This window comes from Enterobacter cloacae complex sp. 394F7, assembly GCF_057320385.1.
Window position 1 is genome coordinate 341,686 of the sequence record NZ_JBXWCS010000003.1, and the last position, 57,671, is coordinate 399,356.

At 55.3% G+C, this 57,671-nt stretch carries 53 protein-coding genes and 1 tRNA gene (1 of these 54 running past the window's edge); 18 read left to right on the forward strand and 36 right to left on the reverse strand.

The window, feature by feature from the left end; genetic code table 11:
* Positions 1-8: the 5' end (the start) of an autotransporter outer membrane beta-barrel domain-containing protein gene (locus AC2FAK_RS06490; protein ID WP_095454717.1), read on the reverse strand. Its footprint begins 2,770 nt before the window's first position; only the first 8 of its 2,778 coding nucleotides appear in the window; its start codon is at positions 6-8; the stop codon falls past the left edge of the window.
* A 451-nt stretch (positions 9-459) separates the two neighbouring features.
* On the opposite strand from AC2FAK_RS06490, the gene hemB reads away from it, so the two are divergent.
* Entirely contained in the window at positions 460-1,434 is a 975-nt protein-coding gene (gene hemB, locus AC2FAK_RS06495) for a porphobilinogen synthase (RefSeq protein ID WP_095454718.1), read from the forward strand.
* 127 nt (positions 1,435-1,561) lie between these two features.
* A complete protein-coding gene (olsF, locus tag AC2FAK_RS06500; RefSeq protein WP_095454719.1) occupies positions 1,562-3,262 on the forward strand; it encodes a bifunctional ornithine lipid synthase OlsF in 1,701 nt (566 codons plus the stop codon).
* 105 nt (positions 3,263-3,367) lie between these two features.
* On the opposite strand, the gene tauD is transcribed toward olsF, so the two are convergent.
* From tauD to AC2FAK_RS06535, 7 genes are all read right to left on the reverse strand, one after another.
* Positions 3,368-4,216: a taurine dioxygenase gene (gene tauD / locus AC2FAK_RS06505; protein ID WP_013095796.1), complete on the reverse strand. Its 849-nt coding sequence runs from the start codon at positions 4,214-4,216 to the stop codon at positions 3,368-3,370.
* Entirely contained in the window at positions 4,213-5,040 is an 828-nt protein-coding gene (gene tauC / locus AC2FAK_RS06510) for a taurine ABC transporter permease TauC (protein ID WP_095455680.1), read from the reverse strand. Before tauC ends, tauD begins: the two co-directional genes overlap by 4 nt.
* Positions 5,037-5,804, reverse strand: a complete 768-nt coding sequence (tauB, locus tag AC2FAK_RS06515; RefSeq protein WP_095455681.1) for a taurine ABC transporter ATP-binding subunit — start codon at positions 5,802-5,804, stop codon at positions 5,037-5,039. Before tauB ends, tauC begins: the two co-directional genes overlap by 4 nt.
* Positions 5,805-5,814: 10 nt before the next feature.
* A complete protein-coding gene (gene tauA, locus AC2FAK_RS06520; protein WP_095455682.1) occupies positions 5,815-6,777 on the reverse strand; it encodes a taurine ABC transporter substrate-binding protein in 963 nt (320 codons plus the stop codon).
* 177 nt (positions 6,778-6,954) lie between these two features.
* A complete protein-coding gene (gene mmuM / locus AC2FAK_RS06525; RefSeq protein WP_058661759.1) occupies positions 6,955-7,887 on the reverse strand; it encodes a homocysteine S-methyltransferase in 933 nt (310 codons plus the stop codon).
* The gene (mmuP, locus tag AC2FAK_RS06530; protein WP_013095772.1) at positions 7,874-9,274 is read right to left on the reverse strand and encodes an S-methylmethionine permease; all 1,401 of its coding nucleotides are present in this window, start codon (positions 9,272-9,274) and stop codon (positions 7,874-7,876) included. The genes mmuM and mmuP overlap by 14 nt, the downstream gene beginning before the upstream one ends.
* Before the next feature lie 237 nt (positions 9,275-9,511).
* Positions 9,512-10,420, reverse strand: a complete 909-nt coding sequence (locus tag AC2FAK_RS06535) for a LysR substrate-binding domain-containing protein (protein ID WP_013095771.1) — start codon at positions 10,418-10,420, stop codon at positions 9,512-9,514.
* Positions 10,421-10,547: 127 nt separating this feature from the next.
* On the opposite strand from AC2FAK_RS06535, the gene AC2FAK_RS06540 reads away from it, so the two are divergent.
* From AC2FAK_RS06540 to AC2FAK_RS06555, 4 genes are all read left to right on the forward strand, one after another.
* A complete protein-coding gene (locus tag AC2FAK_RS06540) occupies positions 10,548-11,735 on the forward strand; it encodes an MFS transporter (protein WP_095455683.1) in 1,188 nt (395 codons plus the stop codon).
* Positions 11,736-11,746: 11 nt separating this feature from the next.
* Entirely contained in the window at positions 11,747-12,928 is a 1,182-nt protein-coding gene (locus AC2FAK_RS06545) for an amidohydrolase (RefSeq protein ID WP_095455684.1), read from the forward strand.
* 118 nt (positions 12,929-13,046) lie between these two features.
* On the forward strand, positions 13,047-14,156 hold the full coding sequence (locus AC2FAK_RS06550; RefSeq protein WP_095455685.1) for an AI-2E family transporter: 1,110 nt from the start codon (positions 13,047-13,049) through the stop codon (positions 14,154-14,156).
* A 120-nt stretch (positions 14,157-14,276) separates the two neighbouring features.
* Positions 14,277-16,061, forward strand: a complete 1,785-nt coding sequence (locus tag AC2FAK_RS06555) for a diguanylate cyclase (RefSeq protein WP_095455686.1) — start codon at positions 14,277-14,279, stop codon at positions 16,059-16,061.
* 31 nt (positions 16,062-16,092) lie between these two features.
* On the opposite strand, the gene AC2FAK_RS06560 is transcribed toward AC2FAK_RS06555, so the two are convergent.
* Complete coding sequence (locus AC2FAK_RS06560) at positions 16,093-16,602, reverse strand: hypothetical protein (RefSeq protein ID WP_095455687.1); 510 nt, start codon at positions 16,600-16,602, stop codon at positions 16,093-16,095.
* Positions 16,603-16,618: 16 nt separating this feature from the next.
* Entirely contained in the window at positions 16,619-17,518 is a 900-nt protein-coding gene (locus AC2FAK_RS06565) for a LysR family transcriptional regulator (protein WP_095455688.1), read from the reverse strand.
* 99 nt (positions 17,519-17,617) lie between these two features.
* Here AC2FAK_RS06565 and AC2FAK_RS06570 point away from each other — a divergent pair, with 99 nt between their 5' ends.
* From AC2FAK_RS06570 to AC2FAK_RS06595, 6 genes are all read left to right on the forward strand, one after another.
* On the forward strand, positions 17,618-18,412 hold the full coding sequence (locus tag AC2FAK_RS06570; RefSeq protein WP_095455689.1) for an SDR family NAD(P)-dependent oxidoreductase: 795 nt from the start codon (positions 17,618-17,620) through the stop codon (positions 18,410-18,412).
* 24 nt (positions 18,413-18,436) lie between these two features.
* Positions 18,437-19,651: an L-dopachrome tautomerase-related protein gene (locus AC2FAK_RS06575; RefSeq protein WP_095455690.1), complete on the forward strand. Its 1,215-nt coding sequence runs from the start codon at positions 18,437-18,439 to the stop codon at positions 19,649-19,651.
* A 218-nt stretch (positions 19,652-19,869) separates the two neighbouring features.
* Positions 19,870-20,541 carry a hypothetical protein gene (locus AC2FAK_RS06580; protein ID WP_038418758.1) on the forward strand — a complete coding sequence of 224 codons (672 nt, stop codon included), beginning with the start codon at positions 19,870-19,872 and terminating at the stop codon, positions 20,539-20,541.
* A 396-nt stretch (positions 20,542-20,937) separates the two neighbouring features.
* Positions 20,938-21,195: a YjhX family toxin gene (locus AC2FAK_RS06585; RefSeq protein ID WP_013095761.1), complete on the forward strand. Its 258-nt coding sequence runs from the start codon at positions 20,938-20,940 to the stop codon at positions 21,193-21,195.
* A gap of 10 nt (positions 21,196-21,205) precedes the next feature.
* Positions 21,206-21,952 carry an SAM-dependent methyltransferase gene (locus AC2FAK_RS06590; RefSeq protein ID WP_023620948.1) on the forward strand — a complete coding sequence of 249 codons (747 nt, stop codon included), beginning with the start codon at positions 21,206-21,208 and terminating at the stop codon, positions 21,950-21,952.
* 234 nt (positions 21,953-22,186) lie between these two features.
* Positions 22,187-22,981: a DUF4225 domain-containing protein gene (locus tag AC2FAK_RS06595; protein ID WP_023620947.1), complete on the forward strand. Its 795-nt coding sequence runs from the start codon at positions 22,187-22,189 to the stop codon at positions 22,979-22,981.
* On the opposite strand, the gene AC2FAK_RS06600 is transcribed toward AC2FAK_RS06595, so the two are convergent.
* The 6 genes from AC2FAK_RS06600 to proB all read right to left on the reverse strand — a co-directional run bounded on the left by AC2FAK_RS06600 (position 22,978) and on the right by proB (position 29,423).
* On the reverse strand, positions 22,978-23,298 hold the full coding sequence (locus AC2FAK_RS06600) for a hypothetical protein (protein ID WP_023620946.1): 321 nt from the start codon (positions 23,296-23,298) through the stop codon (positions 22,978-22,980). The genes AC2FAK_RS06595 and AC2FAK_RS06600 overlap by 4 nt on opposite strands.
* Before the next feature lie 162 nt (positions 23,299-23,460).
* Positions 23,461-23,775, reverse strand: coding sequence for a hypothetical protein (locus tag AC2FAK_RS06605; protein WP_023620945.1), 315 nt, complete (start codon positions 23,773-23,775; stop codon positions 23,461-23,463).
* A gap of 1,768 nt (positions 23,776-25,543) precedes the next feature.
* Positions 25,544-26,329, reverse strand: a complete 786-nt coding sequence (locus AC2FAK_RS06610) for a hypothetical protein (RefSeq protein ID WP_023620944.1) — start codon at positions 26,327-26,329, stop codon at positions 25,544-25,546.
* A 541-nt stretch (positions 26,330-26,870) separates the two neighbouring features.
* A tRNA-Thr gene (locus AC2FAK_RS06615) sits at positions 26,871-26,943 on the reverse strand.
* A gap of 111 nt (positions 26,944-27,054) precedes the next feature.
* Positions 27,055-28,308 (reverse strand): glutamate-5-semialdehyde dehydrogenase, encoded by a 1,254-nt coding sequence (gene proA, locus AC2FAK_RS06620; protein WP_095455691.1) that lies wholly within the window; start codon positions 28,306-28,308, stop codon positions 27,055-27,057.
* Between the two features lie 11 nt (positions 28,309-28,319).
* The gene (proB, locus tag AC2FAK_RS06625; RefSeq protein WP_058678566.1) at positions 28,320-29,423 is read right to left on the reverse strand and encodes a glutamate 5-kinase; all 1,104 of its coding nucleotides are present in this window, start codon (positions 29,421-29,423) and stop codon (positions 28,320-28,322) included.
* A 304-nt stretch (positions 29,424-29,727) separates the two neighbouring features.
* Here proB and phoE point away from each other — a divergent pair, with 304 nt between their 5' ends.
* Positions 29,728-30,780 carry a phosphoporin PhoE gene (phoE, locus tag AC2FAK_RS06630; RefSeq protein WP_013095744.1) on the forward strand — a complete coding sequence of 351 codons (1,053 nt, stop codon included), beginning with the start codon at positions 29,728-29,730 and terminating at the stop codon, positions 30,778-30,780.
* Positions 30,781-30,881: 101 nt separating this feature from the next.
* On the opposite strand, the gene crl is transcribed toward phoE, so the two are convergent.
* The 3 genes from crl to gpt form a co-directional block, all read right to left on the reverse strand.
* Positions 30,882-31,283: a sigma factor-binding protein Crl gene (gene crl / locus AC2FAK_RS06635; protein ID WP_023620943.1), complete on the reverse strand. Its 402-nt coding sequence runs from the start codon at positions 31,281-31,283 to the stop codon at positions 30,882-30,884.
* Positions 31,284-31,340: 57 nt separating this feature from the next.
* A complete protein-coding gene (frsA, locus tag AC2FAK_RS06640; RefSeq protein ID WP_023620942.1) occupies positions 31,341-32,585 on the reverse strand; it encodes an esterase FrsA in 1,245 nt (414 codons plus the stop codon).
* Positions 32,586-32,689: 104 nt separating this feature from the next.
* Entirely contained in the window at positions 32,690-33,148 is a 459-nt protein-coding gene (gpt, locus tag AC2FAK_RS06645; protein WP_003863205.1) for a xanthine phosphoribosyltransferase, read from the reverse strand.
* Between the two features lie 260 nt (positions 33,149-33,408).
* Here gpt and pepD point away from each other — a divergent pair, with 260 nt between their 5' ends.
* Positions 33,409-34,866, forward strand: coding sequence for a cytosol nonspecific dipeptidase (gene pepD / locus AC2FAK_RS06650; RefSeq protein ID WP_020686318.1), 1,458 nt, complete (start codon positions 33,409-33,411; stop codon positions 34,864-34,866).
* A gap of 61 nt (positions 34,867-34,927) precedes the next feature.
* Here pepD and dinB read toward each other — a convergent pair whose 3' ends face one another.
* Positions 34,928-35,986, reverse strand: coding sequence for a DNA polymerase IV (gene dinB, locus AC2FAK_RS06655; RefSeq protein ID WP_095455692.1), 1,059 nt, complete (start codon positions 35,984-35,986; stop codon positions 34,928-34,930).
* Positions 35,987-36,143: 157 nt separating this feature from the next.
* On the opposite strand from dinB, the gene AC2FAK_RS06660 reads away from it, so the two are divergent.
* Entirely contained in the window at positions 36,144-37,007 is an 864-nt protein-coding gene (locus AC2FAK_RS06660; RefSeq protein WP_095440353.1) for a glycerophosphodiester phosphodiesterase family protein, read from the forward strand.
* Between the two features lie 48 nt (positions 37,008-37,055).
* On the opposite strand, the gene nqrM is transcribed toward AC2FAK_RS06660, so the two are convergent.
* Genes nqrM through AC2FAK_RS06695 form a run of 7 tightly spaced genes read right to left on the reverse strand, consistent with a single transcriptional unit; the run spans position 37,056 to position 43,098 of the window.
* Positions 37,056-37,262, reverse strand: a complete 207-nt coding sequence (gene nqrM, locus AC2FAK_RS06665; RefSeq protein ID WP_020686315.1) for a (Na+)-NQR maturation NqrM — start codon at positions 37,260-37,262, stop codon at positions 37,056-37,058.
* Positions 37,262-38,485, reverse strand: coding sequence for an NADH:ubiquinone reductase (Na(+)-transporting) subunit F (nqrF, locus tag AC2FAK_RS06670; RefSeq protein WP_013095735.1), 1,224 nt, complete (start codon positions 38,483-38,485; stop codon positions 37,262-37,264). The genes nqrM and nqrF overlap by 1 nt, the downstream gene beginning before the upstream one ends.
* Positions 38,486-38,495: 10 nt before the next feature.
* A complete protein-coding gene (gene nqrE, locus AC2FAK_RS06675) occupies positions 38,496-39,092 on the reverse strand; it encodes an NADH:ubiquinone reductase (Na(+)-transporting) subunit E (RefSeq protein WP_013095734.1) in 597 nt (198 codons plus the stop codon).
* Positions 39,093-39,098: 6 nt separating this feature from the next.
* On the reverse strand, positions 39,099-39,737 hold the full coding sequence (locus AC2FAK_RS06680) for an NADH:ubiquinone reductase (Na(+)-transporting) subunit D (RefSeq protein ID WP_013095733.1): 639 nt from the start codon (positions 39,735-39,737) through the stop codon (positions 39,099-39,101).
* A complete protein-coding gene (locus AC2FAK_RS06685) occupies positions 39,730-40,524 on the reverse strand; it encodes a Na(+)-translocating NADH-quinone reductase subunit C (RefSeq protein ID WP_013095732.1) in 795 nt (264 codons plus the stop codon). The genes AC2FAK_RS06680 and AC2FAK_RS06685 overlap by 8 nt, the downstream gene beginning before the upstream one ends.
* The gene (locus AC2FAK_RS06690; protein ID WP_013095731.1) at positions 40,517-41,752 is read right to left on the reverse strand and encodes an NADH:ubiquinone reductase (Na(+)-transporting) subunit B; all 1,236 of its coding nucleotides are present in this window, start codon (positions 41,750-41,752) and stop codon (positions 40,517-40,519) included. The genes AC2FAK_RS06685 and AC2FAK_RS06690 overlap by 8 nt, the downstream gene beginning before the upstream one ends.
* A 2-nt stretch (positions 41,753-41,754) precedes the next feature.
* Complete coding sequence (locus tag AC2FAK_RS06695; RefSeq protein ID WP_095455693.1) at positions 41,755-43,098, reverse strand: Na(+)-translocating NADH-quinone reductase subunit A; 1,344 nt, start codon at positions 43,096-43,098, stop codon at positions 41,755-41,757.
* Positions 43,099-43,396: 298 nt separating this feature from the next.
* Between AC2FAK_RS06695 and dpaA the strand changes: the two genes are divergently transcribed.
* Positions 43,397-44,137, forward strand: a complete 741-nt coding sequence (dpaA, locus tag AC2FAK_RS06700; RefSeq protein WP_013095729.1) for a peptidoglycan meso-diaminopimelic acid protein amidase — start codon at positions 43,397-43,399, stop codon at positions 44,135-44,137.
* Here the strand turns inward: dpaA and AC2FAK_RS06705 are convergent.
* Both AC2FAK_RS06705 and lpcA read right to left on the reverse strand, forming a co-directional pair.
* Positions 44,108-44,875, reverse strand: coding sequence for a class II glutamine amidotransferase (locus tag AC2FAK_RS06705; RefSeq protein WP_047023451.1), 768 nt, complete (start codon positions 44,873-44,875; stop codon positions 44,108-44,110). The two genes, dpaA and AC2FAK_RS06705, sit on opposite strands and share 30 nt — an antisense overlap.
* 53 nt (positions 44,876-44,928) lie before the next feature.
* A complete protein-coding gene (gene lpcA, locus AC2FAK_RS06710) occupies positions 44,929-45,507 on the reverse strand; it encodes a D-sedoheptulose 7-phosphate isomerase (RefSeq protein ID WP_013095727.1) in 579 nt (192 codons plus the stop codon).
* A gap of 239 nt (positions 45,508-45,746) precedes the next feature.
* Here lpcA and fadE point away from each other — a divergent pair, with 239 nt between their 5' ends.
* Both fadE and AC2FAK_RS06720 read left to right on the forward strand, forming a co-directional pair.
* Positions 45,747-48,191 carry an acyl-CoA dehydrogenase FadE gene (gene fadE, locus AC2FAK_RS06715; protein ID WP_095455694.1) on the forward strand — a complete coding sequence of 815 codons (2,445 nt, stop codon included), beginning with the start codon at positions 45,747-45,749 and terminating at the stop codon, positions 48,189-48,191.
* A gap of 107 nt (positions 48,192-48,298) precedes the next feature.
* Positions 48,299-49,069, forward strand: a complete 771-nt coding sequence (locus AC2FAK_RS06720; protein WP_058651600.1) for an amidohydrolase — start codon at positions 48,299-48,301, stop codon at positions 49,067-49,069.
* 51 nt (positions 49,070-49,120) lie between these two features.
* Here the strand turns inward: AC2FAK_RS06720 and AC2FAK_RS06725 are convergent, their stop codons facing one another.
* Genes AC2FAK_RS06725 through AC2FAK_RS06755 form a run of 7 tightly spaced genes read right to left on the reverse strand, consistent with a single transcriptional unit; the run spans position 49,121 to position 56,895 of the window.
* Positions 49,121-50,722, reverse strand: a complete 1,602-nt coding sequence (locus AC2FAK_RS06725) for a gamma-glutamyltransferase family protein (protein ID WP_020686309.1) — start codon at positions 50,720-50,722, stop codon at positions 49,121-49,123.
* Between the two features lie 9 nt (positions 50,723-50,731).
* Positions 50,732-51,607 (reverse strand): ABC transporter permease, encoded by an 876-nt coding sequence (locus AC2FAK_RS06730; RefSeq protein WP_013095723.1) that lies wholly within the window; start codon positions 51,605-51,607, stop codon positions 50,732-50,734.
* A 2-nt stretch (positions 51,608-51,609) separates the two neighbouring features.
* Complete coding sequence (locus AC2FAK_RS06735; RefSeq protein WP_013095722.1) at positions 51,610-52,551, reverse strand: ABC transporter permease; 942 nt, start codon at positions 52,549-52,551, stop codon at positions 51,610-51,612.
* An 18-nt stretch (positions 52,552-52,569) separates the two neighbouring features.
* Entirely contained in the window at positions 52,570-54,084 is a 1,515-nt protein-coding gene (locus AC2FAK_RS06740; RefSeq protein WP_028027972.1) for an ABC transporter substrate-binding protein, read from the reverse strand.
* 2 nt (positions 54,085-54,086) lie between these two features.
* Positions 54,087-55,169, reverse strand: a complete 1,083-nt coding sequence (locus AC2FAK_RS06745) for an ABC transporter ATP-binding protein (protein WP_029882426.1) — start codon at positions 55,167-55,169, stop codon at positions 54,087-54,089.
* Entirely contained in the window at positions 55,166-56,179 is a 1,014-nt protein-coding gene (locus AC2FAK_RS06750; RefSeq protein WP_095455695.1) for an ABC transporter ATP-binding protein, read from the reverse strand. Before AC2FAK_RS06750 ends, AC2FAK_RS06745 begins: the two co-directional genes overlap by 4 nt.
* Positions 56,176-56,895, reverse strand: coding sequence for a FadR/GntR family transcriptional regulator (locus AC2FAK_RS06755; RefSeq protein ID WP_013095718.1), 720 nt, complete (start codon positions 56,893-56,895; stop codon positions 56,176-56,178). The genes AC2FAK_RS06750 and AC2FAK_RS06755 overlap by 4 nt, the downstream gene beginning before the upstream one ends.
* Positions 56,896-57,671: the final 776 nt, after the last annotated feature.

A 57,671-nucleotide genomic window follows, 5' to 3' on the forward strand; every position in this document is an offset into this window, starting at 1 on the left:
GTTTGCATTGGGTCATCCCTCCTCAGGGACGTAAGCAAGTTTGTCCATCAAATCATTTGGCAACATTGTATTGCGGAGGGAATTATGCATTTTCATTTCGAAAAGGTTCAATGAATGATTCCATTAAGTCCGTATCCAGACTAATAACATGAAAAAAATGCAACGACATTAAAAATTATAAATAAACACTATAAAAACAGCGAATTAAAATCATCTGACATAAATATAGAAAATATAATAAAGAATAATAGATCATTATTAATGATATATTTACTTCAATTTAGAAATCGCACCAATATCTCGAGCGTGTGAAAAACAGGCTGACGTTGGTTATATATATTGACCATGTGAAACATCGCAAACCCCATTTCGCATTAACAAAAAGCCTACTTTCGTAAAACCCTCTCCCCCACTTTCATGTACACTAGCCTTCTTTGTTCCACAAACGTCAGGCATATCATGACCGATTTAATTGCTCGTCCCCGTCGTCTGCGCAAGTCACCTGCACTGCGCGCTATGTTTGAAGAGACAACACTGACCTTAAACGATCTGGTGTTGCCGATTTTTGTTGAAGAAGAGATCGATGACTACAAAGCCATCGACGCCATGCCAGGCGTGATGCGCATTCCGGAAAAATATCTGGCGCGTGAGATCGAACGTATCGCCAACGCGGGGATCCGCTCGGTGATGACCTTTGGCATCTCCCACCACACTGACGCTACCGGCAGCGATGCTTGGAAAGAGGACGGTCTGGTCGCCCGGATGTCGCGGATCTGCAAAGAGACCGTGCCGGAAATGATCGTCATGTCAGACACCTGTTTCTGTGAATATACCTCTCATGGCCACTGCGGTGTGCTGTGCGATCACGGTGTCGATAACGACTCCACTTTGCTGAATCTCGGCAAGCAGGCGGTGGTAGCTGCAGCAGCCGGTGCGGATTTCATCGCACCTTCCGCTGCCATGGACGGGCAGGTTCAGGCGATCCGCCAGGCGCTTGATGCGGCCGGATTCACTGATACCGCCATCATGTCCTACTCCACCAAGTTTGCCTCTTCGTTCTACGGTCCGTTCCGTGAAGCGGCCGGTACAGCGCTGAAGGGCGATCGCAAAACCTATCAGATGAACCCGCTGAACCGCCGTGAAGCCATCCGTGAATCGCTGCAGGATGAAGCCCAGGGCGCAGATTGCCTGATGGTGAAACCGGCTGGCGCGTATCTGGATATCCTGCGCGACATTCGCGAGCGCACCGAGCTACCGCTGGGTGCATATCAGGTGAGCGGCGAGTACGCGATGATCAAATTCGCCGCGCAGGCGGGTGCGATCGACGAAGAGAAAGTGATCCTGGAAAGCCTGGGCGCGATCAAACGTGCTGGCGCGGATCTGATCTTCAGCTACTTTGCGCTGGATCTGGCCGAGAAGAAAATTCTGCGTTAATCCGCTTTAGCGCAGTGTGGCGGCTTCGCCTTACCCAGCCTCCTCTCTGCGCTAATCTTCACCAAACTGCAATACAACCGACATCTCTCCCTTCTACTGTCTGAGCAAGACGGCAGGAGGAGTAACCATGTTTAGTCTCGATAGCGTTCTCGACGACCTTTGGCCTCAGGCGAGGCCTGCACCCTGGCAAAAAAGTCTGTTAAAAAGACTGTTCTACGAAGAAGAATTCCAGCAATTTGCCGCGACACACCGCCATCTGAAAGGCCTGGATATGGTGGAGCAGGTTCTGGAGCACCTCGATATACTCTGCACCGTTTCCGCCCGCGATCTCGAACAAATCCCTGAACATGGCCCGCTGGTCATTATTGCCAACCACCCAACCGGAACGCTGGACGGGCTGGCGCTGATGTATGCCGTTTCCCGTGTACGGCGCGATGTGAAAGTCGTCACTAACCGGATGCTGACCCACCTTGAACCGCTTAGCTCGCTGTTTATTCCGGTGGACAACATGGGCGGCAGAACGGCAAAAACGTCCCTGATGCAGATGGAACAGCATCTGCAAAACGCAGGGGTGCTGATCTTCTTCCCGGCGGGAGAAGTGTCCCGTCCTACGCGCAAAGGGATCCGCGATAAAAAATGGCACCCCGGCTTTATTAAACTCGCCAGTAAGCTGCGCGTACCGCTGCTGCCGGTGCATATTCAGGCACACAACAGCCTGCTCTTTTATGCCAGCACGCTGGTGTCCCCCACCGTATCGATGCTCTTGCTGATGCAGCAGATGTTCCGCCGCCGCCACAGCCAGCTACCGATAAAGATCGGCCAGCAGATAGCCTGGCATCACTGGTATAGCACAACCCTTTCATCGCGTGAGATGGCCGAGCAGTGCCGTCAGCACGTGATACGTCTTGGCAAGGGAGTGCCTGGCGTCTTTAAAACCCAATGCGCCATTGCCCGTCCGGAAGACCGGGCCACGCTGAAGCGCGAGCTGTCCCAGGCCGAATGTCTGGGCAAAACCAGCGATGGCAAAACCATTTATCTGTGGCAACGCAACGGACAGGAAGAGGCTCCCCTGCTGCGCGAGCTGGGACGCCTGCGCGAGATCGCGTTTCGCGCCGTGGAGGAAGGAAGCGGTAAACGTCGGGACACCGACAGTTACGACGATGACTATCTGCACCTGATCCTGTGGGATGAAGACGATCTGGAGATCGTCGGCGCCTATCGCTTTATGCCCACTGCCAGACAGGTCGAGCAACGCGGTCTGGAAGGGCTTTATAGCTACAGTCTGTTCCACTACGACGATAAAATGCAGGACGTGCTGGAACACGGTATTGAACTGGGGCGCAGCTTTATTCAACCGCGCTACTGGGGTCGTCGCGGTCTGGACTATCTGTGGTCCGGTATTGGTGCTTATCTGGCACGTTATCCGCACTACCGCTACCTCTTTGGCCCGGTCTCGATTTCCGGTGGCTTACCGCCTGCCGCACGGGATCTGCTGGTTGCGTTTTACCGCCTCTGGTTCCCGGCGACACATCCCTTAGCCGCGTCACGTCAGCCTTATCCGGCCTCCCTGCCGGACGTGCTGGCGCAGTTTGGCGGGGTCGATTACGTGGATGACCTGACGAAGCTGAAATCCCTGCTCGGTAATCTGGGTTGCGGTATTCCACCGCTCTACAAACAGTATTCCGAGTTATGTGAACCCGGCGGCGTGCAGTTTATCGATTTTGGCAGCGACCCGGCGTTCAACAACTGCATCGACGGGCTGGTACTGGTGGACTTGTGCTACCTCAAGGCAAACCGCTATCAGCGGTATATTGAGGCGCACCTTTAACTGTGCGGTTTTTTGTAGGCCGGGTAAGCGCAGCGCCACCCGGCAAGAACGGTGCACAATTGCCGGGTAGCGGCTACGCCTTACCCGGCCTACGGGGGCGATGGTTCAAGGACGGTAGAACGGCTTATCCCCCAAAATTGTCGCCCGCTGCATAATCCGACGCTGTGGCAGATAATCCGCATTCGCATAGTGCTGCGTCACACGGTTATCCCAGATCGCCAGATCGTTCTCCTGCCAGCGCCAGCGCACCTGAAACTCCGGTTTGGTGATATGCGCAAACAGGAAACGTAACAGCGCCTCGCTCTCTTTTTCCGTCACGTCCACAATCCGCGTCGTGAATCCCTCATTAACAAACAGCGCCTGCTTGCCGGTTACCGGATGGGTGCGCACGACCGGATGGAGCAGCGGCGGATGTTTCGCAACCGCCTCCTGCCAGCGCTGATGCTCCGCTTCTGTTTTGCGGTACTTGTACTCCTGGAATGATTTTTTAAAGTCATGCTCCGCCCGCAGGCCGCTCAGCAGGGTACGGAAGGGTGCGGACAGCGCCTCAAAGGCCGCAATGCCGCTGGCCCACAGCGTATCGCCGCCCGTCTCCGGCAGCAGCTTCGCCGAAAGAATCGCCCCTGCAGGTGGCGTCTCGATAAACGTCACATCCGTGTGCCAGTTGTCGTTGTCCGGCGGATTATCGTTATGCGTGTCGAGCACAATAATCTCCTCCACCCCTTCCGCATGCGGATAAACCGGATGGATATGCAGATCGCCAAAGCGCAGTGCCAGGGCGCGTTGCTGCTGCGGGGTGATTGCCTGTTCGCGCAGGAATACCACCTGATGGCGCAGCACCGCATGATAAAGCTGCTCAAACTGGTTATCGCTCAGCGGACGGGTCACATCCAGGCCCGACACCTGCGCACCAATATATGGCCCCAGCGGGGTAATGGTCAGACGTTCACTCATTGTATTTCTCCATGCCAGGGCGTCAGACGACGCTGCAGCGCGCGCAGCCCCAGTTCTAATCCAAAGGCGATCACGGCGATAACCGCAATCCCGGCCAGTACCACGTCAGTCGCCAGAAACTCCCCCGCCGACTGCACCATAAACCCTAACCCTCGGGTGGCGGCGATCAGCTCTGCCGCCACCAGCGTTGACCAGCCCACGCCAAGGCCGATGCGTAATCCGGTTAAAATCTCCGGCAGTGCGCCCGGTAAAATCACAAACAGCAGCTCCTGTGTCCGGCTGGCTCCCAGCGATTGCGCCGCGCGGATCCGCACCTGCTGAGCGCTTTTGACACCCGCCAGAGCCGACATGGCAACCGGGGCGAAAATCGCCAGATAAATCAGCAGGATTTTTGACGTTTCACCGATGCCGAACCAGATCACCATCAGCGGCAGATAGGCCAGCGGCGGCACCGGACGGTAAAGCTCAATCAGCGGGTCGAGGATGCCGCGCACCGTCGGGCTTAAGCCCATCGCGATCCCGACCGGAATGCCGATTATCACCGCCGCCAGTAGCGCCACCAGAATGCGCGCCAGGCTTGCACCTAAGTGCTGCCAGAGCGTAGCGTCCATAAAGCCCTGCGGCCCGGCAATGGTGATGAGTTTTGCCAGCACCTGCCCCGGCGGCGGCAGAAACAGCGGGCTGATCCATGCCTGCGCGGCAACCAGCCACCACACCGCCAGCAGCACCAGCAGCGTGCCGACACTGAGTGTTATCTGGCGCGAGAAAGGCCAGCGTAAGACCGGGCGCGCGCGTCGCGTTTTCTCGCTGAAGACGATGCTCATGAGAAGGCCTCCCGTTGTTCAAACACACGGCTTAAGACGTATTCACGCTGTTCGATAAACCGCGGATCGGATTTGATGCTGCGCACCGGCTCCCCCGCGACATAGCGACGGGCAAACTCAAGCGGCAGCCGCTCCAGCACGCGCCCCGGGCCAGGGGACAGCAGCACCAACTCGGTCGCCATAAACACCGCCTCTTCGATATCGTGGGTGATCAGCAGCACCTGTTTACCCGTTTCATGCCACAGGCGTAAAAGCAGGGTTTGCATCTGCTCGCGGGTAAAGGCATCCAGCGCCCCGAACGGCTCATCCAACAGCAAAAGCTGCGGATTGGCCGCCAGCGCGCGGGCAATTCCAACCCGCTGACGCTGGCCGCCGGAAAGCTGCCAGATAAACCGTTTTTCAGCCCCTTCAAGTCCAACCTTTTTGAGCATGCTCCGTGCTGTTGCCAGCCGTTGCTCGCGGCTTACACCCGCCAGTTGCAACCCAAACGCCACGTTTTCCTGCACGTTGCGCCAGGGAAGCAGACCTTCGTTCTGAAAGACCACCCCACGCTCAGCGCCCGGGCCCTCTACTTTTTTACCTTCCAGTTGAATGGAGCCATGCTGATATGGCACAAACCCGGCAATCAGATTCAGCAGCGTGGTTTTCCCGCACCCGGACGGGCCAAGCACAACCAGCAGCTCACCGCTCTCCAGCGTCAGGTTGATGTTCTCCAGGGCCGGTTTGCCACCGTAATCAGCAGACAGATTTGTAATATTCAGCATCGCAGCCCCCTTATTTCACAAAGCGATCGGTCACGTACTGGCTGTAGTCCGCCGCCACCGCCGGCACTTTGCCCTGCTCTTTCAGGAACGTGGCGGTATCGACAATCGCTTTGTTTACCGGCCCGGTCAGCTGTTGTACCTGCTGGGCAGGCGTGAGATAGGTATTACCTTTCACCAGCCCCGGAACGTCCGCTTGCGGCACGCCGCTCAGACGGGACAGTTTTTCGAGATTGGCAGGCTGCTTCAGCCATGCATCCGGGTTGCTGATATAGGGCTGCTGAGCGTCGATGGCGCTTTTGGCAAAGGCCTTCATGACCTCAGGATGTTTCTCACCAAAATCTTTGCGCACCACCCACACGTCGAGCGTTGGCGCGCCCCACTGGCCCACTTTTTCGGAGTCGGTCAGCACGGTGCCGTCTTTTTCCAGCTCATTGACGGCCGGTGCCCAGACGTATGCGCCATCAATATCGCCGCGCTGCCAGGCCGCAATAATCGCCGGTGGCTGCAGATTAATGATTTGCACCTGGCCTGGCTTGATGCCCCAGTGTTTCAGCGCCGCCAGCAGGCTGTAGTGAGTGGTCGAAATGAACGGCACGGCGATGCGCTTGCCGATCAGGTCTTCCGGTTTGGTGATGTTTTTCTTCACCACCAGCGCTTCGGAGTTACCCAGCTGTGAAGCGAGGAGGAAAACTTCAATCGGCACCTGCTGGCTGGCCGCTACCGCCAGCGGGCTGGAACCGATATTACCAATCTGCACGTCGCCGGACGCAAGCGCACGCACCACGGCCGCCCCGCTGTCGAACTTACGCCAGTCGACGTTTGCGCCGCTCTCTTTGGCAAAGGTGTTATCCGCCTGCGCGACTTTCGCAGGCTCTGCGGAGGTCTGATACGCGACGGTGACGTCCACCGCCTGCGCCTGAAATACCCACAGCGCCAGCGCGCCGAGTAATGTAATTCGCGATGTAATTGCCATCCTGTCTGCTCCCCTTGTTGTTATGAGGGCAGTATTTCCGGCGCGGGAATTTTGATAAAGGAATTAAAACGAATCGCTAATAACGATTCGTTTTTAGAAAAAAAGCGGGAAAGGATAGTTGGTTTTGTGCGGTTGTTTTTTTCCCTCTCCCTGTGGGAGAGGGTCAGGGTGAGGGCATCAGCGCTGCGCGTTAAGCTCAGCAATATCTTTCGGCGTGGTGCGACAGCATCCACCGATTAATCTGGCACCGGCCTCCAGCCACTGGGGCAAATATCCCGCCAGCGTCTCGCACGCTTCACCGTGATGGTGCCAGGTTTTGGTCACCGCATCATAATGCTCGCCCGAGTTCGGATAGACCACCAGCGGCAGTGCCGTCAGGCTGTGCAGGTGTTTCAGCGCCGCGGTGGTGTTTTCCAGCGCGATACAGTTGATGCCCAGCGCCACGACCTGCGAATTATCTTTCAGGGCCGCGACAACTTCCCGCAGCGGTGTCCCGTCGCTCAGGTGCTCGCTGTCGCGCAGGGTAAACGAGAACCATGCCCGGGCGCGGGGATACTCAGCCACAAGTGCTGCCAGCGCCTTGATCTCCTCAAAGGAGGGTAGCGTTTCGCAAGCCAGCAGATCCGCCCCCGCATCCAGCAACGCCTCAATGCGCGGACGATGAAACGCGGTAAACTCTTCGGCGCGACGCACATAATCTCCGCGATACTCAGAGCCATCCGCCAGATAGGCGCCATACGGCCCAACGGACCCCGCCACCAGCAGCGTGCCCGCATGCGGATTTTCCGCCAGATACGCTTCACGCGCCTTACGCGCCAGCTCCACGCTTTTGCCGATCAACGCGCGGGACTGCGCCTCATCCAGACCGCGCGCCGCAAAGCCCGCAGGCGTGGCCTGATAGCTGGCGGTGATCGCCACCTGCGCACCCGCACGGTAGTAGTCGAGGTGGACTTCACGGATAAGCTCCGGGTTTTCCATCAATACTTTGGCAGACCAGAGGTTGTCTGCAAGGTTGCACCCGCGCGCTTCCAGTTCAGTTGCCATTGCGCCATCCAGCACCACAAACGGCTGCTTTTCAAGGAGGGCGGTAAGCGGATTATTCTGCGACATGTTCAGGCTCCTGCGATGTCAGGTTTCGGGTCAGGTAGTAGGCACCATAACACAGGGCGACGAACGGCAGGCCACAATAAAGGGCAATGCGCTGGCTCGGATCAAACCACAGGCCGATACATGCCACCACGCAGAGGATAAACCCGAGCACCGGCACCAGCGGATACCACGGCGCGCGATAGTGCAGAGCAGACAGCGGCTGTCCGGACTGCAGATGACGACGACGGAAGACAAAGTGCGACGCGCAGATGCTGATCCACACCGCCACCACCGCAAAACCGGAAATGGCCGACAGCGCCACAAACACCGTGTCCGGCGCAACCACGCTTGAGAAGAGCGCCAGCACGCCACCGAGCATGGAAACGGAGAGCGCCGTCAGCGGCACGCCGTTTTTATTGACGCGGGCAAAGCAGCGCGGCAGCGTTTTCTCGTTAGAAAGCGACCACAGCATGCGCCCTGAGGCGTACAAGCCGGAGTTTGCCGCCGAGAGGATCGCGGTCAAAATCACAAAGTTAAAGATATCTGCCGCATACGGGATCCCGACTTTTTCAAACACCAGCACAAACGGGCTCTTTTCCACCCCGGCCTGCTGCATCGGGATCAGCGCCGCCAGCACAAACACGGTGCCGATAAAGAAGATGATCAACCGGGCAATGGTCGCGCGGATCGCCACCGGAATAACCTTATGCGGGTTTTCCGTTTCGCCCGCCGCAATGCCGATAAGCTCGGTGCCGGAGAAGGCAAAGTTCACCGCCACCATGGTCATCAGGATCGGCAGGCCACCATGCGGGAACCAGCCTTCAGCGGTAATGTTGCTCAGACCCGGCGCAGGCGAACCGTCCTGCATCGGAATAAAGCCAAAGATCGCCGCGCCGCCAAGAATAATAAAGGCGATGATGGTGATAACTTTCACCAGCGAGAACCAGAATTCGCCCTCGGCAAAGAAACGCGTGGAGATAACGTTAAGGCCAAAAATCACCACGCAGAAGACCACGCACCATACCCAGACGGGCACCTGTGGGAACCAGTACTGCATACAAAACCCGGCGGCGGTAAAGCTCGATCCAAGCGCCACCGTCCAGGTGAGCCAGTACAGCCACGCCACGGTATAGCCCGTCGCCGGGCCGAGGTAACGAGCGGCATAGACGTGAAACGCGCCGGTTTCCGGCATCGCCACCGACAGCTCGCCCAGACACTGCATCACCAGCCAGACCACCAGTGCGCCAATGAGATAGGCCAGCAGCGTGCCTGCTGCCCCGGTTGTCGAAATGATATAACCGGTATTAAAGAATAACCCTGTGCCAATCACGCCACCCAGCGAGAGCATAATCAGGTGGCGTGTTTTCATGGTGCGCTTTAGCTGCCCATTTTCTTGTTGTGTTTGCATATTACCTTCTATACGTATGGACATCTAAACATCCAAAGAAGGTGTGTTATACCGCGATTAACATAAAAAAGCTAGACGACCAGACGCAACCGGGCGCGTCGCGCACTGAGTCGGGGATGGGTTGTGAGGATCACATACAGAATCGGACGCCAGGCCATAAGCACCTCCGCAAGCAGATACTTACAGCATGGCGCGGACGGCTGTGATTCTGGCTCAGACAAAAGTCGTATCTGTCCGCTACCAGCTAAACCCTCTGCATGCTTCGCGCAGGCGAATCAAAAACTGACGCGCGTTGGTGGTCATCGCCGACTTCTGCGACCACACCGCGCAATACTGCGCCGACGGCAGTTGGGTGATGGGCAACGCCACCAGCTTGTCATCAAGCTGTAGCGGCTGACACATTGCCCGCGCGACCACCGTCAGATAGTCCGCGTTAAGCACCATATTCAGCCCCGTGATGACGGAATCGGTGCGCAGCGGGGTGATATCCACCTGTCGATAAAAATGGCTGAGCTCATTTTGTAGCTGCTGGTAGTAGCCCATGGATGACTCCGGCAGTAGCCATTTAGCCTGACGCAGCGCCATCAGATCGCGGGCTTCTGCCAGTGGGTGCCCCTTGCGCGCGATGATGCAAAATGGCGAGGTAAACAGCGGTTCGATCATCACCCCTTCCGGCGGCGCCATCGGATCCACCGAGCCGATAGCCATATCTATTTCACCGTTTCGTACGCCAGGCAGGAGCGAGGAGAGCTGCCCCTCCTTCACCGTCAGCAAGACCTGGGGCAGCGTTTTCTTGAATGCCTCGGCCACATCGGGAAAGACGGTCAGCGCAATAAGCGAAGAGAACCCCACCGTCAGACGCCCGTGAGTAAAATGGTTAATCTGCTCCACTTCATCCGCCGCACGCCGCAGCTCTTCAAGCACCCACTCCGCCCGTTGGGAAAACGCCATTCCCGCCTCGGTAAGGGCAATCCCCTCTTTGCTGCGCAATAAAAGTTGGGTGCCTAAAGTTTGCTCAAGCTCACGCAATGTACGGCTTAAACCGGGCTGCGAAACGCCCAGTTCCCGTGCGGCCGAACGGATACTGCCGCTGCGCGCCACCTGACGAAAGGCCTGAAGATGGCCGAGTTTTGGCAGATATTTCATCGCTCGCCCTATAACAAAAAAGCATCACCTATAGCAAAATTATATCTTCCCGCCTGTCTGGTAAACCCCTAGATTCAGAGTGCACACAACAATTCTCATCACACTCTGACGTCAGGCGGAAAACACAATGAAAAGCCAGTCACAGATGATTTTTTTACTTTTTATCGGCTATGTCGTGGTCTACATCGATAAAACCGTAATGGGTTTTGCCCTGCTGCCGATCGAAAAAGAGTTCGGGCTTACCACCGCGCAGCTGGGCTATATCACCGGGATCTTCTTTCTCGCCTACTCTCTCTTTCAGGTGCCTGCTGGCTGGCTAAACGACCGAATCGGCTACAAAACCATGCTGATCCTTTCTCTGTGTGCGCTGGGGATCTTCGCCCTCTGCTTTGGCGCGCTGGGTATGAGCGTTGGCCTGCTGCTGGTGTTTCGCTTTCTCTCCGGCGTGGGGCATTCCGGCTATCCCTGCTCCTGCGCGAAAGCGGTGGTCAGCAATTTTACGCTGGAAAAACGCACCTTCGCCCAGTCGGTCCTGCTCTCCTCCGCCGGGCTGGCGATGACCGTCGGGCCGATTGTGGCCGTCTCGGCGCTGGAACACCTGGGCTGGCACGCCTCCTTTGTGGCATTAGGGATCGTTGCCTGCGCCATCGCCCTGCTGATCGCCTTGCGCGTGCCGTATCAGAAACCCGCGCCACGCCAGGCCGCGCACAGGCAACACGAGGCGCTGTGGCGTAACCCTACGGTGCTGCTGCTGTTTTTCTCGGTGTTTTGCATCAATATCCCAAGCTATGGCCTCTTGGCCTGGCTGCCTAAATTCTTTGTCCAGAGCATGGGCATGCCGATTGAGGTGTCCGGTTATATCGTGGCGGCTGGCGGCGCGGGGATCTGGCTTTCGTCGTTGTGCACCGGCTGGCTGGTCGGAAAATACTTCCACCACCGCGAGCCACAGGTGATTTTGATCTGCGCACTGGTGAGCGCTGCTGCCATTCTCGGCATCTTCCACACCGCCACAGCGGTGAGTGCCAGCATCCTGCTGTTTGTGGGGGAGATCTTCCTGATGGCCACCTTTGTGACCGCGTTTACCCTGCCAATGAAACGCCTGCCGGAGAACATCATGGGCTCGGCCATCGGGCTGATAAACACCGGAGGGACGCTGGGGGGCTTCGTTTCACCGGTTGTTATTGGCTATCTCGTTGGAAAAAGCCACAGTTATGAAAGCGCATTTATTTTCTTGTCACTGGCAATGGTGTGCGCGGGCGTGGCGATAGTGCCATTGATAAAAAAACCTGCGCCCTCACTGCCGGTGACTGACTGAAGGAGACTGTCATGAAAAGTAGCACTGAAAACCTTATCCGCGACGTTCACGACGAGGTGATCCGCTGGCGCAGGCATATTCATGCCAACCCGGATCTCTCATTTCAGGAAAAGCCGACCGCAGATTTTATCGCCCGTGAACTGGCTAATCTGCCGGAGCTGACGATTAGCCGCCCGCTGGAGAACAGCGTGGTGGCGGTATTACAGGGTGAAAAACCCGGCCCGATGTGGGCACTGCGTGCTGATATCGACGCCCTGCCGCTGCAGGAAGAGAGCGGTGAAGCATTCAGCTCAACCAAACCCGGCGTAATGCACGCCTGCGGTCACGATGCCCACACCGCCATGCTGATGGGCGCGGCGAAAGTGCTTTGCCACCTGCGCAGCCAGCTGTGCGGCAGCATCAAGTTTATCTTCCAGCCTGCCGAAGAAGTGCCGCCGGGCGGCGCGCGCGAACTGGTGGAGAAAGGCGTGGTTGACGATGTCGAGAAGATCTTCGGTCTGCACGTTTTCCCGACCAGTCCTACCGGTAACATTACGCTGAAAGAAGGGGTCTATGTCGCCTCCAGCGATAATTTTGATATCACGATCTTCGGCCGGGGCGGACATGGCTCAATGCCGCAGTTCTGCATCGACCCGGTGGTAATCGGCGCTGAAGTTGTCACCGCGCTGCAAAACGTGGTGGCGCGTAATCTCGACCCGATTAACGCCCCGGTGCTGACCATCGCGACCTTCCAGGCCGGTGACAGCTATAACGTGATTCCGGACAGCGCCCGCCTGGCCGGCACGGTGCGTACTCATAATCAGCAGGTACGCGAGCAGGTACCGCAGCTGGTGCAGCGTATTGTCGAGGGCGTCGTCAGTGCCCACGGCGCGCGCTGTGAGATCCGCTGGCAACAGGGTTACGCCGTTGGCAACAACCATGCCGACACCAATGCCATCGCCAAAGCGGCGATGGCGGCGCATTTTGGAGAAGGAACGCTGCAGCTTGCCGATCGGGCCCTGTTTGGCAGCGAGGATTTCTCCTCGTATCAGGAGAAAGTCCCGGGAACGTTTCTGTTCATCGGCTGCGGCAACGAGGAAAAAGGCGCGGTCTGGAACGTCCACAATCCACACTTTCGCATCGACGAGGCCGCGCTGGCAGTGGGGGTGAAAACGCACGTTGCGCTGGTGAGCCCGCTGTTTGAGGAGATTTGACCCCTCCCATCCTGACATTGCCCGGCGGCGCGTCGCCTGCGCCCCCCGGCGCAATGGTTGGTAAATCCGTCAATCAGTTCTATAGTCGTCACAGTTTCTTAGTAACCAGGACTGACTGATGCGCTTTAACGGACTGACCAAAGGTTTCTTTATCTTTATTCTCGCCCTCGTGACGTGGGCGTTTTTCGACGTGCTGTCGCCCTACTTCTCCGCCATTCTGTGGGCCGCCATTCTGACCGTTATCTTTAACCCGGTAAAAAACAAGCTGCGCGCCGCGCTGGGGGATCGCAACGGGCTGGCCTCGCTGCTGACCATCGGCATTATCTGCCTGATTGTCTTTATCCCGTTGATGGTGATCTTCTCCTCGCTCGCCATAGAGCTGAACGTGGTGTACACCAAACTGCAGGAGAACAACACCCAGTTCCCGGAGGTGGTGGCGAGCATCTTTAACCATCTGCCGGACTGGGCCAGCGGTTTCCTCGCGGATCACAACCTGACCAACGCCGCGCAGATCCAGAAAAAACTCTCCGATGTCGCTCTGCAGGGCGGGCAGTATCTGGCGGGCAGCGCGTTTCTGATCGGCAAAGGGACGTTCGGCTTTGCCATTAGCTTCGGCATCATGCTGTATCTGCTGTTCTTCCTGTTGAAAGACGGGCCGTTCCTGGTGCGCCAGATCCTCGACTCCCTGCCTCTGTCCGATTTCGCCAAGCAGCACCTGTTCGCCAAGTTTGTCGGCGTCTCGCGGGCGACGGTAAAAGGCACGGCGGTTGTCGCTGTGGTTCAGGGTACGCTTGGCGGGATTGCGTTTGCCATTGCCGGTATCGACGGCAGCATCCTCTGGGGAGCGCTGATGGCCTTCCTCTCCCTGGTGCCTGCGGTGGGGTCGGCGATTGTCTGGGTTCCGGCCGCCATTTTCCTCTTCGCGACGCACCAGATCTGGCAGGGGCTGTTCATTGTCGGCTTCTTCGTGATTATCGTCGGGCTGGTGGACAATATCCTGCGCCCGCTGCTGGTAGGCAAAGACACCAAAATGCCGGACTACCTGATCCTGATCTCAACGCTTGGCGGCATGGATCTGTACGGCATTAACGGCTTCGTGATTGGCCCGCTGATTGCCGCGCTGTTTATCGCCTGCTGGAATCTCTTCTCCGGTCGCGATCATGCGGGTAACGCCGAAGAGCTGGATGCCGCGTTTATTGAAGAAGGGAAAAATCCTCCAGATTTATAAACCGCTGACGATAACCTTCCCAACAGGCGGCGCTGTGCCGCCTTTTTTTTCGCCTTAAATCAAACGTTTTCTATAATTTGAAAGAACGCCATCCTTCTTTGGTCGTAAAAGGATCACCAGGTGCGAATCGCGACGATAACAAACTGGGCCTACGGTGCCACGGTCTGCCTGACCCTCGCTTCCGGCATCATCATGCTGATGGCGTCCAATGCCGACACCCTTGAGCGTCAGGCCGTTGAACAGCGGCAGAAATTTGATCAACTTACTGAAGAAATCGAAATCGAAGTCTGGGCACAGTCTGATTTAGCCCGCCTGTACGTGATTAAAAAAGATCCGCAAATTCTCAGGGAATACAACCAGTCAGAGAACAAGCTGAAGAGTACCGAACTCCGGCTGGAAAAACTGCAGGATGTCGGCGCGTCAGATGATGAGCTGTCTCTGCTGCATGAAGGGATAAAAATCGTCGATGCGTTACAGGACGAGCAGCAGGTCGCCCTCACCCACACGGCGCAGGGAGAAGATGCGCAGGCCATCGCCCTGCTCTACGGTGCGCCCTATGAGCAGGAGCTGGAACGCGCCCAGAATCAGATCGAACACTTCCGCCAGATACTCGACAAGCGGGTGATCGCTTCCGTTCAGGAGGCAACCAAAAAATCGAAAACGCTGCGGACAATCTCTGAAATGATGGTTGGCCTGACCGCCCTGCTGTTCCTGTTTGTGCTTGGCTTTATCTTAAAACGGCGCGTGCTGCGCCCGGTGGTACGCCTGAGCGATGTGGTGCATCGCCTGGCGTCGCAGGACTATGCCGTAGAAACACCCAATTTCAACCAGATCGATGAGATTGGCGATATGGCGCAGGCGATTCGTATCTTTCGTGAAAATGGCCTTGCGAGGCAGCGTCTGGAAAAAGAGCGCGACGCCGACTGGGCCATCCGCGAGCTGCTGGCGCGCATGACCCAGCGGCTGCAGGGGTGTGAAAACTTTGCGGACGTGATTAACGTAGCGGAGCTGTTCGCCCCCAATATCGCGCCGGGAATTGCCGGGCGGCTCTATATCCTCGACCGCGATCCGTGGCAGATGCGCTGCGTCGCGCAGTGGCTTTCGCCTCCAGGAGAGGATACGCCTTTTCATCCCGATGAGTGCTGGGCGGTCAGACGTGGGCAGAGCCATCCTCCGGTAAATGGCGAGCCGGATATCGCCTGCTACCATCTGCCGGCGTCGCACACGCATACGTCGCTCTGTGTTCCTATGATTGCCCAGGGCGAAGCCATTGGGTTGCTCTCCTTCCAGAACATCACTGCGGAAAATGCCCCTTCCCGCGCCTATCTGGAGCTGATGGCTGAAGCGCTCGGCCTGGCGCTGGCCAACCAACGTCTGCGCGATGCCCTGCTGGAAAAAGCCCTCTTCGATCCGCTCACCGGCTTGCGTAACCGCCATCACCTGGAAGATACCCTGCGCACCCAAATGGCGCAGGCGGTGCGCAATGAAGAGCCGGTAAGCTGCCTGATGATCGACATCGACCACTTCAAAAGCATCAATGACCGCTTTGGTCATGAAGCGGGCGATCAGGTCATCAAAAGCGTGGCCTCCATCGTACAACGCGCCGTACACGACAGCGGGCTGGCATTCCGCTATGGCGGCGAAGAGTTTCTGGTGTTGCTTTCCGGCGTCGATGAAGAGGCGGCGCAGGCGTGCGCCAAAGAGATTTATAACGGCGTGCATGAACTGTCGCTGCGCTATGGGCTTTCAGAGATTGGCCCGGTGGATGTGTCGATTGGTGTCGCCAGCTATCCGCAGCACGCTCAGAGCGATAACCTGCTGCGCGCTGCCGACGTGGCCTTATACCGGGCGAAAGAGCTGGGCCGTTCGCGTATTGTGAGCTTTGGGATGCTGGAGGCGGGCTGACGGTGATTTTCGCGCCTTGAGCTTTACCGATTCAGGCGCGCGTGATCGCCCAGAGCACCACAATCCCCAGCGGATTACTCCGCTTTTCCACGTACAGGGTAGAGTTGGAATAGACATTACCCTTCGGGTTACAGATGCGGATCTCTTTTTTTAACTCCGGCTCGTAGACTTCTGCCCCCGAGCAGCTGTGGCGGGTACTGGATTCATACCGGTAAGGTTTGCTCCATGAGGAATAGTCTCCCTCCAGTAGCCAGGCCGTTGTAAAAATCACGAACATGGCAACCGGCAGGCTGCAAATGAAGAAGCCGAGGTATAGTTTTATCGCGCCAGCAACACGCTTGCCTTTCAGTCGTCCCTTTCTGATAAAAATAACCATCGGCACCAGCGCCAGCAGCAACGCCCCTCCGGCCAGATACTGCTCCCCGCGGATCGTAAGGTATGTCACGCGATAAACGTTAACTGACCAGACCACAAAACCAGATAGCAGGGCTATACCGCCCGCGATGAGTGGGAGCCAAAAGATATAAGTCTCTTTTTTCATAGTGGACATATCCTTGTCATTTTTGGTTGGTGAGAAGATCAATCATCGCCCGGGTGGCCGCCGACTGGCGTCGGTGTGGCGCGAAGAGCACGGAGAACGGCCGCGACCGTCCACGCAGGTGTGGCAGCACCTCGACTAACTGCCCGCGCTGTATCCTGTCGCGGACGATAAATTCATAGCTCTGGCAGATCCCCATCCCCTGCTCCGCCAGCGAAACCACGCCGAGTACATCTTCTGAGATTTCGATAGTTGAACCCGGCAGCCAGTCAATATCACGTTCCTCATCACGAAACACCCAGGGGGCAATGCGTCCGGTACGCGGCATGATAAAGGGCAGACAGGTGTGACGATGCAACTCCTCCAGCGTCTGCGGGCTCCCCATGCGGTGCAGGTAATCAGGCGATGCGACCAGCAGCAGCGCCGCGTCCTCCAGCTTGCGCGCAACTAACCCACTGTCGGGCAACTGCCCCAGGCGAATCGCCAGATCGAATCCCTCCGCAATCAGATCAACGTTGCGATTGGTGATGTTCAGCTCCACCTGAACGCGTGGGTAGTGTTGGGCAAAGCGCGCCAGCAGCGGCGGCAGACGGTAGTGCCCGTAGGTGGTTGGAACGCTCATTCGCACGCGACCGGTCAGATCGCCTTCCTGGCCCCGCCCCTCGCGTTCGGCGTCATCAAGCAGTGCAAACGCAGACCGCGCCTGCTCCAGATAACGGCGTCCGGCCTCGGTCAGCCCCACGCGGCGGGTAGTTCGCTGTAATAACTGCCGTCCAAGACGCGCTTCCAGGCGGGAAACCGCGCGACTCAGGACAGAGGGTGTGGTGGAAAGGACAACCGCTGCGGCCGTAAAAGAGCCGTGTTCAACGACAGTAATGAAGACTTCAACGTCTCCGAGATAATCGAATTTGCGGCTCATTTTGCTCTTTCAGGAACAAATGTTTTTCAATCTGGCTAATTTATCCCCTCTGGGGTGATGAGTAAAGTGAGCTGCATTCATCACCAGAGGGTAAACACTATGGATCTTCAACTCACCGGTAAGACCGCGCTGGTTACAGGCGCAACCGCAGGTATTGGTTTGGCCATCGCCCGCACGCTCGCTCAAGAAGGGGTTGCCGTCACCCTTACCGGACGCGACCCGGCAAAGCTGCAAAAAGCCGCGGCCACCATCACCGACGCGACGCCTGACGCACAGGTCACCACCGTTGTCGTTGACCTCGGTACCCTGGAGGGCGCAGAAGCCCTGTTCGCCGCCTGCCCTGATACCGATATTCTGATTAATAACCTGGGGTTCTACGAAGCCAAAGCCTTCGCGGATATTAACGACGAAGACTGGCTGCGCATGTTCAACACCAATGTGATGTCCGGCGTCCGCCTCTCACGCCACTACTTCCCGCGCATGCTGGAACGGAACTGGGGACGGGTAATTTTTATATCCAGCGAAGTGGGCGCCTTTACGCCGCCAGACATGGTGCATTACGGCGTCAGCAAATCAGCGCAGCTTGCTGTTTCGCGCGGTATGGCCGAACTGACCCGGGGAACCGGCGTGACGGTTAACAGCGTGCTGCCGTCGGCGACGCGCTCGGACGGCATTATTGAGTACCTTCGCCAGACCGCGCCTGCGCCGGATATGACCGATCGGGAGATCGAAGCGCATTTCTTCCAGACCTACCGCCCCAGCTCGTTGATCGCCAGAATGATTGAGGCAGACGAGATCGCGGCGATGGTCGCTCTGTTAGCCAGCCCACTGGGCGCGGCATCCAACGGGGCGGCTGTACGCGTCGAGGGCGGCACGTTCCGTTCCATCCTTTAATGCTGAACTCACCGGAGCCTTTTCATGTTCATTCGCACCCGTAGTCTGTCCGCCATTGCGCTGGCGGCGCTGATCGCTTTCCCGAGTCTCGCCAGTGCGGCGACGCTCCAGCCCCTTGAACGCTGGCGCAGCTATGCTGGCGTGAGCTGGGATACCTCTCAGAATGGGCAAACGCCGACGCGGTTTTCCGGCTCGGTTAACGCGCCCATTGCCGGTATCCATTTTGATGCAAAGGGCCGGGCCTTTGTCAGTACGCCCCGGCTGGTTTCTGCCGCCGCCCCCGCCACGCTGAGCATTCTGGATACGACTGTTCAGTCCGGCCCTGCCCGCCTGACGGCGTTTCCGTCACGCGAGGGGAACGCGGTAAACACCGATCCCGCGCAGAACCTGCGCAACGTGCTTGGCTTTTATATTGATCGTCAAAATGGCTGGCTATGGGCGCTGGACATGGGGTTTGTCGCAGGCGAAGCGGAGTCGCCCGTGGGCTCGCAGAAACTGGTCGTGCTGGATCTCAACACAGGCCGCACCCTTAAACGTATCGCCCTGGATGGCGTGGCGGACCGCAAAGCCAGCTTCCTGAACGATGTGGTTGTCGATGAGAAACGCCGTGTCGCCTATATCTCCGATAGCGGCTCGCGGAGCGCACCGGAAAACCGCGTGGGCCTTATCGTCGTTGATTTCGCCACCGGCACGGCGCGACGCGTGCTCGACCGTCACCCTGCGCTACAGATTGAGCCGGGCGTTAAGGTGGTTTCACACGGTGCGGAGGTCTGGCCGGGTAAACCCTTGTTGATTGGCATCAACGGTATTGCGCTCTCCCCGGATGCGGGCACGCTCTACTGGACGGTCACAACGGGAACCCATGCCTGGGCAGTGCCCACGGCATTGCTGAGGCAGGCAGGATCAACCGATGCGCAGATTGCCGCCAGTATCCAGGATCTTGGCGTGGTGGGCGGTAACACCGACGGTCTTGTGACCGATGCAAAGGGCAACCTCTATATCACGGATGTCACCCGCAACGGAATTGTCCGGTTTGATCCGAAGCACCGCGCTATGTCGCTTATCGCCGCCAGCGAAGACGTTTACTGGCCAGACACACCGGCAATCCGTCCGGACGGGGATTTGATCTTTACCTCGAGTCGCCTCAATGACCACTTCGCGGGAGCCGTTAAACCCGGAGAGGAACGCTATGATTTGTGGCGTTTGCCTCTCGGTGCATCACATAATACGGGCGAATAATAAAATACCCGTGGCTGGATAATCGCGAACGATTATTGATGCGGGTCAAAGGAATGTGGCTGATTGACTAAAGAACAAGGTCAGGGAGTCGATATTTATCTGGGTAGTTGTCAGCCTGTGTCTGCAGGCTGACAACTCTGCCGGGCAAGATAAACGGCCCTTTTCGGCTCAGGAACATCCACGCAGCCACCTAAATAAAATTATCTCATGGAGAGAAAATGAAAGTTCGTCTTCTAGCGATTGTATCTGCATCATTAATTCTTGCGGGCTGTGCTGGCTCGGTAAAACCCGACACCGTGAAAGCGGCAAATGGCAGCGCAATTGATATTTATAGCGTATCAGCACTGCCGGAACTGAATGACAACCGTATCGCCGACAACACGCTGCGCGAAGTGACCCCGACGCATGCCGCAGCCGGTATGGGGCTTGCCGTTCTCGGCGCGTTAACCGGTAACATTAACTCCGGTGACTTTGATAAAGAGAACTATAAAGGGACATCCATTGAAACCCTGCAAAACCCGACGAACAGCTGGTTTGTTCCTAAAGCGAAACAAAATATCAGCAAGTGGCTGAACGAAAAAGGCAATGGCCACGTTTACAAGCAGCCGCTCTATATTGGTAAAGCAACCTGGGCGCTGATCTATAAAGACGCCACCGCGACCACGCCTCTCTATCAGCTGAAATATAAAGTCCTGTTCTATAAACGCCCGGAAAGCGGAAATATGTTCTCTGCGTTTACGGTAGCGGAATGCGCCCCTACGCCAGTTGAAGCGCCACTGAGCGAGTGGAGTGCAAATAATTACCAAAAAGTGACCAGCCAAACTGAAAGCTACATGAAAAGCTGCCTGCTTGAGCTGGACAACCAGCTGCCGCGTTTGCTGAAGCTGTAATGTGATGTGCTGTACGGCCCGCTTCGTGCGGGCTTGTATCGGGTATGCTTATCCTGCAATACCATGGGGTTTCAGGATAAAAAAGATAGATAGCCGGACCACAGGCTTACCTTTTCACTTCCAGCCTGCCGGGAATACAACATTCTGGCGCCGCGCCTCCCCTTCGTGATCACATTTTTCCCCCCAGGCTATTCACTTACTAAAAAGAGGTGTTATCATTCGCCTCGTAAATACCTTTCAACTCTACCCGAGGCTTTGATGCTGGAGAATGTAATCATCTGATAATCAGCCCCCCGACCTTTCAGGCCGGACTGATTATCAATGCGCTGAAATCGAATGCGGACACCGCTGTGTGTTTGCACGTTTTGCACATGATGATTAAACAGGTTTTCCAGTATGAATTTATCCCGTCAGGAACAACGTACCTTACACGTTCTCGCTAAAGGTGGACGTATTGTGCACGTCCGCGATGCATCTGGCCGCGTCACTTCTGTTGAATGCTACAGCCGGGAAGGGCTTCTGCTCACCGACTGCACACTCGCCGTCTTTAAAAAACTCAAAACCAAAAAGCTGATCAAATCCGTCAACGGTCAGCCCTACCGCATCAATACCACCGGGCTGAACAACGTTCGCGCCCAGCCTGATAATCGATAAGGAGAGGATTATGGATATCCCACGTATTTTTACTATCAGCGAAAGTGAACACCGCATTCACAACCCCTTCACGCCAGAGAAGTACGCCACGCTGGGCCGCGTGTTACGCATGAAGCCAGGCGCGCGCATTCTCGATCTCGGCAGCGGCTCGGGAGAGATGCTGTGTACCTGGGCACGTGACTACGGCATTACCGGTACCGGCATCGACATGAGCCCGCTCTTCACCGCTCAGGCAAAGCTGCGCGCGGAAGAGCTTGGCGTCAGTGAACACGTTCATTTTATTCATAACGACGCGGCGGGCTATGTCGCGGATGAAAAATGCGACGTGGCGGCCTGCGTAGGGGCCACCTGGATTGCGGGCGGCGTCGCCGGGACGATCGAACTGCTGGCAAAGAGCCTTAAGCCAGGCGGACTGGTGCTTATCGGCGAACCGTACTGGCGTCAGCTGCCTGCATCGGAAGAGATTGCCCAGGCCTGTGGCGCCTCGTCGGTGGCCGATTTCCTCACCCTGCCCGACCTTGTCGCCTCTTTCGATGAACAGGGCTATGACCTGGTCGAAATGGTACTGGCAGACCAGGAAGGCTGGGATCGGTATGAAGCGGCTAAATGGCTGACCATGCGCCGCTGGCTGGAGGAGAACCCTGACGATGACTTTGCGCATGAGGTTCGGGCAGAGCTGACGAATGCGCCTAAACGCCATGTGACGTATACGCGGGAATACTTTGGCTGGGGCGTGTTTGCCTTAATCGCACGATAAAAAGGAGCAGGCGATATAACCCAAAGGTTATATCGCCGTTTTGCAGGGTGCACATAATATTATGCCTGTCGTACGTAATTATCGTTAATTGTTCCCTTTATTCGTCATCGTAATTACGGGTGGTTATTCTTTTACTGGCGTGAGATGAATACCAGGGGATCGTCTATTGAGAAAAACCGATGAGGAGAATATATTGCCCGTAAAACAGCCAGGCACATTAATGAAGGAAGCATGATGGATATTGCGCTGCTTAACAGGGGATGGAATAGAACCTGGTCAGATACGATGGTGAATCTGGAAGCCCGAAAGGTCATCGAAACTGCAAATCGACTGTCAGCTTACTATTTACAAGATGGTCTAACACGTATCAAGTTTGTTGAGGAAATAAAACAGGTCGTAGAAAAAGAGTTCGCGACAGCACGGCGGGCGAAAACCGATGAAGAATGCATTGAATGCCTCAAAAATCTGCGTGCTGAAAAAGAGAATCTTCTTGAGCAAGAGCGCTTGTTAAGGACCAGGTCCGCTCAGCTTTATGCGAAGGTCGAGTTCGTTAGGGAAAATAATAAAATTGTTGGGTATATGATTTCGGCTGTAAATATTGTGATATCCGGAGTGACCGCATTTGGTGGGGCTATGCTCATGTTTACCGGTACACCTATTGGTATTCTTGCTGGTGCAATTCTTATTATAGATGGTATGAATGGAATATCAAAGGAGTTTATTAATTTTAAAAGAGACAGCAATGCAAAGTCAGAGGGGATAGCTGCGGATCAATCAATGGAAATAGCAAAATTCATGGGATTTAAGCCTGAAACTGGACTCGCTGTTTACAAATCTTTTTCTTTAAGCGCAAGCGTTTACACCATCTTTGGCTTGTCGAGGAAAGCTGAAGCGTGGAGGCTTTTCCGTTATATACCAAGCGACTACTATCGGAAAGTGACAACTATGAGCACTCCAAAGCTCACAATGAAAATCGTGGGATATGGTTTGAAGGCCAAGGTCATCTTTGACCTGATGAGTATTGATTAACTTTTTTCAGACCTGACATGCCGCCATGATTTGTAGGAAATGATTGGTGGCTGAGCAAAACCACATATCAAGAAAACAATCAGTATTGAAATCCCTCCTGAGAAAACATACCAATGATCATCCTGTTTTGAAAAAACGAGATAGATGAAAAAAAGTATGCCACAAGAGAAAATCCATAGTAGAGTTTTAAATCTTCTTGCTAAATCGTGGACTACCTCATCAAGATCCCCGCCATAATTCGCGATATTATTTTTTAACTTCTGTATTTCTTTGCGAGTAAATCCAGAATGCAATAAAGAGTCTTCTGTAATCTTCATGCCTCACTCCTCTCTTCATACAATGTCCATTTCGAAAGAAGAGTATACTGATGTACTTTATCGCAATCCAGCCGAAACTTTGCGGCAAGCACCATGCAAGCCCTCTTGCTATGGTGAACAATCTTAATTGTTTGTTCTTCTGACGACTGAGAATGGTACTGATTATTTTTTACCCACCCTACAGAATCGCCACGATTTATAGGCAAGCAAAGGTGGTTGGATAATAATTGCAACCGCGATACCACAAGAAAGGCCAATACCACCAGAAAAAACACTTTCTTCAGATGCGAATATCATCAGAAAAATGAATACAGCAAGGCAACCAGATACAACCCACACAGTGAGAACAAAACGCCTGGCCAGATCCTTGATGGCATTCCCCAACGTTCCACCGTAGCTTTCAACGTTGTTCTTCATCTTCTGCAAGTCCGATGGTGTAAACCCAGAATTCAACAAAGTCCCATCAGTCACTTTCATGTCGTATCGTCCTTTATATTCCAGAAAGGTATTTTTCATTCACTGATTGTGCGAGCAATCATACTGATGAACTTTGCAGCAATCCAGCCTAAAGTTTTGGCAGACTCAATCTCCTTATTATTGTCCGGGTTGAACCAAGATGTTACGAAGCTGCAGGCCCACATAAGAGTTGTGCGAAACCAAAAATAATCGTCTTTCAAGGGCCTCAGTTAAATTCAATCTAAGTCATGTAATTGAGCGATATTAGCCGTACACGTATCAAGTTAGTTGAGGAAATAAAACTGGTCGTAGTGAAAGTGTTCTCCGCAGTATGGCGGGCCAAACCGAGTTATTGCGCTGGCATACTCAGAGCTCTGAAACCTGTAATTATGTGGTCGCTAGGTAAACTAATCCAATAACATTGAATAAGATAACTATTCTAAATCTTTCCAACTGTCTGTCTCGAGTTGATGAAATCGCTTCTGATTGCCCTGCTTGGCCTCAACGTTCCAAAAAGCATTACCTGACTATTTCAGACAAGTAGATTTTTGTACCATTATGTTAAATAGAACAGAAAACGAACAGTAAAATGCTCTGTTGTGGCAAATTTTCAATGTTGTGATGGCCTTTGGGTTTAAGTGGTGAAGTGCATTGCGGGGAGTGTCGGCTGTAGGATATTTGGTGAACATTCTGGTTTTTTACGGAGGGTCTGGGCTGGCGGTCTAGCAGATCACCAACAGTTCCGTGCCTGATTATTTTAAGCACCAGAGACGAATACTCAATCGCGTGTTTTTCTCATAGTTACCAGTAACATGAATCTATATACTCAAAATCATGTTGAAGAAATCAGCACTCGATCAAATTTTGAATTTTTTTTCTTAATTATTGACATGTCTTCCAGGCCTTACGGTACGAGGACTTAGCCTTTTTTACCCTTTCACAGCCTTAACTTAACGTCAAAATCAACCCTTGTGCACAAAAGAATCATCACTAGAATATCGACTATGTGGGGCCGCTATTGATTGACCACCCCCACATGTAGTGCCGCGCCTGAATTTTAGGCGTAAAAAAACCGGATTCATTTGCATGAACCCGGCTTACAAAGCATGACCAATACGAGTCGCCAAACTCGTATGAATCTTAGCCTTGCCTTCATTTTTCACGGCTTGATTGTGCCAGGCAAAGAGGATCATGTAAACCATAAAATGACGCTCATAAGGAGCAATACATGACTATTTGTAAACAATCACACCGTTACAACACTCTTTTCATTAGCTTACCTCACGATCAAGGTGGTGAGGGTCGCCATAAATGTTGCGGCTGCGCTTACGATCAGGGTTACCGCGCTGGCTTGGCTCGCACGGGGCAGGTTTGGGTAGACTTAGCCTCCTTACCTGATAGCCAGGCGGGAACCGTTCGCCACAAAAGTCCTCAGGCAGCGTTTGCTGATGGTTATCGTGATGGTGTGCGTGAATCCTACCGTCACGCTGGTTAATGTTGAATGAAGGGGCTTGATGCCCCTTCCTTTTCAAGGGATTAAAATGGATAAACGGTCCCACGTTTTCACAAGTTCAACTTTTTCGGGTTTAGAGCAGCCACAATGCCCGTAACTGTCGGGGCCGTGCGCTGTGAGGGGCAGGAACACCAATAGAGACGATCAGTAAGATCTCTGCACCATAGCAGCCCAGCAGTCACTATGACGTACCTTGATATTACTCAGGATGAGGTAAATCAGACCTACTACAAACTGAACATCTAATAACAACTGTTATTGATAAATGTAGCTCTGTCATGAGTTAATTTCATAAAGAAAGTCTAGTTCAGACGCCTCAATTTCATCCTGCATGAGAAGTTCTCTGAGGTCATTGTTTATTGGCGCTACGGGAGAGCTACCATAACTACCGATATAAACGTCCTCGTTTTCTTCAGCTTCCCTCATTGGCTCCCATAGCTGGAACCCATCAAACTTAAAGGAAATGAGTTCCCTGAGAATGGCAGTTTTGTGGGTAATGGGTAAAAATCGGCTAAGTGAAATAACCCATCTGCTTGGTAGTTTTTCCTTCATCCCGAAATAGGATGTGATTGGTATTTTGGCAGCCTTGAGTGCTGCTTTAATTTCTTTAAAATTAGGATGATAGCGATTTAGACTAACAGGCCATTCAGTCCAATCAAGCTCACCTTCTGCAAAAACGTTATCTTGTTCTATTTTTTGTGCAGATAGCTGCGAAACAAGCCTCTCAACCCTTTCTATTCTTGCATCCTGCTCAGTATTTTTATCCAGTTTAATAGGAGTTGAAGTTTTCTTACTTAAATATTCAGAATAGTAAGTATCTTCTTGCAACTCAGCCCTAAAACGCGTTTGAAGTAAAAATAATGCAAAAAGAAAAAGCGGAACATTGATTACTGCCGCAACCACTAAAAATCCCTTTTCCCAACTCTGATCTGTCATCTGGGAGGCTGCGATCAAAAAACTGCTGTTAGTCACCACTAAACCCACCATCCATGCAGCAAGAAGTTGTATGGGTTTCGTAACCTTATGAGGCTCAATCCTTTGTTCGTTAATTTTCTCAAGCACTCTGGCATTCTCACTCAATGGGACTTTCTATTATCCTTGAGTGTACAGTGATTGGACTGTTAACGACAATAGAAGCCATAAAGCCCCGTTAGTGGTAAGGAGACAAGCGGAGCCGTTTGGCGACTACATCAGTGTTCAGAAGGATCACACCTTATCAGGGTGCTCGTGTACCTTTCGGAGCGTGAGCGAAGCGCTGGCAGAGCCTGCATGTCGTGTGCAGGTACGTTTACCACTATTCACCTGTTTACGTGGCTCATACGGCCACACATCGGGCTTAAATGCGTCTGATCAATCTGTTTCGGGAGGATTTAGAGACGTTGGCAGCGTCATCAGCTTCGAGTTGATAGCGGTTCGTGTGGACTGTTCACGCTTTGTACCTGTTCGAGCTTTACAACTACAGGCCGCTACGTGCTAACATCCCTGAATAGCCACTGTTAACCATAGCGGCAACTGTTGGTCATAGAATCCCTTAAAAAAAGACTGTACCTTGAGAGCGATAATCGCCTTTAGTCATTGTTTTTAAAGGATTTTGTTGTGTGAGTGCCGATAATAGGAGTCGAACCTACGACCTTCGCATTACGAATGCGCTGCTCTACCAACTGAGCTATATCGGCCCTGAGAGGCCGGTTACGAGCGTAACCACGGGGCAAAAGGTTAGATCTATCCGGGTGATGCGTCAATGCCCTTTTGAATCAAACGGCTATTTTTGCATCACCCGTGATTATTTACGCACGAATCGTATCGTCGCCGATGCCGATCCACTTGTAGGTGGTCAACGCTTCCAGGCCCATCGGACCACGCGCGTGCAGTTTCTGCGTGCTGACGGCCACTTCCGCGCCCAGACCAAACTGTCCACCGTCGGTGAAACGGGTTGATGCGTTCACGTACACGGCAGAAGAATCTACCTCGTTCACAAAGCGGTCGGCATTGCGCAGCGTGCGCGTCAGGATGGCGTCAGAGTGCTGAGTACCATGCTCACGGATGTGCGCGATAGCGTCGTCGAGATCGGCCACGATCTTCACATTCAGATCCAAAGACAGGAACTCGTCGTCATACTGCTCCGCGTTTACCGGCACCACCGTCGCCGGGCCGTCTTTCAGCAGCGCCAGCGCCTTCTCGTCCGCGTGCAACGTGACGCCACTCTCGGCCATCTGCTTGCTCAGGGCTGGCAGGAAGGTGTTTGCGATACTCTGATGCACCAGCAGCGTTTCAACGGTATTACAGGTGCTTGGACGCTGGGTTTTGGCATTCACAATAATCTTCAGCGCCGGTACAATTTCGGCGCTCTCGTCCACCACGATATGGCACACGCCGATACCGCCGGTGATCACCGGGATCGTCGACTGCTCGCGGCACAGTTTGTGCAGGCCCGCGCCACCGCGTGGGATCAGCATGTCGATGTATTTGTCCATGCGCAGCATCTCGTTCACCAGCGCACGGTCCGGGCTTTCGATGGCCTGCACGGCACCTGCCGGTAAGCCACACTCCTGCAGCGCCTGCTGGATGACCTTCACCGTCGCGGCGTTGGTGCGCCAGGTCTCTTTCCCGCCGCGCAGAATGGCGGCGTTACCGGTCTTCAGGCACAGGGAAGCGACATCCACCGTCACGTTCGGGCGGGCTTCATAAATCACGCCGATAACGCCGAGCGGCACGCGGCGGCGCTCCAGACGTAAACCGCTGTCGAGCAGTCCACCGTCGATCACCTGCCCGACCGGGTCGGCCAGGTTACAAACCTGACGGACATCGTCGGCGATGCCTTTCAGGCGTGCCGGGGTCAACGCCAGACGGTCGAGCATCGCTTCGCTCAGGCCATTACGACGCGCTTCCAGCAGATCCTGTTCATTGGCGAGGAGGATTTCCTGCGACTGCGATTCCAGATAATCAGCGATTTTTTCCAGCACGCGGTTTTTCTCGCGGCTGGAAAGGAGCGCCAGTTTGTAAGAGGCGGCCTTGGCGGCGGCACCCATTTGTTCCAGCATTTTCTGGCTCCTTAACGAATAATCATGTCGTCACGATGCACGGCAACCGGGCCATACTCGTAACCCAGAATGGCGTCGATCTGCTGCGAGTGGTGACCCGCAATACGGCGCAGAGCATCGCTGTTATAGCGGCTGACGCCGTGAGCGATGTCGCGACCTTCCAGGTTACGGATACGGATCACTTCACCACGGGAGAAATTGCCTGTCACGTTTTTAATTCCTTTAGGAAGCAATGAACTCCCTCTTTCCAGAATCGCCGCTGTCGCCCCTTCATCCACGGTCAGTTCACCTGCCGGCGGCGCGCCGAAAATCCAGCGTTTGCGGTTTTCCAGCGGGGATTCCTGGGCGTGGAAGCGCGTGCCGACGGAAATGCCTTCCATCACGTCGCCAATGACGCCAGGACGGCTGCCCGCCGCAATGATGGTGTCGATCCCGGCGCGGCAGGCCACATCCGCCGCCTGCAGTTTAGTGCCCATGCCACCCGTTCCCAGGCCAGAGACGCTGTCGCCGGCGATGGCGCGCAGCGCATCGTCAATGCCGTGGACATCGGTAATCAATTTAGCTTCCGGGTTGGAGCGCGGGTCTGCGGTAAACAGCCCCTGCTGGTCTGTCAGGAGCAAGAGCTTGTCGGCACCGGCCAGGATCGCCGCCAGCGCAGAGAGGTTATCGTTGTCACCCACTTTGATTTCAGCGGTAGCCACGGCGTCGTTTTCGTTAATCACCGGGACGATATTGTTGTCCAGCAGCGCGCGCAGCGTATCGCGGGCGTTCAGGAAGCGTTCTCTGTCTTCCATATCCGCGCGCGTCAGCAGCATCTGCCCGACGTGAATGCCATAAATTGAGAACAACTGTTCCCAGAGTTGAATGAGTCGGCTTTGTCCCACGGCGGCCAGCAGCTGTTTAGAGGCGATCGTCGCGGGGAGTTCGGGGTAACCCAGATGTTCACGCCCGGCGGCAATCGCCCCGGAGGTCACGATAACAATACGATGCCCTGCGGCATGCAGCTGAGCGCACTGACGTACAAGCTCAACAATGTGGGCGCGATTTAGGCGGCGCGATCCGCCTGTTAAAACACTGGTGCCGAGTTTTACCACCAGCGTCTGGCTGTCACTCATGATTCTCTGCCGTTCAACGATAAGGGAAAGTGATGTCGAACGAACGTTTTAACAGGTGTCAGGCCCGTTGCCAACTGCCACAGCACATCGCGAAACACTTTGTTGCGCGGGATCAGGAAGCGTAGCGGCGGATTTTGACAATTTTATTACCGAAATAATAAATCACAGTTTTTTAAAATTAATCTTAATTTGTCATAAAAGTTTCATTCCGTAACGTTAAAACCCTTTCTGTTTTTTCACGGGACTTAAGCATGAGCTTATCGTCCAGCGAATTTTTAAGCGCGTTTATAAGACAGGATCGAAAATGAAAAAGAGCACTCTGGCATTAATGGTTATGGGCGTTGTGGCTTCCGCATCTGTTCACGCTGCCGAAGTTTATAATAAAAACGGCAACAAACTGGACGTGTACGGCAAAGTTAAAGCAATGCACTACATCAGTGATGACGATTCAAAAGATGGTGACCAGACATACGTGCGTTTCGGTTTTAAAGGTGAAACTCAGATCAACGATCAGCTGACGGGCTATGGCCGTTGGGAAGCGGAATTTGCGGGCAACAAAGCAGAGAGCGATTCCACTCAGAAAACGCGTCTGGCGTTCGCCGGTCTGAAGCTGAAAGACTTTGGTTCTCTGGATTACGGTCGTAACCTGGGCGCGTTGTATGACGTGGAAGCGTGGACCGATATGTTCCCTGAGTTTGGCGGCGACTCTTCCGCGCAGACCGATAACTTCATGACCAAGCGTGCAAGCGGTCTTGCCACTTACCGTAACACCGACTTCTTTGGCGCGGTTGATGGGCTGGATATGACCCTGCAATACCAGGGTAAAAACGAAAACCGCGACGTCAAAAAACAGAACGGTGACGGTTTTGGTACGTCTCTGACCTATGACTTTGGCGGCAGCGATTTCGCGGTAAGCGGCGCGTACACCAACTCTGACCGTACCAACGCGCAGAACCTGCTGACCCGCGGCGAAGGCAAAAAAGCCGAAGCCTGGGCAACCGGTCTGAAATATGATGCGAACGATATCTACCTGGCGGCGATGTACTCCGAAACCCGCAATATGACCCCAATTTCTGGCGGCTTTGCCAATAAAGCGCAGAACTTTGAAGTGGTCGCACAATATCAGTTCGATTTCGGTCTGCGTCCATCCCTGGGTTATGTCCAGTCTAAAGGCAAGGATATCGAAGGTATTGGCGATGAAGATCTGGTGAAATATATCGACGTCGGCGCGACCTATTATTTCAACAAAAATATGTCCGCGTTTGTTGATTATAAAATCAACCAGATTGATGACGATAACAAACTGGGCGTGAGCAGCGATGATATCGTTGCCCTGGGTATGACCTACCAGTTCTGAGTCGGCAGTAATAAAAAAACCGGCATTAAGCCGGTTTTTTTGTGCCCGGTGGCGCTGCGCTTACCGGGCCTACGGGATCATCACCCGGCATTATTTCATCTTTACGCCGTCAATTTCGCCTTTTCACTGGAAAAATCATCGGCAGGCTCAAGCTTCAGGTCCAGCGTGGCCAGTAAATCGCGCGCCTTGTCGTGGAACTCTTTCAGGGTATATTCCAGGCGGTCAATCACTTCCTGATCTTTGATGGTAGTGGCCTGCCAGTTGCCGTCTTTATTAAACAGGCCAAACTGGTAGCTATAGGTAAAACGTTTCTCTTCTGCTTCCATTTCCATCCACCAGCCCCAGAATTCACGTTTTTCGGGTGCAGGCTTCACGTTGACGCATACAGCCAGGCAGTCGAAAAAAAAGCGATTCTCTTCACACTGCTCTTCTCGAATATACGGGCCAAGAGCCATGAACTTCTTAATCAATCTACTTTTCGGGTGTCCACTCGGTAACGTCATTACGATCTCCTTTTGTGAAGCCACTGTTTTACCAAACCATCAAAATTTAGCAATCTCTTAACACAATCTCTGGGCGATCCAACGCGTAATCTCTTTTAATGCTTTGTCAAAATTCTGATACACCGGGCTGAAGGGAACTTCCAGCAATTTGCCATCCGCAGATGACGATGTGATTAAGCGTGACTCCTCTTCCGGGCTAAACGGATCGTTTTTCCAGAAGCCGGACAGCATCGGCGTTGGACACCGGCGTCCCAGCAGGCCCTGCGTTTTTAACGAATAGCGATTGAGTTCCACGCGCAGCGCTTCGTCTGAAGCATCATGCATGCCAAGGCGGCTGGCCAGTACGTCGAGGTACATTTCCGGCACGCTGCCCTGACGGGCAGGATCGCTGAGCAGAGCGTGAACCACCGGCCCAAGACAGGCTACGGCCTTCAGGCGTGACGCCTCAAGATAGGCCAGACGCACGGCCACGTTCGCCCCAAAGCGGAAACCAAACGCCGCGACGCGGGTGTGGTCGACCCAGGGAATGTTTTCCAGCGCTTTCAACGCATGCTGGTGCAGAAGACTGGAATCCTGCGTCAGTTTCCATTTAGAGGAAAAACCGATAGAGGGCATATCAAGCGTCAGCATCGCGATCCCTTTTGGGGCGAAGTAACGCTCATACAGGCTGTAATAGTCGATTTGCAGCGAATCCAGCCCACCGCACATCAGCACGGTCGGGAACGGGCCGTCGCCTTCAGGCATATGCAGGAACCCGGTCACGGGCGCGCCGCCGGGGATGGTGAACTCAAGCTCGCGCATCCGGCCCGGCAAGCGTTGGGCAGCCTCTTCATAGGCACGGTTTGCCAGCGCCTGCGCCTGCTCCGCCAGCTCATCCCCTTTTAAGTGCGGATAGGCGGCAATGGCGTAAAGGTTGGCTGCGTGCAGCCAGTGCTTGCCGCTGAGGGTGGCGTCCTCTTCCTGGCTGGCTTTTTGCTGCCAGAGCATCGCCTGTTTCGACCATTCGTAGATCCAGTTGCCGCCGCGGTAACCCACCACCGTATCGTAGAGTTCGCTGTCGGTACGTTCGGCTTCACTCATGACGATACGCGCCTGCACGTCGAGGATTTCCCGCGGATCGATACCGCGCCAGATCCACATCAGGCGGTTAATCATGCGATACCAGTGAGGCACGTTTTTACCGTCTAACGCAGACTGGACGGCAGGCTGGTTCCCCGGATTGAAGCGACGCACCAGCGTCGAAGTTTCAGGGTGCTTGAAACGGGGTTTGAAGAGTGTCTCGGTGAGATTCGCCTGCGTCATTGCGTTGCCTCCATGGATACGTCATATAGTGTCCATTGTAACGCGTGGCAGGATAAAAAGAACAACGCCCGGCATAGCCGGGCGTGTAAAGTTACGTACGGAAATTAACGGCCGGAAATAGGCGGTACGAAGACCACGCCCATGTCCCATGGCTGTTCAATCCAGGTATCCTGTGGGATATCAATCACGTAATCATCCACCAGTGGGCGGCCCGCTGGTTTCGCGAAGATGGTGACGAAGTGCGCTTTTGGGTACATTTCGCGGATAGCCACCGCGGTACCGCCGGTATCCACCAGGTCATCAATAACGATGAAACCTTCACCGTCGCCTTCCGCGCGTTTCAGCACTTTCAGCTCACGCTGGTTGTCGTGGTCATAGCTGGAAATGCAGACGGTATCGACATGACGAATACCCAGCTCACGGGCCAGCAGCGCCCCCGGTACCAGACCGCCACGGCTAACGGCAATAATGCCTTTCCACTGTTCAGAAGGCATCAGACGCGCGGCCAGTTTGCGTGCGTGGATCTGCAACATGTCCCAGGTGACGACGTATTTTTCGCTCATGTGAAGTGTCCCAGCCTGTTTTTATACGGCTTAAAAAGTGTTCGAGGGGGAAATAGGTTGCGCGAGATTATAGAGATCTGACGCACTAAAAACCAGTGTTTAGCGCCCTCTGCCTGAGTTTTTACATGCTTTATGCTACCAGCCATCGGAGAAAGTGGTATTCTCAGTTGCATCTCGCAAGCCTGACTTGTGGTAACTATTAACCTGCTAACCCTGTGACCTGCAACTCGCTTTGCAGGGCATCGACAAGGAGACTTATCGTGTCTGAACTGTCTCAATTATCTCCCCAGCCGCTGTGGGATATTTTTGCCAAAATCTGCTCCATTCCACACCCGTCTTACCATGAAGAACAGCTTGCCGAACATATTATGGGTTGGGCGAAGGAAAAAGGTCTGCACGCTGAACGCGACCAGGTTGGCAACATTCTGATCCGCAAACCGGCGACCGCAGGCATGGAAAACCGTAAACCGGTTGTGCTGCAGGCGCACCTGGACATGGTGCCACAGAAAAACAACGACACCGTTCACGACTTCACGAAAGACCCGATCCAGCCGTACATCGACGGCGACTGGGTGAAAGCGCGCGGCACCACGTTGGGTGCAGATAACGGTATCGGTATGGCCTCTGCGCTGGCGGTACTGGCGGACGACAGCGTTCAGCACGGTCCACTGGAAGTGCTGCTGACCATGACCGAAGAAGCGGGCATGGACGGTGCGTTCGGTCTGCAGGCGAACTGGCTGCAGGCGGATATTCTGATCAACACCGACTCCGAAGAAGAAGGCGAGATCTACATGGGCTGCGCGGGCGGGATTGATTTTATCTCTACCCTGCCGCTCTCACGTGAAGCGGTGCCTGCTGGCTTCCAGACCTTCAAGCTGACGCTGAAAGGGCTGAAAGGCGGCCACTCCGGCGGTGATATTCACTTAGGCCTGGGCAACGCCAACAAACTGCTGGCACGCTTCCTGGCGGGCCACGCGGCTGAGCTGGACCTGCGTCTGGTCGATTTCAACGGCGGTACGCTGCGCAACGCAATTCCGCGTGAAGCGTTCGCGACGGTAGCCGTTCCAGCCGCCAAAGCGGACGAGCTGAAAAAGCTCTCCAGCGTCTATCTGGATATCCTGAAAAACGAACTGTCCGCGAAAGAGAAGAACCTGACCGTAGTGCTGGAGTCCGTGTCCACGGATAAAGCCGCGCTGACCACCCAGTCTCGTGACACCTTTATTCAGCTGTTAAACGCGACGCCAAACGGCGTGATCCGCAACTCAGACGTCGCGAAAGGCGTGGTTGAAACCTCTCTGAACGTGGGTGTGGTCACCATGGGCGACGACAGCGCAGAGATCATCTGCCTGATCCGATCGCTTATCGACACCGGTAAAGAGTACGTAGTGAGCATGCTGGAATCTCTGGGCACGCTGGCCGGTGCGAAAACCTCTGCCAAAGGCAGCTACCCAGGCTGGCAGCCGGACGCAAGCTCTCCGGTGATGGCACTGGTGCGTGAAACATACCAGCGTCTGTTCAACAGCACCCCGAACATTCAGGTGATCCACGCGGGTCTGGAATGTGGTCTGTTCAAGAAGCCGTACCCGAACATGGATATGGTCTCCATTGGGCCAACCATTACCGGGCCGCACTCGCCGGATGAGCAGGTTCACATTGAAAGCGTGGGCCATTACTGGACCCTGCTGACTGAACTGCTGAAAGCGATTCCTGCTAAGTAATACCCTCACCCCAGCCCTCTCCCAAAGGGAGAGGGTGAACAACGTCGCGCCACCGGCCTTTTTACAATCCCAATACCAGCTGACGTTCCAGCTGCGGATCCAGCAAGGTAACGTGTAACCCCACCAGCCTGACCCCTCGCCCGCCCCGACGTTCATCCCAGGCCCTTTTCGCCGTCGCGATGAGATCCTCTTTATTCAGGCGCGGCCAGACATGCTCCTGAGTCGTCTGCTGAAAATCATTGAACTTAAGCTTCACGCCCTGACGGGCAATCAGCAGGTCCGGTTTGACCTTGATTAAGCGCCGTTCCAGCTCAGGATAGAGCTGCTCCGTAATGATGGTTTCGCATTCAGACCAGTCATGAATATCTTCAATCAGTGTGCGTTCAACCCCGACCGACTTTCGCAGCCGCTCGCTGCTGACACTGCGCTCGTCTATCCCCTGACTGCGCTCCCACAGCACGCGGCCAAATTTTCCGAAGCGTTTAAGCAGCATGGCTAAATCGCTGCGCTGTACATCTTCGCAGGTTCGCAACCCCATGCTTTCCAGCTTTGCCGCAGAGACTTTGCCTACGCCCGGGATTTTGCCGAGCGGCAGCGTTTTTAAAAACGCCGGGACCTCTTCCGGGGTAACAACGTACTGGCCGTCGGGCTTGTTGAGATCGGACGCTATTTTGGCGAGGAACTTCACCGGTGCGACCCCTGCCGACGCGGTCAGATTCAGTTCCTGGAAGATAGTCCGGCGGATCTCCTGCGCCATCAGCGTCGCGGAGCCGTGACAGTGCACGCTGTCGGTGACATCAAGATAAGCTTCGTCCAGCGACAGAGGTTCAATCAGTGAGGTGTAGCGAGAGAAGATTTCGCGGATATGCAGGGACGCTTCTTTGTACGCCTCAAACCGACCGGGTAAAAGCGTGAGATGAGGACAGAGCTTAAGGGCCATGGCGGTAGGCATGGCGCTGCGCACGCCAAATTTGCGCGCAGGATAGTTGGCGGTGCTGATTACACCGCGCTGGACACGGCTACCGCCAATGGCAATAGGAATATCCCGCAGCGCCGGGTTGTCACGCATCTCCACTGCGGCAAAAAAACAGTCCATATCGACATGGATTATTTTGCGCATTACGACCACCACACATGTATTTATATACAGTATATCAAAGTCTAAAAAATGCGACAGCAGATTTACCTTCTCTTATTTGTCATAAAAATATGATACAAAAAATAACACGTAACTTGTTGTATATATTAATTTTTTATGTGAATAAGGATATAAATTCATGAGAAAAATACTCGCGCTCTCTCTGCTGCTCGTGACGGGAACGAGCTACGCTGGCCCACAGATCGTTGCCCACCGGGGCGGAACAGCCGATGCGCCAGAAAACACAGTACAAGCGATCAAACTGGCCTTAGAGAATCAGGCTCAGGCAGTCTGGATAACCGTGCAGCTAAGTAAAGACGGCGTTCCGGTCCTGTATCGTCCTTCTGATTTAAAAGCGCTGACGAACAAAACAGGCAAAATCTCGGACTACACGCTTGCGGAGTTATCGGCAGTTGACGCTGGCTGGAGCTGGGGCGGAGAAACCCATCCGTGGCGTGGCAAAGGGGTGACGATCCCCACCCTGAAAAGCGTACTGGAAACCTGGCCACAAACCCGGTTTTATATTGATATCAAATCACCTGACGCCGATCCGGCCACGATGGGAAAAGCGCTTCTTGCGGTGCTTAATGAGACCCAGAGTCTGGGGCGGGTCAGGGTTTATTCTACTGAGGACCGTTATCTTGCCTCGCTTCCGGCAGCAATCCCACGCTTTGTTACCCGCAGTGAAACGCGCTCCAGGCTGGTAACGGTATCGCTGAGCCACCAGTGCCTGCCACCAGAGCAGACGATGCAGGAGTACTGGTACGCGCTAGAGCTGAACAGAACCGTTGACGTGGTTGAGAAATTTACCCTTGGTGAAGGGGTGTCCCGCTCAACCCTCACATGGGATAAAGAATCCATGGACTGTTTCCGCTCGCAGGGCAACAGTCACGTTATCTTGCTGGGCGTGAACACCGCCGAAGATTATAAAAAGGCAGAGGCGCTGCAGGCGGATGCGGTGATGGTCGACTCGCCCGCCGCCGCAAAAGCGTGGGCTAAATAAGCCAGCAGGCCGCAATAATGCGGCCTGCTGTTATCGTTACGTCGCGATTTACAAAATTCGGCGCTGCTGCTCCCGCGCCATCCTTTTTTTACGGGCATCGCACGGTTCCGGGCAGTCGCAGACTTTTTCCATGCCAATGGACGAGATCCCACCGCAGCTGCCCTGAATGCTTTTGCGCTTGATGATCCAGCCTAACGACATGCCGAATATGACCAGTACAAAGACCGCGAAGGTTGCCAGAAACGTCAGCATCATCAGCCTCCAAAATCATCCAGCAGGATGTTCTCATCTTCCACGCCCAGATCTTTAAGCATCTTGATCACTGCGGCGTTCATCACTGGCGGACCACACATATAAAACTCGCAGTCTTCCGGCGCAGGATGCTGTTTGAGGTAGTTTTCATACAGCACGTTGTGGATGAAGCCCGTATGGCCGGTCCAGTTATCTTCCGGCTGCGGATCGGAGAGCGCCACATGGAAGGTGAAGTTAGGGTTTTCACGCGCCAGCTGTTCGAACTCATCATCATAGAACATCTCACGCAGCGAACGCGCCCCGTACCAGAAGCTGATTTTACGCTGACTGCCAAGCCGCTTGAGCTGGTCGAAGATGTGCGAACGCATCGGCGCCATACCTGCACCACCGCCGATAAATACCATTTCGGCATCTGTTTCTTTCGCAAAGAACTCGCCAAACGGGCCGGAGATGGTCACCTTGTCGCCCGGTTTTAATGACCAGATATACGATGACATGATGCCCGGCGGCGCATGCGGTACCGCTGGCGGCGGCGTGGCGATACGCACGTTAAGCATGATGATACCCTTCTCTTCCGGGTAGTTCGCCATGGAGTAAGCACGAAGCGCGGGCTCTTTAACCTCAGAGACAAAGCGGAAGAGGTTGAATTTATCCCAGTCGGCACGGTATTCGTCAGGCACATCGAAGTCAGCGTAGGCTACGGTGTGCTCCGGACATTCAATCTGGATATAGCCCCCCGCCCGGAACGGAACGCTCTCTCCTTCAGGCACCCGCAGTTTAAGCTCTTTGATAAACGTGGCTTTGTTATCGTTGGAGATAACTTCGCATTCCCATTTTTTGACGCCGAAAATCTCCTCAGGCAGTTCAATTTTCATGTTCTGGCGCACCGCGACCTGGCAGGCCAGACGGCAGCCCTCTTTCGCCTCACGCTTGGTGATGTGCGACAGCTCAGTGGGCAGAATATCGCCACCGCCCTCTTTCACCTTTACGCGGCACTGCCCGCAGGAGCCACCGCCGCCGCAGGCCGAAGAGACGAAGATGCCGTTGCCGGCAAGCGTATTCAGCAGTTTATCGCCGGCTGGCGTGCGGATCTGGTTTTGCGGTTCATCGTTGATATCGATAATGACATCGCCGGAATTCACCAGCTTCGCGCGCGCCACCAGAATCAACCCCGACAGCACCAGTACAATCAGCGTGAACATCGCCACGCCAAGCATAATTTCCATCAGTTAGCCCTTATAGCTGCACACCGGAGAAGGACATAAAGCCCAGCGCCATGAGACCGGTGGTGATAAAGGTGATCCCTAAGCCACGCAGGCCTGCAGGCACGTTGGCATATTTCATTTTTTCGCGGATCCCCGCCATGGTGACGATAGCCAGCATCCAGCCGATCCCGGAGCCGAAACCATACACAATTGATTCGCTGAAGTTGTAATCACGCTGAACCATAAACGAGACGCCACCGAAGATGGCGCAGTTCACCGCAATCAACGGCAGGAAGATCCCCAGTGCGTTGTAGAGTGACGGGAAATACTTATCAAGGATCATCTCAAGGATTTGCACCAGCGCCGCAATCACACCGATAAAGGTAATGAAGTTCAGGAAGCTGAGATCCACCCCCTCCACCAGCGCGCTGTCGCGCAGGACAAAGTTGTACACCAGGTTGTTGATCGGCACCGACAGGCCAAGCACCACGGTAACCGCTATGCCCAGGCCAAATGCTGTCGATACCTTTTTGGACACGGCAAGGAACGTACACATGCCGAGGAAGAACGCGAGCGCCATGTTTTCAACAAACACCGCGCGCACAAATAAACTCAGGTAATGAGCCATTGTCGGTTACTCCTTTTCCTGCTGTTCTGGCTTCAGGGTACGAATTAGCCAGATCAGCAAACCGATAATGAAAAATGCGCTTGGAGCCAGCAGGAACAGGCCGTTTGGCAGATACCAGCCGCCGTTCTGTACCGTGTCCAGCACCGTGATGCCAAACAGCTTACCGCTGCCAATCAACTCACGCAGGAACCCTACGGACAGCAGGATCACGCCGTAGCCGAGGCCGTTGCCGATGCCGTCCATAAAGCTCGCCAGCGGGGGCATTTTCATGGCATAGCCTTCTGCACGTCCCATCACGATACAGTTGGTGATAATCAGGCCCACAAATACCGAAAGCTGTTTCGATATTTCATAGGCAAAGGCTCGCAGCAGCTGATCGACCACGATCACCAGCGAGGCGATGATCGCCATCTGCACGATGATCCTCACGCTGTTGGGGATATGGTGGCGGATCATCGAGATAAACATGCTGGAAAACGCGGTTACCAGCGTTACTGCCAGCGTCATCACCACCGCCGTTTCCAGCTTGGTGGTCACCGCCAGGGCTGAACACACACCCAGCACCTGCAGCGTTATCGGGTTATTGGCTAAAAGTGGGCCAATCAGCACCTTTTTAACTTCTTTCAGTTCACCCGTATCAGCCATGGTTCAGCGCTCCTTCACGTACATTTTTCAGGAAAGGACCAAAACCGAGTTCGCCCATCCAGAAATCAAAACTGTGCTGCACCCCTTTGGAGGTGAGCGTGGCCCCGGATAGGCCGTCAACAGCATAGACATCGTCAGGACGCGCAGACCCTTTCATCACCTTCAGCGCAGGCGCTCCGCTGTCGTCGAGCACTTTCTTCCCGACAAACTGCGCGCGCCAGTTAGGGTTCTCCACTTCACCACCGAGCCCCGGCGTTTCACCCTGGTCATAGTAGGTGATGCCTTTCACGGTGCGGCCATCCGTATCAAGCGCCACGAAGGCGTACATCATTGACCACAGGCCGTTGCCGTAGATGGGCAGCACCACTTCCTGCACCTGTTTTTGCTCATCACGTACGAGGTAGATTTCAGCCAGATTGCTGCGACGCTTAATACCCGCCGGATCCTGAGATGCGTCCAGCGTCATGCTCATCTGCGGGTCTTTTAATGCCAGCGCCTGGTTATATTTCGCCGGATCTTTATCCAGCAGTTGACCCGTTTTTAAATCCACCAGACGCGCGGTGATGCGCTCAGCAAAGACGGCCGACACATCGTCTGCACTCATCCCTTCCTGCATCAGCCCGGCGACGGCCAGGATGTTGCGCTGTTTATCCAGCGCGCGCTGCTCCTGCTGTCGCGGCTTTAACCCCACGGCAGAACCAGCCACCACAATGGAACAGACCAGACACAGCACCAGCACCACCAGCAGCGTTTTGCCGATGCTGTCGTTATTTTTGATTTCAGCCACGTGCCTTCCTCCGCTTAATGTTGGCGCGCACGACCAGATAATCGAACAGTGGTGCAAACAGGTTGGCAAACAGAATGGCCAACATCATCCCTTCCGGATAGGCCGGGTTGACCACACGAATCAGGACACACATCACCCCGATGAGCACGCCATAGCTCCATTTCCCTCTGTCAGTAAAGGAAGCAGAGACCGGATCGGTGGCCATGAACATCATGCCGAAGGCGAAACCGCCCAGCACCAGATGCCAGTACCAGGGCATGGAGAACATCGGGTTGGTGGCGGAACCGATAAGGTTGAACAGTGTGGCAGTCAGCACCATGCCGATCATGACACCGGCGACAATCCGCCAGGAGGCCACGCGACCAAACAGGATGATCGCCCCGCCAATCAAAATCATCAGCGTGGAGACCTCCCCAATGGAGCCCGGGATGTTGCCCATAAACGCATCAAACCAGGTGACGGGTTGGCCTGTCGCATTGTTCACCAGCGTTTCACCGCCGTGCGCCGCCCATTGCGAAAGCGGTGTCGCCCCAGAGAAGCCGTCCGCCGCGGTCCAGACCAGATCGCCGGAGATTTGCGCCGGATAGGCAAAGAACAGGAACGCACGCCCTGCCAGCGCAGGGTTGAGGAAGTTACGCCCGGTTCCCCCGAAGATCTCTTTCGCGATGACCACACCAAAGCTGATCCCCAGCGCGGCCTGCCAAAGCGGTAACGTTGGCGGGACAATCAGGGCAAACAGAATGGAAGTAACAAAGAAGCCTTCGTTGATCTCATGTTTACGAATAATGGCAAACAGCACTTCCCAGAACCCACCCACGATAAATACCGTGATGTAGATCGGCAGGAAGAACACCGCCCCCAGCGTCATCATGCTGATCCAGCCCGCGTCTGGGGCAAAACTCACGCCAAGCGACTGTGCCAGACGGTAATGCCAGTCAGACTGGATCACCTGCGCCAGTTGCTGAGCATCGTACAAATGATGCAGCGCCGGAATGGTCTGCAGCCCCACGTTGTACATGCCCCAGAACATTGCCGGGAAGACGGCAAACCAGACCAGAATCATCATTCGCTTCAGGTCGATGGCGTCACGAACGTGCGCCGCGCCTTTCGTCACCAGACCTGGCGTGTAGAAAATGGTCGTCGTCGCTTCATACAGCGGGTAGTACTTCTTCAGTTTACCCTCGGTAAAATGCGGCTCTATTTTTTCAAAGAGGTGTTTTAAGCCCATGGTTATCCTTCCTGCTCAATGCGGGTTAACACCTCGCGCAATACCGGTCCATATTCGTATTTTCCCGGACAGACATAGGTACAGAGCGCCAGATCTTCTTCGTCCAGCTCCAGGCAACCCAGCGCCTGGGCGCTGTCGGTGTCCCTGGCAAGCAGATCGCGCAGCAGCACGGTGGGCAGAATATCAAGCGGCATAACACGCTCGTAGTTGCCAATCGGCACCATGGCGCGTTCACCGCCGTTTGTGCTGGTGGAGAAGTTGAACAGTTTATGACGCAGGAAGTGGCCGAGCGTGGTACGGGTGACGGAATACTTTTCTGCACCTGGCAGCACCCAGCCGAAGAGCTCTTTCTCACGCCCTTCCAGCACAATGCTCACCTGCAGATGGAAGCGCCCCAGATAGGCCTGCGGCCCAACGGCATGACGGCCGCTGAGTACCGAACCGGAAATCAGACGGTTTTCACCCGCTTTGGTTTCGTCGTCCAGCAGTTCATTGATATCCGCACCCAACAGCGTTGTCACCAGGCGCGGGTTAGCCGCCTGCGGCCCGCCAATCGCGATCACTCGCTCTGTGCAGAGCTTACCGGTGGTAAAGAGTTTGCCGATGGCAATCACGTCCTGATAGTTAAGGTGCCAGACCTGTTTTGTCAGGCTGACCGGCTCAAGGAAGTGAATATGCGTTCCCGCCAACCCCGCCGGATGCGGGCCTGCAAATTCATTGAACGTCACCTGTCCCTGCGGATGGCCGCCAAGTTTACCGGCACTGGCCTGGCACACGTGGACTTTCCCGGACGTCAGCCGCGTGAGAACGGTCAGCCCGGCATCAAAAGCCTGGCGTTGTGCCAGAATAACCGGCTGCGGGTCTGCACTGAGTGGGTTGGTGTCAATTGCCGTAACGAAGATAGCGGCCGGAACCGTGCCAGGCACAGGCGTTTTGCTGAAAGGGCGTGTGCGAAATGCGGTCCACAAACCGGCGTCCAGCAGTTGCGCCTGAACGGTTTCACGGCTCAACGCCGCGAGGTCTGCGGCCTCATAATGGGCAAACTCACGCTGTTCATCCCCTTCAATGCGGATAACCACCGACTGCAACACGCGACGTTCGCCACGGTTGATCGCCACAACGGTGCCGCTGGCAGGGGCGGTAAACATCACGCCGGGATTTTTTTTATCTTCGAAGAGCGCCTGCCCTTTAATGACGCGATCGTCCTGCTGGACCAGCATTGAGGGGCGCATCCCCACGTAATCGTCGCCCAGAATGGCAACATGGCGAACGCTTGCGCCTGCCGAAACGTGCTGTTCGGGCACGCCTGCGATGGGCAGGTCAAGTCCTTTTCTTATTTTAAACATGTGGTTAGCAAGTTTCCGTGAACAACTATTCTGAGGGCGTGAAGTGTACCATTTCCGGCGTTTTCCGGGCAGATAAAACTCAGCTGCAGGTGTCAAATTGCGAACTGATACGCAAAGTTCCTGGAGCCAGCGCGATTTTGATGGGTTATAAAGTAAAACTAATTTGTAAACTAACAGCTCCGCTCTTGCGAAAATCTATAGCGGTGCTAATGTGAGCGCTCCTAACAGATTAATCTGATTTCGGGTCTCTTTTGCCGTTCTGGCAAGTTGGTCTTAGTTTTATCAAGGAACTTGTAGTATGCGTAAAATCGCATTGTTCATTGCGATGCTCCTGATTCCGTGCGTGTCGTTTGCCGGGCTGCTCAGCAGCAACAGTTCAACCACGCCTGTGAGCAAAGAATATAAACAGCAGCTAATGGGATCCCCCGTTTATATTCAAATCTTCAAGGAAGAACGCACACTCGACCTGTTTGTGAAAATGGGTGAGACATATCAGCTGCTCGACAGCTACAAGATTTGTAACTACTCCGGTGGTCTGGGGCCAAAACAGCGTCAGGGCGATTTCAAAAGCCCGGAAGGGTTTTACAACGTTCAGCGTAACCAGCTAAAACCGGATAGCCGTTTCTATAAAGCGATTAATATCGGCTTCCCGAATGCCTTTGACCGTGCGCACGGTTACGAAGGTAAATATCTGATGATCCACGGTGCCTGTGTGTCCATCGGCTGTTACGCGATGACCGATTCCGGCATTGATGAGATTTTCCAGTTTGTCACGGGCGCACTGGTCTTTGGTCAGCCAAACGTTCAGGTCAGCATCTATCCGTTCCGCATGACCGATGCCAACATGGCGCGTCACAAGTACTCTTACTACGCGGATTTCTGGAAACAGCTAAAACCGGGCTATGACTATTTCGAGCAGACGCACAAGCCGCCTGTCGTCTCGGTTGTGGATGGCCGTTATGTGGTCAGCAAACCGCTGAGCCACGAAGTTGTCCACCCACAGCTGGCATCAAATTACACGGTTCCCGAGACAAAATAACACCCACTCGCCTGGCATAATCTTCTGCCAGGTCTCGTTGCCGGTCAGCGGCTGCGTGGCGATAACAGTGACCACATCATTTGGTGTGGTCTCTTTCTGAAAATCAATTTCCACATCCTGATCGAGCAGTTTTGCCACGCCAAACGGTGCACGGCGGGTGATCCAGAACAGGTTCGTCGAGCAGAACGCCATCACATAGCGCCCGTCAGACAACAGCATGTTAAACACGCCCTTCTCGCGCAGTTCAGACGCCAGCGACGCAATATATTTAAATACCGCCGCCATGTTGCCAGGGGTGCGCGGATAACGCTCTGTTAGCTTATGCAGCAGCCAGCAAAAGGCTTTTTCGCTGTCGGTTTCGCCAACCGGGCGAAAATTACCGGTCTCCAGCGACTTATAGCCCGTAAGTTGCCCGTTATGCGCGTAGGTCCAGTTACGGCCCCACAGCTCACGGGTAAACGGATGGGTGTTTTCGAGCGCCACTTCGCCACGGTTTGCCTGACGAATATGGGCGATTACCGAACAGGATTTAATGGGATAATCCTGCACCAGTTTGGCAATCGGTGAGTTAAAGCTGGGTTGTGGATCCTTGAACGTGCGACACCCTTTGCCTTCGTAGAAGGTGATACCCCAGCCGTCTTTATGCGGCCCGGTTCCCCCACCGCGCTGTACCAGCCCGGTGAAACTAAAGCAGATATCGGTTGGCACATTGGCGCTCATCCCGAGCAGTTCGCACATAGATTACCTCCACTCCACAACTGCGGGGGGCACCGGAGCCCCCCAGCGAAGTCTTACTTAACCATCTCTTTTTCGATCAGCTGGATCAGGATGTGGATCACTTTGATGTGAATTTCCTGAATGCGGTCAGCATAACCGAAGTGCGGAACACGGATTTCAACGTCCGCGGTACCGTCCATCTTACCGCCATCTTTGCCCGTCAGGGTGATGACTTTCATCCCTTTTTCACGCGCCGCCGCAATCGCTTTGATCACGTTACCAGAGTTGCCCGAAGTGGAGATACCCAGCAGCACGTCACCTTCACGACCAACCGCTTCAACGTAGCGGGAGAAGATGTAGTCGTAACCGAAATCGTTGCCCACGCAGGAGATATGGCTCACGTCGGAAATCGCAATCGCCGGGTAGCCCGGACGGTTTTCACGATAACGCCCGGTCAGCTCTTCTGCGAAGTGCATAGCGTCGCAGTGGGACCCCCCGTTACCGCAGGAGAGCACTTTGCCACCGGCTTTGAAACTGTCGGCCAGCAGGACCGCCGCGCGCTGAATAGCGTGAATATTGGCATCATCTTTCAGAAAGTTAGCCAGCGTTTCCGCCGCTTCGTTCAGTTCGTTACGAATAAGATCCTGGTACATGAGGATAATCCTTCAGTATTGATGAGATAACACAGTGGAGTGTACCGGATAGCAATAAAAGCGAGAAGCTAAAGGGATGCGAATCGTCTGACGTTTTGTGTTTTCGTGCCGGCAAACAAACGAACAATGTGAACCAGGTTGTAATTATTTTGTAAACACATTGCTAAAGGAAATAACATCAACTACAACCATATCATCACAAGTGGTCAGACCTCCTACAAGCAAGGGAGCTTTTCTTTATGATGATTTTGAGCATTCTCGCAACCGTTGTCCTGCTCGGTGTGCTGTTCTATCACCGTGTAAGTTTATTCCTGAGCAGCCTGATTCTTCTGGCCTGGACGGCTGCGCTTGGCGTCGCAGGTCTCTGGAATATCTGGCTTTTAGTGCCGCTGGCCATCATCCTTCTGCCGTTTAACTTTGCCCCGATGCGTAAGTCGATGATCTCCGCGCCGGTATTCAAAGGTTTCCGCAAAGTGATGCCACCGATGTCGCGCACCGAGAAAGAAGCGATTGACGCCGGTACCACCTGGTGGGAAGGCGATCTGTTCCAGGGCAACCCGGACTGGAAAAAACTGCATAACTACCCGCAGCCGCGGCTGACGGCGGAAGAACAAGCCTTTATTGACGGCCCGGTAGAAGAAGCCTGCCGTATGGCCAATGACTTTGCCATCACCCATGAAATGGCCGACCTGCCGCCGGAGCTGTGGGCATACCTGAAAGAGCATCGCTTCTTCGCGATGATCATCAAAAAAGAGTACGGCGGTCTGGAATTCTCCGCGTACGCTCAGGCTCGCGTGCTGCAAAAACTGGCTGGCGTCTCCGGGATCCTGGCGATCACCGTGGGCGTACCTAACTCCTTAGGCCCGGGCGAACTGCTGCAGCATTACGGTACAAAAGAGCAGAAAGATCACTATCTGCCGCGTCTGGCACGCGGTCAGGAAATTCCATGCTTCGCACTGACCAGCCCGGAAGCGGGTTCCGATGCAGGCGCCATCCCGGATACCGGCGTGGTCTGCATGGGCGAATGGCAGGGCGAACAGGTGCTGGGTATGCGCCTGACCTGGAACAAACGCTACATTACGCTCGCGCCTGTCGCTACCGTGCTGGGCCTGGCGTTTAAACTCTCCGACCCGGAAAAACTGCTGGGTGGTGAAGAAGATCTGGGCATTACCTGTGCGCTGATCCCCACCTCTACCCCGGGCGTTGAAATTGGTCGTCGCCACTTCCCGCTGAACGTGCCGTTCCAGAACGGTCCGACCCGCGGTCAGGATATCTTTGTCCCGATTGATTACATCATCGGTGGGCCGAAAATGGCCGGTCAGGGCTGGCGTATGCTGGTGGAATGTCTGTCCGTTGGTCGCGGCATTACTCTGCCGTCGAACTCAACCGGCGGGCTGAAATCGGTGGCGATGGGGATTGGTGCCTACGCGCACATCCGTCGTCAGTTCAAAATCTCCATCGGCAAGATGGAAGGGATCGAAGAGCCGCTGGCGCGTATCGCAGGCAACGCCTACGTGATGGATGCCGCCGCGTCGTTAATTACCTACGGCATTATGCTGGGTGAAAAACCGGCCGTACTGTCCGCGATTGTGAAGTACCACTGCACCCACCGCGCACAGCAGTCGATCATTGATGCAATGGATATCGCAGGTGGTAAAGGCATTATGCTCGGCGAAGGCAACTTCCTGGCGCGTGGCTATCAGGGCGCACCGATCGCCATCACCGTAGAAGGGGCAAACATCCTGACCCGCAGCATGATGATCTTCGGCCAGGGGGCGATTCGCTGCCATCCGTACGTGCTGGAGGAGATGGCCGCCGCGCAGAACAACGACGTGGATGCCTTCGACAAGCTGCTGTTCAAACATATCGGTCATGTAGGCAGCAATAAAGTGCGCAGCTTCTGGCTGGGTCTGACCCGCGGGCTGACCAGCGCCACGCCAACCCATGATGCAACAAAACGTTATTACCAGCATCTGAACCGGCTGAGCGCCAACCTGGCGCTGCTGTCCGACGTCTCCATGGCAGTGCTGGGCGGTAGCCTGAAGCGTCGCGAGCGCATCTCTGCCCGTCTGGGTGATGTGCTGAGCCAGCTCTACCTGGCTTCTGCGGTACTGAAACGCTACGACGACGAAGGCCGTCAGGAAGCGGATCTGCCGCTGGTGCACTGGGGGGTGCAGGATGCGCTGTATCAGGCCGAGCAGGCGATTGACGATCTGCTGGTGAACTTCCCGAACCGTCTGGTGGCAGGTGCCCTGCGCGTGGCGATCTTCCCGACCGGTCGTCATCATCTGGCGCCGTCTGACAAGCTGGATCATAAAGTGGCGAAGATCCTGCAGGTACCGAGCGCAACCCGCTCACGTATCGGTCGAGGTCAGTATCTGACGCCAACGCCACATAACCCGGTGGGTCTGCTGGAAGAGGCGCTGCTGGACGTGATGGCCGCCGACCCGATTCACCAGAAGATCTGTAAACAGCTGGGCAAAAACCTGCCGTTTACCCGCCTGGATGAACTGGCGAAACAGGCTCTGGCGGGGGGAATTATCGACAACAGTGAAGCCGCTATTCTGGTGAAAGCCGAAGAGAGCCGTCTGCGCAGCATTAACGTCGATGATTTCGAACCGGACGAGCTGGCGACACAGCCGGTAAAGCTGCCGGAGAAACACCGCAAACCTGAAGCCGCTTAACGCGTTTCGTCCTGAAAAACCCCGCCACGAGCGGGGTTTTTTATTGCCATCTTTTCTCTTTATGTCGTGCTACAGTGTCAAAAAGGGTCGTTTGAGGAGTCTGAATTGTGCCTGGTCTGAAGATTTCTATTTTGCAGCAACCTTTAGTGTGGATGGATGGCCCTGCCAACCTGCGCCACTTTGATCGTCAACTGGAAGGCATTACCGGGCGCGATGTGATTGTCCTGCCGGAGATGTTCACCACGGGCTTCGCGATGGAAGCCGCACAACAGTCGATGCCGCAGGATGAGGTGGTCGCCTGGATGCACGCCAAAGCGCAGCAGACCAACGCGCTGATCGCCGGGAGTGCCGCCCTGCAAACGGAACGCGGCCCGGTGAACCGCTTCCTGCTGGTTGAGCCGGAGGGGAAGGTCCATTTTTACGATAAGCGCCACCTGTTCCGCATGGCCGATGAGCATCATCACTACGAAGCCGGCAACGAACGCGTGGTGTTTGAATGGCGCGGCTGGCGTATTCTGCCGCTGGTCTGCTACGACCTGCGCTTCCCGGTGTGGTCGCGCAACCGCAACGATTACGACCTGGCGCTGTATGTCGCCAACTGGCCTGCGCCGCGCTCCCTGCACTGGCAGTCGCTGCTGGTGGCACGCGCAATAGAAAACCAGGCGTACGTGGTGGGTTGTAACCGAGTGGGAACAGACGGCAACGGACATCACTACCGGGGCGATAGCCGGGTGGTGAATCCGCAGGGCGAGATCATCGCCACCGCCGAACCGCATCAGGCGACGCGCATTGATGCCGAGCTGTCGTTGACGGCGCTGAAGGAGTATCGCGAGAAGTTCCCCGCATGGCAGGATGCGGATCCGTTTAGTATTGGGTGACACTTTCCCCTCACCCCAACCCTCTCCCAAAGGGAGAGGGAGGATAAAAGATCAACTCACCAGCGCCTGCCCGTCTTTGCGGCTCTCCGTCGCGGCCACGTAGTGCCCTTCCGGCATCCGGTAAATCACCTGCGCACCGCCAAAGTTATACTCCTGGAGCGGATCTTCCACGACGATGTGGTGGCCACGTTCACGCAGGGCAGCAATGGTGTTGCGATCGAACGTCGATTCGACGATCACCTCCCGGCCCTGCACCACGCGCCAGCGCGGGGCGTCGATTGCCGCCTGCGGGTTTTGCCCGTGCAGCATGATGCGCAGCGCCATCTGCATATGCCCTTGCGCCTGCATTGGCCCACCCATCACACCAAAAGACATCAGCGGCTGGCCGTTGCCGTCCATCGCAAAACCCGGAATGATGGTGTGGAACGGACGCTTGCTGCCCGCCAGCGCGTTCGGGTGCTTCGGATCCAGCACAAATCCGCAGCCGCGGTTTTGCAGGCTGATGCCGGTATCCGGCACCACAATTCCTGAACCAAAGCCCATATAGTTGGACTGGATAAACGAAACCATCATCCCGCTGGCATCCGCGGTGCTGATGTAGACCGTGCCGCTCTGCGTCGGCGAACCGTACTCAAAATCCGAGGCTTTATCAGGGTCGATAAGCGCCGCGCGCGATTTCAGATAATGGTCGCTCAGCAGCTCTTTAGCCGCAAACTCCATGTGCGCTTCATCCGCCACGTAGCGGTCGAGATCCGCCAGCGCCAGCTTCATCGCCTCAATAGATAAATGCAGGGATTGCACGGAGTCCGGGTGATGGTGCTCAATGCCGCACTGCTCCAGAATGCCGAGCGCAATCAACGTGGCGATCCCCTGCCCGTTCGGCGGTAGCTCCTGCACCGAACCGCCGGCAAAGTCGCGCGACAATAGATCCACCCAGTCCACACGATGGTTCGCCAGATCCTCAGCCGTCAGATGTGCGCCGTGCGCTTTGGCGAAGGCGGCAATTTTCTGCGCCAGCTCGCCCCGATAAAACGCCTCGCCGTTGGTTTTTGCAATCAGCTCCAGCGAGTTCGCCTGCGCCGGGTTACGGAAGATCTCCCCTACGCGCGGGGCGCGGCCTTCCGGTGCGAAGCAGGCGCTAAAGCCCGGCTGGTCTTTGAGTTTGTTATAACCGCGCTGCCAGAGATGGCCAATCAACGGTGAGACGGGGAAACCGTTACGCGCATACTCAATGGCAGGCTGTGCCAGCGTGGTCAGCGGCAGCGTGCCAAAACGTTCCGCCAGCGCCACCCAGCCCGATACCGCACCGGGCACGGTTACCGCATCCCAGCCGATTTCCGGCATCGCCGTTTTGCCAGCGAACAGATCTGCATGCCAGCTCGCAGGCGAACGGCCAGAGGCGTTCAGGCCGTGGAGCTTTTCACCATCCCAGACGATGGCGAAGGCATCGCTGCCAATCCCGTTACCGGTGGGTTCAACCACCGTCAGCGCCATCGCGGTGGCGACAGCCGCATCAACGGCGTTGCCGCCCAGCTGCAGCATCTTCATCCCCGCCTGCGCCGCCAGCGGCTGCGAGGTGGCAACCGCGTTATGGCCCATCATCGGCGGGCGTCGTGAAGCGTAACCGGACGTAAAATCAAGCGCTTTGGTCATCATGACTCCTTAGTCGTGGCGCGGATCGAGCGCATCGCGCAGCCCGTCGCCGAGTAAATTAAAGCCCTGCACGGCAAGGAAAATCGCCACGCCGGGGAAGACGGACATCCAGGGCGCCTGCTCAAGGAAGCCTTTGGCGGTGTTAAGCATTGAGCCCCAGGAGGGGTTTGGCGGCTGCTGCCCCAGACCCAGAAACGAGAGACTGGCTTCGGCGATAATCGCCGAGGCAATGGCCAGCGTGGCCTGCACCAGAATGGGTGACATGACGTTCGGCAGGACATATTTGATGATGATCCAGCGATCCGGCAGGCCAATTGCCCGCGCGCCGTCGATGTACTCTTCGTTGCGAATGGCGATCACCTGGCCGCGCGTGAGACGGGCGAAGATCGGCATCGCGGAAAGGCCAATGGCGATCATGGCATTGGTCAGGCTTGGCCCTAAAAACGCCCCGAGGGCGATCGCCATGATCAGGAACGGACAGGCCAGCAGCGCTTCGATAACGCGTGAGATCACCCCATCCCACATCTTCTGAAAGTAACCAGCCACCAGCCCCAGCGGCACGCCGATGACCACGGCGATGACCACCGACATACACCCCGCCATCAGCGAGGTTCTGGCTCCCCAGATAATGCGGGATAAAATATCGCGCCCCAGCTCGTCGGTGCCGAACCAGTACATCGCCGAGGGCGCTTTGCGCACCGCGAGGAAATTCGCCTTCACCGGATCGAACGGCGCGATCCACGGTGCAAGCAGCGCCACCAGCACAAAGAAGCCCACAATCACCGCGCCGATCACCGCGCTTTTATTGGCGAGAAATTTCTTCAGCACCCGGTTCTGCGCGCGGGGCAGAACCGGCGCAACGGTTTGAGTTGTCAGTTCCGCCATGGTTAACCTCGCATTTTCGGATTGATGAGAACGTACAGCACATCGGCCAGCAGGTTCAGCAGCAGGAAGCCAATCGCCACGATCAGCACCACGCCCTGCACCACCGCGTAGTCGCGGTTAAACACCGAGTCGACGATCATTTTGCCAAATCCCGGAATGGTGAAGACCTGCTCGGTCAGCACCGCGCCCCCCAGCAGCTCGCCGAACAGCAGCGTGGTGAGCGTGATCACCGGCACCAGCGCGTTGCGAAACGCATGCTTGATAATGACGGCTTTTGGCAGCAGCCCTTTGGCCCGCGCGGTGCGGATGTAGTCAGCTTTGAGCACGGCGATCATGGAGGCGCGGGTATGGCGCATCAGCGTGGCCGCCAGCCCGGTGCCGAGCACGGCGGCAGGCAGCAGCAACGTCCGCAGGTTCTGCACCGGATCTTCACTAAACGGCACAAACCCGGACGCTGGCAGCCACTGCAGATTGACCGAAAAGACCAGTATCAGCAGGATCCCGAGCCAGAAGTGCGGTATCGAGATCCCGGAGATCGCCACAAAGTTCGCCCCGTGATCGACCCAGCTGTTTTTGTTCACCGCCGCGAGGATCCCCATGCTGATACCGAACACCAGGGCGATGATCATCGCCAGCAGCGACAGCTCCAGCGTGACCGGCAGTTTGCTGGCGATAAGCTCGGTCACCGGTTCGTGCGTGCGCAAGGAGACCCCAAGATCGCCCTGCAGCGCGCGCGTCAGCCAGTGGAAATACTGCACCGGGATGGGCGCATCCAGATTGAGCTCAGCGCGCAGCTGGGCGATCACCGCCGGATCGCGCTCCTCGCCCGCCATGGCGATGAGCGGATCGCCGGGCAGCAGCTTCTGCAGCCCGAAAACCATCATACTCACCAGCAATAGCGTCGGAATGGCCAGCAGCAGACGTTTGCAAATCAGTTCCAGCATGGTCTCTCCTCGGGACGGTTATTTCGCCAGCGTCACACCGGCCAGACGCACGATGCCGTCCGGGTACGGCTTAAAGCCCTGCACGCTTTTGTTCAGGCCGAAAATGCGCGGCTCGAAGTAGAGGTAGGCAATAGGCATATCGGTTTGCAGCTGCTTCACTACCTTGTCGTACAGCGGCTGGCGAACGGCTTTATCGTTGCTGAGGCGCGCCTGGGTCAGCCACTCATCGACCTGCGCATTGCTGTAACGGCCGTCGTTAAGCGTCCCTTTGCTGTGGATAAAACCGTAGATGCTGCCATCCGGGTCCGGGCGTCCTGACCAGCCGGAGAAGCTCAGCTGGTAATCACCGCTCTGCTGGCGATCGAGCAGCGTGGCGAACTCGGTCATCTGTAGATTCAGGGTAAAGCCCGCCTCGGCCACCATCGCCTGCAATACCTGGCCGACCTGCTGCGAGGTTGGGTTGTTCGGCACCAGCAGATTCACGTTCAGCGGCGTCGCGACGCCTGCGGCTTTAAGCAGCGCTTTCGCCTTGTCGACGTCACGCGGGGGCACCGGCAGGTTGACGTGATACGGGCTTACCGTCGAAAACGGCTGGTTGGCAGGCGTATAGAGTCCTTCAAAGACCACCTGATTGAGCGCATCGCGGTCAATGGCCTGAGAGAACGCTTCACGCACGCGGGCGTCCTTGAACGGATCGTTTGCTGGCACCTTGCCATTATTGATATTGAAGGTGATGCCCTGATACCCGAGGCCGGTCACCTTCGCCAGCGCCAGCTTGCTGTCGGCTTCGACGGTTTTAACGTCGCTGGCAGCAATGCCTTCGGTCAGATCGAGATCGCCCGCGCGCAGGTTCGCCAGACGCACGGAGGCATCCGGGATCGGCAGATAGATGATCTTGTCGAAGTGGTAAGCGTCTTTATTCCAGTAGTTGTCGAAACGAGTCAGAACAATGCGATCCTGGGAGACGCGGCTGTCGAATTTATAAGGACCGGAGCAGACGGGATGGGCGGCAAAGTCCGGCTTTTTCGCCGCTTCGGGGGCCATCATCGCCCCGGCGCGGTCGGTGAGCTGCATTAACAGGGCAGCATCGGGGGTTTTCAGGTGCAGGGCGATCTGCATCGGGCCGGTGACCTCAACGGACTCCACGGACGATATTTCACTTTTACGCAGAGAGCCTTTTAAGGTCAGCGCCCGGTCGAGGTTGTATTTTGCCGCTGCCGCATCGAATTTTTCGCCATCATGGAAGGTGACGCCCTCACGCAAATTGAAGGTCAGGGTTTTGCCATCCTCGCTCCAGGTCCACTCTTTCGCCAGACCTGGCACCACTTTCAGGTTTTCGTCCACATCCACCAGCCTGTCGCACAGGGAGGCAAAAACGAAGCGGCCATAATAGGTGCGCGCCAGATGCGGATCGAGCATATCCGGGTCTGCACCCAGACCTACTCGCAGCACGCTTTCAGCCTGGGCGGGCAGCGCCGCGCCGAGCAACATAACACTTCCCAGTACGGTCAAAAGAGAATTACGCATTGTCATTATCATGAGTTCCTTGAAGGAAGGGAGGAGTGAGAGGCCGCGTGTTCAAACAGCGCGCGGCGGCGCAGAAAGGCGGCAGACGGCGGTGCTATCTGGATAACACTGCGATCGCGGTTAATCTCCTGCCAGCGGTGGCAGGCAATCTGGCGTCCGCCTTCCAGCACCTGGTTAATGGGCTCGGCAAGGCGACATTCATCCGTGGCATACGGGCAACGGGTATGGAATCGGCATCCGGACGGGGGATCGGCCGGGTTCGGTAAATCCCCTTGCAGCAACGGGGCTGCGCGTCGGGCGCCCGGCTGCATCTGCGGTGCAGAGGCGATGAGCGCCTGGGTGTAAGGATGGAGAGGCGCGTCAAAGATCTCGTCGACGCTGGCAAGCTCAACGATCTGCCCGAGATACATCACTGCCACGCGGTCGCTCATATGGCGGATGACCGCCAGGCCGTGGGCAACAATCACCATCGTTAGCCCCAGCTGATGCTTCAGGCTTTCCAGCAGATTGATCACCTGCGCCTGCACGGAAACATCCAGCGCCGAGACGGGTTCGTCACCCAGCAGCAGTTTTGGCCCGGAGGCCAGCGCACGCGCAATACCAATGCGCTGGCGTTGCCCACCTGAAAACTCGTGCGGAAAACGCGCCGCCCAGGCGGCAGGCAGACCCACGGTTTTAAGCAGTTCCGCAACGCGATAGTGACGATCGGCTTTTTTCATCTCCTGATGCAGCCACAGCGGCTCACCCACAATCTGCTCAACCGTCATGCGCGGGTTTAGCGACGCAAAAGGATCCTGAAAAATAATCTGTAATTCCCGGCGCAGCTGGTTGAGACGAGCTCCTGAGGCGTGTGTGATCTCCTCCCCCTGATAAAACACGCGTCCTTCGCTGGCGGCCAGCAAACGCAGCAGCAGACGGCCGAGCGTGGATTTGCCGGACCCGGACTCCCCGACAATCGCCAGCGTTTCCCCGGGCATCACGGAGAGGGAGACGCGATCCACCGCCGTCACAAAGCGGGCTGGAGTAAAAAGCTTCTTCGGGCCGGGGAAGCGCTTGCTCAGGTCACGGGCTTCAAGAATGGGCGTGGTCATGCGATTTCTCCCAGCGCAATGTGTTGTTCCAGCGGCACGCGGAAGCAGGCGACCAGATGGTCAGCCCCCTGCGCCGTGAGCGACGGTTTTTCGTTATGGCAGCGTGTTTGCGCGAAGGGGCAGCGGGTCGCAAAGCGGCAACCTTTCGGCATGGATTCCGCCAGGGGAACCGCGCCGGGAATGGTGGCGAGCGGCCCTTTACGCGCGCCCGCGGACGGAATAGAGCCCATCAGACCAATGGTGTACGGGTGCTGCGGATCGGCAAAGATGGCCTCGACGCTCCCCTGCTCCACCACCTGCCCGGCATACATCACCGCCACCTGCTGCGCCACTTCCGCCACCACGCCTAAATCATGGGTGATCATCAGCACCGCCGTACCGGTCTCCTCTTTTAAGGTGTTGAGCAGTGTGAGGATTTGCGCCTGAATGGTGACGTCCAGTGCGGTGGTCGGCTCGTCGGCAATCAACAAACGCGGATGGTTAATGAGCGCCATCGCAATCATCACGCGCTGGCGCATGCCGCCGGAAAGCTGGTGCGGATACGCTTTCAGGCGCATCTCTGCCGCCGGGATCTGCACCTTCTCCAGGATTTGCAGCGCGGTATTCATCGCCTGCGCACGCGAAACGTTCTGATGGCGCATAACCGCTTCGCTGAGCTGGTCCCCAAGGGTAAAGGCGGGGTTGAGCGACGTCATTGGCTCCTGGAAAATCATCGCCAGCTCGTTACCGCGGAGATCGGCATATTCCCGCGGGGAGAGCTTTCGCAAATCGTGGCGACGAAACTGCATATCGCCGCTGACAATCTGCGCGCTGGCGGGCAATAGCCCCATCAGCGCTAAGGAGGTGATACTTTTCCCGCAGCCGGACTCCCCCACCAGCGCCAGCGTTTCACCCGCTTTGACCGTCAGCGAGATACCGTCAAGCACGCTCACCGGCGATCCGGCGAACTTAACGTTGAGGTTTTGCAGGCGCAGTACCGGAGTGGCTTCCTTAAACGGAATCGTCGTCATAGCGTGATGTCGTCCTCAAGGTGGATCGCCTGTATCAGGGCGTTTTGCAGGCTAAGCAGATGTTCGCGCATGGCGGCCGCTGCTTCGTTGGGCTGGCGATGGATAATCGCGGACATGATTTTATGATGATGGTCGTTGTAGACATCGACCCGTTCGGGGGTTCGGGCAAGCTCACGCAAATGCTGCCAGCCTGGCTCACGCCTGACGGCATCAATGGCATCAAAAAGACCGAGCATCAGGCGATTGCCTGCGGCCTCCGCTATGGCGCGGTGAAAGGCGCTGTCCCACAGTTCATTCAGATCGCGGTCGTCCGGGCTGACCTTATCGATGCGTTCCAGCATGCGCTGCATGAGCGCGAGGTTTTCCCTGGTGGCACGCAGTGCCGCAAGCCGGGCTAAGCCGGGTTCGAGCTGTAGACGAGCTTCCATCACTTCCAGAAGGTTGGTTTGCTGAACCAATCCCTGAAGGGCCAGCGGTTCCACAGGCGCAGCAGGACCAATAAAGGTGCCTTTGCCCTGCTTACGCCAGATCCGCCCCTCTTCTTCCAGCACATCCAGCGCACGACGTACTTCACGTCGTCCTACGCCGAGAGTTTCCGACAGCTCACGTTCCGTGGGCAGCGGAAGGCCTGGTGTTGACTCGTGCTGGTGAATAAGACCGCGCAATTGTTCAAGCGCGGTGCTGGAATTTGCCAGAAACCGTGACGGTTTTTCCATATTGGTTCGCTCGCTTTCATCATGACTTTATTGTTATTAACGATAAGTTATTGATATGAGGCGCTACTTATCGTGCTAATGATTAAGCAATAAACGAACCAATTTTATATTGGTTCAAAATTTCGCAGTGTAAAGGGTGATAACCTTTTAATTTATAAGCAAAACATCAAAAACGAACTGGCACGTCAAACGTTGCGTCAGCACATCAGCCATCCCGTTAGCTGCACAAAAATAGTGCAAAAAATGCACCAAAAACGATCAAATGTTAAATAAATGCACCTGCTATGTATATTCTTTGTTAACTAAAGATTATGTAACCGATAAAACAGGCAAAGATGCCGCCGGTTGGTAACGCCGGGCACTGATATAACGGACGACGAGTCACAAGAAACAGGTAAATAATACGCTTTATAAACAGGACAACTATTTTCCCCGGCTATATTTAAATGCGTATTTTATTGCTCCACGCCGCTTACTTTAGTTAATAAAGTCCGTGCTTTTTCGGCTTATTAAACCGTGTCCCTCACCCGGTATTTCCGAAAGTAAACGACTCTGCCAAAAATTAACCAAAAAACAACAATTAAAGCATTTTAGATGAAAATAAATGAATCTCACTCTCATTTAAGAACTTTTACAACCCCTTGTTTTATATAAAATTAATTCTTAAATCGCATTCATAATAGTCAGTTCAGACTATTTAATTAAGATTATTGCCTGGCCCAGCATATGATTATTCCTAAAGAACGACGGCGTTTGTCAGACTCCGGCTTAATATC

Coding starts and splice junctions, on each gene's coding strand:
- AC2FAK_RS06695 (WP_095455693.1), bottom strand. CDS start 43,098: ATGTTTAAAATAAGAAAAGGACTTGACCTGCCCATCGCAGGCGTGCCC.
- AC2FAK_RS06745 (WP_029882426.1), bottom strand. CDS start 55,169: ATGACCACGCCCATTCTTGAAGCCCGTGACCTGAGCAAGCGCTTCCCC.
- phoE (WP_013095744.1), top strand. CDS start 29,728: ATGAAAAAGAGCACTCTGGCATTAATGGTTATGGGCGTTGTGGCTTCC.
- hemB (WP_095454718.1), top strand. CDS start 460: ATGACCGATTTAATTGCTCGTCCCCGTCGTCTGCGCAAGTCACCTGCA.
- mmuM (WP_058661759.1), bottom strand. CDS start 7,887: ATGTCGCAGAATAATCCGCTTACCGCCCTCCTTGAAAAGCAGCCGTTT.
- fadE (WP_095455694.1), top strand. CDS start 45,747: ATGATGATTTTGAGCATTCTCGCAACCGTTGTCCTGCTCGGTGTGCTG.
- AC2FAK_RS06755 (WP_013095718.1), bottom strand. CDS start 56,895: ATGGAAAAACCGTCACGGTTTCTGGCAAATTCCAGCACCGCGCTTGAA.
- lpcA (WP_013095727.1), bottom strand. CDS start 45,507: ATGTACCAGGATCTTATTCGTAACGAACTGAACGAAGCGGCGGAAACG.
- AC2FAK_RS06575 (WP_095455690.1), top strand. CDS start 18,437: ATGTTCATTCGCACCCGTAGTCTGTCCGCCATTGCGCTGGCGGCGCTG.
- crl (WP_023620943.1), bottom strand. CDS start 31,283: ATGACGTTACCGAGTGGACACCCGAAAAGTAGATTGATTAAGAAGTTC.
- AC2FAK_RS06585 (WP_013095761.1), top strand. CDS start 20,938: ATGAATTTATCCCGTCAGGAACAACGTACCTTACACGTTCTCGCTAAA.
- AC2FAK_RS06590 (WP_023620948.1), top strand. CDS start 21,206: ATGGATATCCCACGTATTTTTACTATCAGCGAAAGTGAACACCGCATT.
- AC2FAK_RS06580 (WP_038418758.1), top strand. CDS start 19,870: ATGAAAGTTCGTCTTCTAGCGATTGTATCTGCATCATTAATTCTTGCG.
- nqrE (WP_013095734.1), bottom strand. CDS start 39,092: ATGGCTCATTACCTGAGTTTATTTGTGCGCGCGGTGTTTGTTGAAAAC.
- nqrF (WP_013095735.1), bottom strand. CDS start 38,485: ATGGAAATTATGCTTGGCGTGGCGATGTTCACGCTGATTGTACTGGTG.
- tauD (WP_013095796.1), bottom strand. CDS start 4,216: ATGAGTGAACGTCTGACCATTACCCCGCTGGGGCCATATATTGGTGCG.
- dinB (WP_095455692.1), bottom strand. CDS start 35,986: ATGCGCAAAATAATCCATGTCGATATGGACTGTTTTTTTGCCGCAGTG.
- AC2FAK_RS06595 (WP_023620947.1), top strand. CDS start 22,187: ATGGATATTGCGCTGCTTAACAGGGGATGGAATAGAACCTGGTCAGAT.
- AC2FAK_RS06545 (WP_095455684.1), top strand. CDS start 11,747: ATGAAAAGTAGCACTGAAAACCTTATCCGCGACGTTCACGACGAGGTG.
- AC2FAK_RS06600 (WP_023620946.1), bottom strand. CDS start 23,298: ATGAAGATTACAGAAGACTCTTTATTGCATTCTGGATTTACTCGCAAA.
- AC2FAK_RS06705 (WP_047023451.1), bottom strand. CDS start 44,875: ATGTGCGAACTGCTCGGGATGAGCGCCAATGTGCCAACCGATATCTGC.
- AC2FAK_RS06740 (WP_028027972.1), bottom strand. CDS start 54,084: ATGACAATGCGTAATTCTCTTTTGACCGTACTGGGAAGTGTTATGTTG.
- AC2FAK_RS06750 (WP_095455695.1), bottom strand. CDS start 56,179: ATGACGACGATTCCGTTTAAGGAAGCCACTCCGGTACTGCGCCTGCAA.
- frsA (WP_023620942.1), bottom strand. CDS start 32,585: ATGACGCAGGCGAATCTCACCGAGACACTCTTCAAACCCCGTTTCAAG.
- AC2FAK_RS06550 (WP_095455685.1), top strand. CDS start 13,047: ATGCGCTTTAACGGACTGACCAAAGGTTTCTTTATCTTTATTCTCGCC.
- AC2FAK_RS06570 (WP_095455689.1), top strand. CDS start 17,618: ATGGATCTTCAACTCACCGGTAAGACCGCGCTGGTTACAGGCGCAACC.
- nqrM (WP_020686315.1), bottom strand. CDS start 37,262: ATGATGCTGACGTTTCTGGCAACCTTCGCGGTCTTTGTACTGGTCATA.
- tauC (WP_095455680.1), bottom strand. CDS start 5,040: ATGAGCATCGTCTTCAGCGAGAAAACGCGACGCGCGCGCCCGGTCTTA.
- gpt (WP_003863205.1), bottom strand. CDS start 33,148: ATGAGCGAAAAATACGTCGTCACCTGGGACATGTTGCAGATCCACGCA.
- AC2FAK_RS06560 (WP_095455687.1), bottom strand. CDS start 16,602: ATGAAAAAAGAGACTTATATCTTTTGGCTCCCACTCATCGCGGGCGGT.
- AC2FAK_RS06680 (WP_013095733.1), bottom strand. CDS start 39,737: ATGGCTGATACGGGTGAACTGAAAGAAGTTAAAAAGGTGCTGATTGGC.
- AC2FAK_RS06735 (WP_013095722.1), bottom strand. CDS start 52,551: ATGCTGGAACTGATTTGCAAACGTCTGCTGCTGGCCATTCCGACGCTA.
- AC2FAK_RS06725 (WP_020686309.1), bottom strand. CDS start 50,722: ATGACCAAAGCGCTTGATTTTACGTCCGGTTACGCTTCACGACGCCCG.
- olsF (WP_095454719.1), top strand. CDS start 1,562: ATGTTTAGTCTCGATAGCGTTCTCGACGACCTTTGGCCTCAGGCGAGG.
- proB (WP_058678566.1), bottom strand. CDS start 29,423: ATGAGTGACAGCCAGACGCTGGTGGTAAAACTCGGCACCAGTGTTTTA.
- proA (WP_095455691.1), bottom strand. CDS start 28,308: ATGCTGGAACAAATGGGTGCCGCCGCCAAGGCCGCCTCTTACAAACTG.
- dpaA (WP_013095729.1), top strand. CDS start 43,397: ATGCGTAAAATCGCATTGTTCATTGCGATGCTCCTGATTCCGTGCGTG.
- tauA (WP_095455682.1), bottom strand. CDS start 6,777: ATGGCAATTACATCGCGAATTACATTACTCGGCGCGCTGGCGCTGTGG.
- AC2FAK_RS06535 (WP_013095771.1), bottom strand. CDS start 10,420: ATGAAATATCTGCCAAAACTCGGCCATCTTCAGGCCTTTCGTCAGGTG.
- AC2FAK_RS06540 (WP_095455683.1), top strand. CDS start 10,548: ATGAAAAGCCAGTCACAGATGATTTTTTTACTTTTTATCGGCTATGTC.
- AC2FAK_RS06660 (WP_095440353.1), top strand. CDS start 36,144: ATGAGAAAAATACTCGCGCTCTCTCTGCTGCTCGTGACGGGAACGAGC.
- AC2FAK_RS06730 (WP_013095723.1), bottom strand. CDS start 51,607: ATGGCGGAACTGACAACTCAAACCGTTGCGCCGGTTCTGCCCCGCGCG.
- AC2FAK_RS06690 (WP_013095731.1), bottom strand. CDS start 41,752: ATGGGCTTAAAACACCTCTTTGAAAAAATAGAGCCGCATTTTACCGAG.
- tauB (WP_095455681.1), bottom strand. CDS start 5,804: ATGCTGAATATTACAAATCTGTCTGCTGATTACGGTGGCAAACCGGCC.
- mmuP (WP_013095772.1), bottom strand. CDS start 9,274: ATGCAAACACAACAAGAAAATGGGCAGCTAAAGCGCACCATGAAAACA.
- AC2FAK_RS06565 (WP_095455688.1), bottom strand. CDS start 17,518: ATGAGCCGCAAATTCGATTATCTCGGAGACGTTGAAGTCTTCATTACT.
- AC2FAK_RS06605 (WP_023620945.1), bottom strand. CDS start 23,775: ATGAAAGTGACTGATGGGACTTTGTTGAATTCTGGGTTTACACCATCG.